48 protein-coding genes and 1 tRNA gene (2 of these 49 running past the window's edge) are annotated in these 57671 nt (G+C 39.3%); 36 read left to right on the forward strand and 13 right to left on the reverse strand.

From position 1 onward, the window contains the following. Positions 1-1854 carry the 5' portion of a hypothetical protein gene (locus BM266_RS07445; protein ID WP_093407821.1) on the reverse strand. The gene continues 591 nt to the left of window position 1, outside the view, so 1854 of the gene's 2445 nt are visible here — the first part of the coding sequence; the start codon lies at positions 1852-1854; the stop codon falls past the left edge of the window. A gap of 89 nt (positions 1855-1943) precedes the next feature. Between BM266_RS07445 and BM266_RS07450 the strand changes: the two genes are divergently transcribed. After that, on the forward strand, positions 1944-3425 hold the full coding sequence (locus tag BM266_RS07450) for an SLC13 family permease (RefSeq protein WP_093407824.1): 1482 nt from the start codon (positions 1944-1946) through the stop codon (positions 3423-3425). Here the strand turns inward: BM266_RS07450 and BM266_RS07455 are convergent. Then, positions 3422-4441 carry a helix-turn-helix domain-containing protein gene (locus BM266_RS07455; RefSeq protein ID WP_093407826.1) on the reverse strand — a complete coding sequence of 340 codons (1020 nt, stop codon included), beginning with the start codon at positions 4439-4441 and terminating at the stop codon, positions 3422-3424. The genes BM266_RS07450 and BM266_RS07455 overlap by 4 nt on opposite strands. 740 nt (positions 4442-5181) lie before the next feature. Between BM266_RS07455 and BM266_RS07460 the strand changes: the two genes are divergently transcribed. From BM266_RS07460 to BM266_RS07525, 14 genes are all read left to right on the forward strand, one after another. Continuing rightward, positions 5182-5517, forward strand: coding sequence for an arsenosugar biosynthesis-associated peroxidase-like protein (locus BM266_RS07460; protein ID WP_093407828.1), 336 nt, complete (start codon positions 5182-5184; stop codon positions 5515-5517). A 238-nt stretch (positions 5518-5755) separates the two neighbouring features. Continuing rightward, positions 5756-6811 (forward strand): arsenosugar biosynthesis radical SAM (seleno)protein ArsS, encoded by a 1056-nt coding sequence (gene arsS, locus BM266_RS07465; protein WP_093407830.1) that lies wholly within the window; start codon positions 5756-5758, stop codon positions 6809-6811. Further along, on the forward strand, positions 6762-7451 hold the full coding sequence (locus tag BM266_RS07470) for a TIGR04282 family arsenosugar biosynthesis glycosyltransferase (RefSeq protein ID WP_093407833.1): 690 nt from the start codon (positions 6762-6764) through the stop codon (positions 7449-7451). The genes arsS and BM266_RS07470 overlap by 50 nt, the downstream gene beginning before the upstream one ends. A 3-nt stretch (positions 7452-7454) precedes the next feature. Next, the gene (locus tag BM266_RS07475; protein WP_093407835.1) at positions 7455-8267 is read left to right on the forward strand and encodes a purine-nucleoside phosphorylase; all 813 of its coding nucleotides are present in this window, start codon (positions 7455-7457) and stop codon (positions 8265-8267) included. Positions 8268-8272: 5 nt separating this feature from the next. After that, positions 8273-9241 (forward strand): arsenosugar biosynthesis arsenite methyltransferase ArsM, encoded by a 969-nt coding sequence (gene arsM / locus BM266_RS07480; RefSeq protein WP_093407838.1) that lies wholly within the window; start codon positions 8273-8275, stop codon positions 9239-9241. 9 nt (positions 9242-9250) lie between these two features. Continuing rightward, positions 9251-10537, forward strand: coding sequence for an NAD(P)/FAD-dependent oxidoreductase (locus BM266_RS07485; RefSeq protein ID WP_093407841.1), 1287 nt, complete (start codon positions 9251-9253; stop codon positions 10535-10537). Further along, the gene (locus BM266_RS07490; protein WP_093407843.1) at positions 10534-12117 is read left to right on the forward strand and encodes a 4Fe-4S binding protein; all 1584 of its coding nucleotides are present in this window, start codon (positions 10534-10536) and stop codon (positions 12115-12117) included. Before BM266_RS07485 ends, BM266_RS07490 begins: the two co-directional genes overlap by 4 nt. Before the next feature lie 156 nt (positions 12118-12273). Further along, positions 12274-14811 (forward strand): type I DNA topoisomerase, encoded by a 2538-nt coding sequence (topA, locus tag BM266_RS07495; RefSeq protein WP_093407845.1) that lies wholly within the window; start codon positions 12274-12276, stop codon positions 14809-14811. A 3-nt stretch (positions 14812-14814) separates the two neighbouring features. Next, positions 14815-15969, forward strand: a complete 1155-nt coding sequence (locus tag BM266_RS07500) for a formimidoylglutamase (protein WP_093407848.1) — start codon at positions 14815-14817, stop codon at positions 15967-15969. A 117-nt stretch (positions 15970-16086) separates the two neighbouring features. Beyond that, positions 16087-17451 (forward strand): T9SS ring complex lipoprotein PorK/GldK, encoded by a 1365-nt coding sequence (gene porK / locus BM266_RS07505; RefSeq protein WP_093407850.1) that lies wholly within the window; start codon positions 16087-16089, stop codon positions 17449-17451. Positions 17452-17508: 57 nt separating this feature from the next. Continuing rightward, positions 17509-18171, forward strand: a complete 663-nt coding sequence (porL, locus tag BM266_RS07510; RefSeq protein ID WP_093407853.1) for a type IX secretion system motor protein PorL/GldL — start codon at positions 17509-17511, stop codon at positions 18169-18171. Between the two features lie 56 nt (positions 18172-18227). Further along, the gene (gene porM / locus BM266_RS07515) at positions 18228-19790 is read left to right on the forward strand and encodes a type IX secretion system motor protein PorM/GldM (protein WP_093407856.1); all 1563 of its coding nucleotides are present in this window, start codon (positions 18228-18230) and stop codon (positions 19788-19790) included. Positions 19791-19804: 14 nt separating this feature from the next. Next, entirely contained in the window at positions 19805-20695 is an 891-nt protein-coding gene (gene porN / locus BM266_RS07520; RefSeq protein WP_093407858.1) for a type IX secretion system ring subunit PorN/GldN, read from the forward strand. 104 nt (positions 20696-20799) lie between these two features. Beyond that, positions 20800-21855, forward strand: coding sequence for an NAD(P)/FAD-dependent oxidoreductase (locus tag BM266_RS07525; protein WP_093407861.1), 1056 nt, complete (start codon positions 20800-20802; stop codon positions 21853-21855). On the opposite strand, the gene BM266_RS07530 is transcribed toward BM266_RS07525, so the two are convergent. Beyond that, entirely contained in the window at positions 21843-22241 is a 399-nt protein-coding gene (locus BM266_RS07530) for a DUF983 domain-containing protein (RefSeq protein ID WP_093407863.1), read from the reverse strand. The genes BM266_RS07525 and BM266_RS07530 overlap by 13 nt on opposite strands. A gap of 54 nt (positions 22242-22295) precedes the next feature. Here BM266_RS07530 and BM266_RS07535 point away from each other — a divergent pair, with 54 nt between their 5' ends. From BM266_RS07535 to BM266_RS07620, 18 genes are all read left to right on the forward strand, one after another. Continuing rightward, entirely contained in the window at positions 22296-24215 is a 1920-nt protein-coding gene (locus BM266_RS07535; RefSeq protein ID WP_093407866.1) for an ABC-F family ATP-binding cassette domain-containing protein, read from the forward strand. A 51-nt stretch (positions 24216-24266) separates the two neighbouring features. Continuing rightward, a complete protein-coding gene (locus tag BM266_RS07540) occupies positions 24267-25400 on the forward strand; it encodes an efflux RND transporter periplasmic adaptor subunit (RefSeq protein ID WP_093407869.1) in 1134 nt (377 codons plus the stop codon). A 2-nt stretch (positions 25401-25402) separates the two neighbouring features. After that, positions 25403-28603, forward strand: coding sequence for an efflux RND transporter permease subunit (locus BM266_RS07545; protein WP_093407871.1), 3201 nt, complete (start codon positions 25403-25405; stop codon positions 28601-28603). Next, positions 28587-29921 (forward strand): TolC family protein, encoded by a 1335-nt coding sequence (locus BM266_RS07550; RefSeq protein WP_093407874.1) that lies wholly within the window; start codon positions 28587-28589, stop codon positions 29919-29921. Before BM266_RS07545 ends, BM266_RS07550 begins: the two co-directional genes overlap by 17 nt. Continuing rightward, a complete protein-coding gene (locus tag BM266_RS07555; protein WP_093407876.1) occupies positions 29921-30103 on the forward strand; it encodes a CPXCG motif-containing cysteine-rich protein in 183 nt (60 codons plus the stop codon). Before BM266_RS07550 ends, BM266_RS07555 begins: the two co-directional genes overlap by 1 nt. 120 nt (positions 30104-30223) lie before the next feature. After that, positions 30224-30296: transfer RNA gene (locus tag BM266_RS07560), tRNA-Met, on the forward strand. A gap of 491 nt (positions 30297-30787) precedes the next feature. Continuing rightward, positions 30788-32269 (forward strand): type I restriction-modification system subunit M, encoded by a 1482-nt coding sequence (locus tag BM266_RS07565; protein WP_093407879.1) that lies wholly within the window; start codon positions 30788-30790, stop codon positions 32267-32269. After that, entirely contained in the window at positions 32269-33015 is a 747-nt protein-coding gene (locus BM266_RS07570) for a DUF4145 domain-containing protein (protein WP_093407881.1), read from the forward strand. The genes BM266_RS07565 and BM266_RS07570 overlap by 1 nt, the downstream gene beginning before the upstream one ends. After that, positions 33015-34481, forward strand: a complete 1467-nt coding sequence (locus BM266_RS07575; RefSeq protein ID WP_093407884.1) for a type I restriction-modification system subunit M — start codon at positions 33015-33017, stop codon at positions 34479-34481. The genes BM266_RS07570 and BM266_RS07575 overlap by 1 nt, the downstream gene beginning before the upstream one ends. Next, the gene (locus BM266_RS17060; RefSeq protein WP_175494775.1) at positions 34481-35590 is read left to right on the forward strand and encodes a restriction endonuclease subunit S; all 1110 of its coding nucleotides are present in this window, start codon (positions 34481-34483) and stop codon (positions 35588-35590) included. The genes BM266_RS07575 and BM266_RS17060 overlap by 1 nt, the downstream gene beginning before the upstream one ends. 1 nt (position 35591) lies before the next feature. Continuing rightward, positions 35592-35957 (forward strand): hypothetical protein, encoded by a 366-nt coding sequence (locus BM266_RS07585; protein WP_093407886.1) that lies wholly within the window; start codon positions 35592-35594, stop codon positions 35955-35957. 6 nt (positions 35958-35963) lie between these two features. Beyond that, positions 35964-36476, forward strand: coding sequence for a hypothetical protein (locus tag BM266_RS07590; RefSeq protein WP_093407889.1), 513 nt, complete (start codon positions 35964-35966; stop codon positions 36474-36476). After that, positions 36473-37171, forward strand: a complete 699-nt coding sequence (locus tag BM266_RS07595; RefSeq protein WP_093407891.1) for a hypothetical protein — start codon at positions 36473-36475, stop codon at positions 37169-37171. The genes BM266_RS07590 and BM266_RS07595 overlap by 4 nt, the downstream gene beginning before the upstream one ends. Further along, complete coding sequence (locus BM266_RS07600) at positions 37159-37788, forward strand: hypothetical protein (RefSeq protein ID WP_093407893.1); 630 nt, start codon at positions 37159-37161, stop codon at positions 37786-37788. Before BM266_RS07595 ends, BM266_RS07600 begins: the two co-directional genes overlap by 13 nt. A gap of 11 nt (positions 37789-37799) precedes the next feature. After that, complete coding sequence (locus BM266_RS17065; protein WP_175494776.1) at positions 37800-38615, forward strand: GIY-YIG nuclease family protein; 816 nt, start codon at positions 37800-37802, stop codon at positions 38613-38615. Between the two features lie 96 nt (positions 38616-38711). After that, positions 38712-39233 (forward strand): hypothetical protein, encoded by a 522-nt coding sequence (locus BM266_RS07610; RefSeq protein WP_245760404.1) that lies wholly within the window; start codon positions 38712-38714, stop codon positions 39231-39233. Continuing rightward, positions 39223-39909, forward strand: coding sequence for a nucleotidyl transferase AbiEii/AbiGii toxin family protein (locus BM266_RS07615; protein WP_093407898.1), 687 nt, complete (start codon positions 39223-39225; stop codon positions 39907-39909). Before BM266_RS07610 ends, BM266_RS07615 begins: the two co-directional genes overlap by 11 nt. Before the next feature lie 3 nt (positions 39910-39912). Next, entirely contained in the window at positions 39913-42885 is a 2973-nt protein-coding gene (locus BM266_RS07620; protein WP_093407900.1) for a type I restriction endonuclease subunit R, read from the forward strand. Between the two features lie 78 nt (positions 42886-42963). Here the strand turns inward: BM266_RS07620 and BM266_RS07625 are convergent, their stop codons facing one another. The 10 genes from BM266_RS07625 to BM266_RS07670 form a co-directional block, all read right to left on the reverse strand. Further along, complete coding sequence (locus BM266_RS07625) at positions 42964-43329, reverse strand: hypothetical protein (protein WP_139220606.1); 366 nt, start codon at positions 43327-43329, stop codon at positions 42964-42966. 440 nt (positions 43330-43769) lie between these two features. Further along, positions 43770-44795 (reverse strand): MobB family relaxase, encoded by a 1026-nt coding sequence (gene mobB / locus BM266_RS07630; RefSeq protein ID WP_093407905.1) that lies wholly within the window; start codon positions 44793-44795, stop codon positions 43770-43772. Next, entirely contained in the window at positions 44796-45320 is a 525-nt protein-coding gene (locus tag BM266_RS07635) for a BfmA/BtgA family mobilization protein (protein WP_093407907.1), read from the reverse strand. A 1366-nt stretch (positions 45321-46686) separates the two neighbouring features. Beyond that, entirely contained in the window at positions 46687-47424 is a 738-nt protein-coding gene (gene qatD, locus BM266_RS07640) for a Qat anti-phage system TatD family nuclease QatD (protein WP_093407910.1), read from the reverse strand. A 2-nt stretch (positions 47425-47426) separates the two neighbouring features. Then, positions 47427-48758, reverse strand: coding sequence for a Qat anti-phage system QueC-like protein QatC (gene qatC / locus BM266_RS07645; protein WP_093407912.1), 1332 nt, complete (start codon positions 48756-48758; stop codon positions 47427-47429). Next, the gene (gene qatB, locus BM266_RS07650; RefSeq protein ID WP_093407915.1) at positions 48755-49585 is read right to left on the reverse strand and encodes a Qat anti-phage system associated protein QatB; all 831 of its coding nucleotides are present in this window, start codon (positions 49583-49585) and stop codon (positions 48755-48757) included. Before qatB ends, qatC begins: the two co-directional genes overlap by 4 nt. A gap of 3 nt (positions 49586-49588) precedes the next feature. After that, positions 49589-51427 carry a KAP family P-loop NTPase fold protein gene (locus tag BM266_RS07655; RefSeq protein ID WP_093407917.1) on the reverse strand — a complete coding sequence of 613 codons (1839 nt, stop codon included), beginning with the start codon at positions 51425-51427 and terminating at the stop codon, positions 49589-49591. A 670-nt stretch (positions 51428-52097) separates the two neighbouring features. Further along, positions 52098-53195: a hypothetical protein gene (locus tag BM266_RS07660; protein WP_093407920.1), complete on the reverse strand. Its 1098-nt coding sequence runs from the start codon at positions 53193-53195 to the stop codon at positions 52098-52100. Between the two features lie 2 nt (positions 53196-53197). After that, positions 53198-53980, reverse strand: coding sequence for an RNA polymerase sigma factor (locus BM266_RS07665; RefSeq protein WP_093407922.1), 783 nt, complete (start codon positions 53978-53980; stop codon positions 53198-53200). 102 nt (positions 53981-54082) lie between these two features. After that, on the reverse strand, positions 54083-54262 hold the full coding sequence (locus BM266_RS07670; protein ID WP_093407924.1) for a hypothetical protein: 180 nt from the start codon (positions 54260-54262) through the stop codon (positions 54083-54085). An 89-nt stretch (positions 54263-54351) separates the two neighbouring features. Here BM266_RS07670 and BM266_RS17070 point away from each other — a divergent pair, with 89 nt between their 5' ends. The 3 genes from BM266_RS17070 to BM266_RS07685 form a co-directional block, all read left to right on the forward strand. Next, a complete protein-coding gene (locus tag BM266_RS17070) occupies positions 54352-54774 on the forward strand; it encodes a hypothetical protein (RefSeq protein ID WP_175494777.1) in 423 nt (140 codons plus the stop codon). A 254-nt stretch (positions 54775-55028) separates the two neighbouring features. Further along, positions 55029-56849, forward strand: coding sequence for an ATP-dependent nuclease (locus BM266_RS07680; protein ID WP_093407927.1), 1821 nt, complete (start codon positions 55029-55031; stop codon positions 56847-56849). Next, a protein-coding gene (locus BM266_RS07685) for an ATP-binding domain-containing protein (protein WP_093407929.1) crosses the window boundary here: on the forward strand, positions 56849-57671 show its 5' portion. The gene runs 521 nt beyond the window's last position; 823 of the gene's 1344 nt are visible here — the first part of the coding sequence; its start codon is at positions 56849-56851; the stop codon falls past the right edge of the window. The genes BM266_RS07680 and BM266_RS07685 overlap by 1 nt, the downstream gene beginning before the upstream one ends.

Genomic DNA, 57671 nt, shown 5'->3' on the forward strand with positions numbered 1-57671 from the left:
GAAACCTTTTACGCTTCTTCCTTTCGAATTATACATAAAAAGCTCTTTATTCTGAGTGATTAGGAACCGGTAATTGCGGTTATTATCATAATCGAATAAGGCTAAGGGCTGGGTGATTTCATCCTTAAATTTCAGAGGAAAAGGTTTTACGGCATTTCCGTTTCGGGCAATTACTTCAAGTCGGTTTGGGGTTGCAAAAGTCAGTTGGAACTTTCCATTTTTCAAGATGTCAACTTGCTTAATTTCGCCTAAAATCGGGCCATACAGTTGTTTTTTCCAGTAGATATCCCCTTTATTGGAGATTAGGTAAAGCACATTATTAATGTCCTGCACCGCGATATCCTCCTGGTTGTTATTGTGATTGCTGAAAAACACCGGTTTCCCCAGAATTTCCTCATCCAGCTTAACCGAGAGAAGTTGCTCGGTATTTCTGGTAGCCAGGCTGCCTTCAGACTTATGAAAAATCCCGTGGATATGAGAAAAATTCCTGTCGGCAACAATCTGGATTGCCGAGAGCTTATTGCTGTCAAAACTCAGGTTGGAAAGTTCATTTCCAAACTCTTCTGAACTCATTTCTTTTATAAGTTCTTTAAATTTCTCGTTACTGGTAACCAGCAGAATATTTGAAGCTTCTGCCAAATGCTCAAAGGCTCCCTGGAAATGCTCCTGCTGTGCAAGGGTATTTTTATTCACAAAGGCGGAAATCACGTTCTGGAGTTGCTCTTCAGTTTTGCTGAAAATCACAAAATTCTCCAGAATAGTATAAAAATTCAGATCAACCGGGCTGATTAAAGGCTCAAGATGTTCAGCGAAAAGCTCAGGATTATCAAGTTGATGAATCTTAGCACTTCGGAATTCCTTGCTCTCGCCACTAAACCTAGCCAGATTCTGTTCGGCAAGGATTACATCAATATTATTGAAAACAAGTAATTTTCCAGATGGATAATTAATCAGGCCAATTTCCGAAACATTCTTAAGGATTTCTTTCTCAACCTCAGAGAATTTCGTTTGAAAATAAGTGTTGATATTTTGTTGAAATTGGTCGAAATCTTTATATCCAAACGAAGAAAATCCTGGCGCTGTTGCCGGGACAACTCTGGCAATCTGATTTGCAGAGGAGCCCACGTTCTTGAAAATATGCTGGAGGCTTGGTTTTTCGGGCCAAAGGCTTAAGCCATTAAAATTTAGAGAGCCATTTTTATGGCTGAGGTCTACTGCGCTCCAACTGGCGAAATCCGCTAGCGTTGAGTCTGTGGCGGGAAACCATTCTTTAAATTTCCCTCCTATCCGGTCGTGGCGAATAAATATGGAGGTTTCCTTAGGGTCTGTTGCTTTAAAAGCTTTTTGAAATTCGGCATCGCTCAAAAAGCTTTCTCCTTCCAGCAGGGTTTTTAATTTTTCCAGGGAATTTCCGGCCAAAAAGATCCCGCCCGTCCTGGAAGTGAAAATGATGTTGTCTTCAAGGTTTACCTTATCGATCTCGAAACCATCAAATTTCAATCGCTCTACCGATTTATTTTTGACGGAATCCAGCTTCAGTTGTGGTTGATTTTCACTTATTAAGGTAAATATGTAGTTTTTTTCAGTCAGATCAGAAAAAGCGATCAACGAATTGCCCAGGCTGTCTAAATATTTTAGAAATCCGAAATTTTCCTGAACCTCTTTTTTCAGTTTGAATTCATTGTTGCTCACAAAATCTATGGAAGAAATATTTTCAGAAAGAGATTTCAGGTCGTGGGATTGAACCACCACTGCCGATTCTTGCGGCAGCCAGGAAATAAGATCTTTTTTTTGAGTTTTCGGCTGACAGGCCAGAAGCAGAAAAACGATTACTCCGGTGAGCATTCTTTTCATGATAGCAGGAAATTTAGGTTAAAATTAGTAACTTCCCTTGAATTTGGAAGCAAACCAGCGGTTTTCCTGAAATAATTCCCTTTGTCTGTATGAATAAGAATGCAAAAACGGCAATTTTACTCGCCGGCCCTCTTGTTTTTATCTTGCTCCAGCTCATAGGAAAACCTGCATCAATGCCCGATGCGGCTTTTGATGTACTTTGCGTTACAATATGGATGGCGTTATGGTGGGTAACCGAAGTGATTCCTATAGCCGTTACCGCTTTATTGCCTATCGTATTATTTCCACTTACAGGATCACTTTCAATTGAGGTCACCACGGCTGCTTTTGGCCATAAATATGTGTTCTTGTACCTGGGTGGTTTTATCCTGGCCATAGCGATAGAAAGATGGAATCTTCATAAACGTATAGCCCTATCTATTATAAGTCTTATTGGGGCTAACATTAAAAAGATCATTCTTGGTTTTATGCTTGCCACCGCCTTTCTCTCTATGTGGATATCCAATACGGCTACTTCGGTGATGATGCTCCCCATTGGCGCTGCAATAATCTCACAATTGAAAGAAACTCCCGGCGCTTCCAGGGAAGGAAATCAACAATTTGGTAAAGTTTTAATGCTTTCTATTGCTTACAGTGCGTCTATTGGAGGCATTGCTACGCTAATTGGAACTCCGCCTAACCTGATATTCGCCGGAATTGTCGAGGAACTATATGGCATAGAAATAAGTTTCTTGAAATGGATTATGCTGGGCCTGCCTATCTCCATATTCCTGCTCTTCATCTGTTGGAAATATCTAACCGGTTATGCTTTTAAATTTCAGCAGGAGGAAATTCCGGGAGGAAAAGCCGAGATCAATCGGCAACTTGGTCTTTTGGGAAAAATGGGCACAGCCGAGAAAAGGGTGTTGGCGGTTTTTGCCATAACGGCCTTTCTTTGGATAAGCAGGTCTTTTTTACTCCACCCATTGCTGCCATTTGTAGATGATACTATTATAGCTATAACGGCCGCGGTGATTTTGTTTGCTTTTCCGGCAGGAAAAGGAGCTGGCCCTTTGTTACACTGGGAGGAGGCTGTAAAACTTCCCTGGGGAATAATCCTGCTTTTTGGTGGCGGCATGGCTCTTGCCAAAGGGTTTGGTGATTCAGGTCTGGCTGTGTGGATTGGCGATCAGCTTACCAACCTTGAACATTTACCTTTGTTCCTGCTTATTCTGATATTAGTGGCAGCAGTGAATTTTTTAACCGAAGTAACTTCGAATTTGGCTACCACGGCGATGTTATTACCTATCCTGGCTTCAATGGCACTCGCCCTGGACCTCCATCCTTTTTCGCTTATGATTAGTGCAACTCTCGCCGCATCCTGTGCTTTTATGTTGCCCGTGGCAACACCGCCAAACGCTGTGGTTTTTGGTTCAGGTTATTTGCGTATTCCCGATATGATAAAAACCGGGATATGGATGAATTTGTTTTCCATCTTTTTGATAAGTTTTGTAGTGTATTACGCTTTACCTTTTATATGGGATTTTGAACCTGAAGTTGTTCCTGAAATATTTCAGAACATTGACCTTTAATCCTGCTTGTGCCGCGTCTTTAGAAAATATTTAGGGTTTACCCCGTATTTTTCTTTGAAGATCTTAGAGAAATAACTCCGGTTATTAAGACCGATAGAAACAACGATTTCTGAGATGTTTTTTTCTGAATTCATCAACATCTCCTTAGCAGCCTCCAGCTTTTTATGCTGCATATATTTATTGACGGTAAGGTTATAAACATATTTAAAACCTTCCTGAAGTTTATTTACATTAGTGCCGGCTTCTTTGGCAAGAGCTTCTACAGTCAGATTGCTGCCAAGGTCTCCCTGGATTCTTTTCACTACATAATCAACCTTTTCTATATCAGATTTACGCAGAATTTGAGGAAGTTTGTCTCCTGCTTCATCATCCTGGTATTGGGCGATTTGGATTACCAGCATTTCAAAGGCTTTTCCCTCCAGGAATAACGACCGCAAAAAGCCGGTATAATTGCGAGTGTCTATTTCCTCCATTAAATCGGCAGCTTTGATACTGTAATTCCCCTGGTAGTAAAACTGTTTTTTAGAAACATCATCCTTAAAAAGGTCTTTAAGGGTTGGATCAAGGTCCTTGAAGTTATGGTTGGAACGGGAAGAAAAAGCAGATCGTATGATTTCCAAACTGGAAACATGGGTAAGTACATTAGCCTTGAAAAATAATACATGCCCGTCATACCCGCTGCTGGAGACAATTATATTTTGATAGGTTTCTATGGTATTAATCTTCTCCTGAGATTGAAAAGAGTGCCCTACGTTCCCTTCTGAGCAAAAAATGAATTTTAAAGGATGTACAGTATTAAGGGAGAAATGGATTTCTACATCCTCATAGAATTTACAGTTATAAGTGATTACGCCCAATCCATTGTCAAAACTTGCTCCCCGTATGGAGCCTACACCCAGGTTTTCCGGAATATCCATGACATGTTCGCCATTGTCATTTTCTATTGCTGCTCCAATAACAGAAGCTATATCTTCAATAATCTCAATAACCGGAAGCGTTTTAACATCTATTCTCATAAATAAATTTTGCAATAATAATTACACACCTAAAATAATGCGTCTAGTCTTAAATTCTTTTTAATTTAAGAAACCTTAACTATAAGTAGTTCCCGGTAAAACTAAAATTTTAACATTTGTTATACGTCATTAAATAGCTAATAAGGCAATAGTAGTTTCAAAAACGTTAGAATTTCGGGTGAGATGGAAATAATTAAGGTTACTTTTTCAGGCCTATTATAAGTGGTAAGATTAGTTTTTATAACGTTAATGAGAGCTGATTAATTATCAGAGTTTTACATTCTTAAATTTTTAGAGCCCTTATATCTGGTTCTTCTAATTGAATTGGTATGGTATTAATATATATATTTCTTGGGCTTGAAATACTTATCATTGTTGGGGTTGCCATATTTTTAATCAGAAAATTGATAAAATTCAGGCGCGACCGTCAAGACCGGATCTAATCCTGCATTATTTTATAAACCTCTCATTTTTCTTCTTCTTTGGTTCTGTAGTTAATCGACTTTCCTATTTAGTAGTTTTCAGTTACCTTATTTAACAAAAGATACTAAAAATAAAAAGATCAACTACTGTAAAAGGGGGTTTGATTTTAAAAAACATAGACTATATTTTCCGCGCGAAATCAAGCTGGTCAGGTTTGGTGGCTATGGTATGATATCCCTGGAATTTATAAGAAGACTGTAGGTTTGCAGGCTGGAATTCCATGAAGAAAAACCTATCTTTAGCGAAAAAATAAAGAAATGTCAAAAACTTATTATGACCCGGCCGATCTTCGGAAATTTGGTGATATTACCGAATGGAGTGAGGAGCTGGGAGAGAAATTTTTTGATTACTACGGAAAAGTCTTCGAAGAGGGTGCACTTTCTGCCCGGGAAAAATCGCTGATCGCCTTAGCAGTTTCCCATGTGGTGCAATGTCCTTATTGTATAGATGCCTACACTAAGGACGGATTGGAACGCGGTATTGAAAAAGAGGAAATGATGGAAGCCGTGCATGTGGGAGCCGCCATAAAAAGCGGCGCCACCCTTGTTCACGGTGTTCAAATGATGAACAAACACAAAAAACTAAGTATGTGAGCAGATTCAAGGAGCCGCGCAGCGGCGACTTAGAAGTCGCTCATCCCGATGTAAATCGGGATCTCAGATTCAAGTCACTACGAAGTGGCTACGTAGATTTGCTCCTCCTGCAGAAAACTGTGTTTTGGTCTCCTACAATTTATCCATACATTTCCCTGGCATTCTGGAAAGGGTATACTTTCCCAAGCGACTACTTGAAGGTGCCATTTGCGTAATTTAAACGTTATCAAAAAGGTTTATGACTAAGAAATCATTATCTGCCAGAAAAAACGATCTTTCAAATCCGCAAAAGCAGTTGGAGATATTAAGCAATGGGATCTTTAAAGATGGGGACCTTCCTTATTTCAAAGATAAAATTGCCGAAACCGGAATTTCCCCTTTAAAACCCGGGAAACTGGAAGTGCTTCAGCTAAACCTTGGCTATATGTGCAACCAGGTTTGTTCGCATTGCCACGTAGACGCCGGGCCAGACCGTAAGGAGATTATGACCAGAGAGACTATGGAGCAATGCCTTGAAGTGATCAGGAAAACAAGTGCCCATACTTTAGATCTCACCGGCGGCGCTCCCGAGATGAACCCAAATTTCAGATGGTTTGTAGAGGAAGCTTCCGAGGCTGGGATCAAAGACTTTATAGTTCGGTCTAACCTTACTATAATTCTAGCCAATAAGAAATATCACGATCTTCCTGAATTCTTTAAAAAATATAATGTTCACGTGGTTTCTTCGCTGCCCTTTTACAAAAAGGAAAAAACAGATAAGCAACGTGGTAGTGGAGTTTTTGATAAATCTATAAAAGTCCTCCAGATGCTTAACAAGGTGGGGTATGCCCAGGAGGGAACCGCCTTAAAACTAGATCTGGTATACAATCCCGCCGGAGCCTTTTTGCCTACAAATCAGGAATTGATGGAACAGGATTTTAAAAAGGCTTTAAAAAGAGATTTTAATATAGATTTCAATAGTCTTTTTGCGATCACTAACTTGCCCATTAGTCGTTTTCTGGAATACCTTATAGCATCAGAGAACTATGAAGACTATATGTATGAACTTGTGAATGCCTACAACCCCGAAGCGGTTAAAAGTGTTATGTGCACCAACACTATTTCGGTTAGCTGGGATGGTTGGTTGTACGACTGCGATTTTAACCAGATGCTGGAACTTAAAGTAGCTTCCAGCGTAAAGCATATTAGTGAATATAACGAAGATGCGCTGCAGGATCGTGAGATAATAATCTCTCAACATTGCTATGGTTGTACCGCCGGTGCCGGCAGCAGTTGCCAGGGAACAGTGGCTTGATTTTTCTGAAATTAAATTCTTTTCTGCTTTGAAGAAAGACTCTGAAGAACTCCTGATAATTTTCGCCAAAAACCCGGTAAAAGGCAAGGTGAAAACCCGTTTATCCAAAGAGATCGGGAATAATGCAGCTCTTGATATCTATAAATTTCTGTTGAATCACACCTTTAAGATTGCTAAAAACCTTCAGGTGGATAAGGTGATTTATTATGCTGAAAATTTTCCGCAGCAAGATATTTCTGATTCTGAAATTTTCAGCAAAGAATTGCAATGTGGACAAGATTTGGGGGAAAAAATGGAAAATGCTTTTCGAGATGCTTTTGCAAAAGCCTATAGACGTGTTATTATTATTGGAACCGATCTCCTGGATATCTCGCAGAGGGATATTGAATATGCCTTTCTTCAGCTAAAAAAGAAGGATGTCGTAATTGGTCCTGCAAAAGACGGCGGATACTACTTATTAGGAATGAAATCACTAAATTCGAAGGTGTTTAAAAACAAGGCTTGGAGTACAGCTTCGGTTTTGGAAAATACCCTGGAAGATTTTAAAAACAAGAATGTAAAACTTTTGAAATCCCGTAATGATATTGATGTATTAAGCGATATTCTTGGAGATTCAGAATTAAGAAAATATATAAAATAAGCAATGATTAAAGAATTAAATGAATCTACTGATTATTTGATTTCCAAGGGATTTGATAACCCGGAAATCGGAATTATCCTGGGAACGGGAATGGGGAAACTTATAGAGGAAATTGAGATAGAAGCTGAGGTTAGCTATAATCATATTCCATATTTTCCCACCGCCACGGTAGAGTTTCATAAAGGGAAACTGATCTTTGGAAAACTGGAAGGTAAAAAGGTGATGGTTATGCAAGGTCGCTTCCATTATTATGAAGGCTACAGCCTACGGGATGTGACTTACCCGGTTTGGGTGATGAAGAAGTTAGGGGTAAAAAAATTGCTTGTAAGTAATGCCTCGGGTTCCATTAACCTCGATTTCAAAAAGGGCGAACTTATGCTTATTGATGATCATATCAATTTGTTAGGAGATTCTCCGTTGGCATTCCACGGCGTAGAAAAATTAGGCGAACGCTTTGTAGATATGAGCCAGCCTTACGACCCCGAAATGAACAGAATTTTAGAAGAATCAGCAAAAAAGAATAACATTAAATTACATAAAGGCGTTTATGCTGCGGTGCTGGGGCCCCAACTGGAAACCCGCGCAGAATACAGAATGCTGAAGATCTTAGGCGCCGATGCTGTAGGAATGAGTACCGTTCCCGAAGTGATTGTAGCCAACCATCTTGAGATCCCTGTTTCGGCCATTTCGGTTATTACCGATGTAGGAGATCCCGACAATCTGGAGCCGGTAAATATCGAAGATATCATTGCCATGGCAGAAAAAGCTGAACCGAAAATGATTACTATTTTTAAGGAGATAATTAAAAATATTTAGAAAAGATGAGTTATCTGGAAACCACAAGAGATGTATACCGGGAAGCAGCATTAACTCCCGATGTTGGCCTTTGCTGTACCACCAACCCCGTTTGGGAACTCCCCGGACTTAAAATCCCGCAAAAAATGCAGGAAATGAATTACGGTTGCGGGAGTACCGTGCACCCGCGGGACCTTGGGAACAATCCAAAAATTCTTTACGTGGGAGTGGGAGGAGGAATGGAATTACTTCAATTCGCCTATTTTTCACGTCAAAAGAGTGGGGTGATCGGTGTAGATTCTGTTTCAGAAATGCTGGAAGCTTCAAGGAAAAATTTCATCGAAGCTGAAAAACAAAACCCCTGGTTTAAATCAGAATTTGTTGATCTACGAAAAGGAGATGCCTTGTCTTTGCCTTTAGAAAATAACAGTATAGATGTGGCAGCACAGAATTGCCTTTTTAATATTTTTAAAGCTGATGATCTAAAAAAGGCACTCGAGGAAATGTATCGGGTTTTAAAACCTCACGGACGACTTGTTATGAGTGATCCCGTTTGTGAACAAGGGATGAATGATGAACTTAGAGATGATGAGCGTTTGCGGGCCTTGTGTCTTAGCGGAAGTCTTCCGCTGAAGGAATATGTGAAAGCGCTCACCGATGTGGGCTTTGGAACCATAGAAATAAGGGCGAAAAAACCATACCGAATTTTAGATCCAAAGAACTATCCAACTTCAGAATTAATTTATATTGAAGCGGTGGAAGTTGCCGCTATAAAAGACCCTATGCCGGAAGATGGTCCCTGCGTTTTTACGGGAAAAGCCGCGATCTATTACGGGGAAAATGATTACTTTGACGATGAAAAAGGCCACATCCTGCTGAAAAATCAACCTTTGGCTATTTGTGATAAAACCGCCGGAGACCTGGCCAAGCTTGGCAGAGACGATATTTATATTAGCGAATCTACCTATCATTATGATGGTGGTGGCTGTTGTTAAAAATAAATTATGGAACATATTGTCATCATAGGAAATGGGATTGCGGGGATAACCTGCGCCCGGCATATAAGGAAAAACTCTGATAAACGCATTACGGTGATTTCTGCTGAAAGCGATTATTTCTTTTCCCGTACCGCCTTGATGTACGTATATATGGGCCATATGAAATGGGAACATCTTAAACCCTATGAAGACTGGTTCTGGGAGAAAAACCGAATAGAACTCAAAAAAGCCTGGGTTGAAAAAATAGATTTTCAGCAGAAAAGACTTTATTTTTCTTCTGAAGAAACAATGAGTTACGATAAACTGGTGCTGGCAATCGGATCGGTTTACAATAGATTTGGCTGGGAAGGACAGGATTTGAAGGGTGTACAAGGCCTGGTTTCGAAACAGGACCTGGAACTTCTAGAAGAGAATACTCAAAATTGCAAAAGAGCCGTAATAATTGGCGGGGGACTTATAGGTGTGGAGCTTGCTGAAATGCTAAAAACCCGAAATATTGAGGTTAGCTTTTTGATCAGAGAGAAAGCCTTTTGGCAAAATGTGCTACCGATGCAGGATGCCAAAGTGATCTCAGCCCATGTAAGATCGCATGGCGTTGATCTTCGCCAGGAAACCCAACTTGATAAAATTACAGGAGATGATAACGGCCGTGTAAAATCGGTAATCACAGGTGCCGGGGAAGAGATTGAATGTCAATTGGTAGGTCTTTGCGCCGGGGTTAGGCCTAATATTGAGTTGTTAAAAGATTCAGCACTTGAAACCGAAAAAGGAATTCTGGTAAATGAATATTTGCAAACCAATATCAATGATGTTTATGCTATTGGCGATTGCGTACAACTCAGGGAAGCCAAACCTAATCGAAATTCTATTGAAGCGGTTTGGTACACCGGCAGGATGATGGGCGAAACCCTTGCACAAAGTCTTACGGGAAATTTGAGAAAATATAATCCCGGGAACTGGTTTAATTCGGCTAAATTTTTCGATATTGAATACCAGACCTACGGGAAGGTTTCTGCAGATCCTCCTGAGGGGGAAGTCCATTTTAACTGGCAACATAAAGATAATACCAAAGCAATTACGATTGCTTTTAATGCTTCAGATAATAAGTTTTTGGGTATTAATACTTTTGGGATACGGATGAGACATGAGGTTTTTGATCGCTGGCTAGACGAAAAGAAAAGCATCAACTATGTATTGCAGAACTTAAAAGAAGCCAGTTTCGATCCTGAATTTTATGATAGTTATGAAAAGCAGATTTTCAGAAGTTTTAAAGAGAATATAGAGCAGGTATGAGTAAGATAGAGAGAAATATGTCATTAGCCGGGCAGGCTCCAGCCGCGCTTTCTGCTACCCAAAGAATTGCCAGTGCCATTGGCCTGATTGGCTTGTTCATTTTGGTGTTGGCTTTGGCTAATGTGAACTTTCCTAATAAAACCTTGTTTTTAAGTCTCTCGCTTATATTGATGACTGCTGGGACCGTAATCTTCGCTAACGATCTATATCGCGGGAAGCACGCGGGAATAAAGAACGACGGCATCTGGTTTAAATCTATGACTGGTCGTGGCCTTTGGGCGTGGATTACCGGGATTGCACTTACCTTATTCTATATCGTACTTTATTGGTTTCCTGAATTTTTAGGCTTAACAGAAAACGGTCCTAATACCGGAGTTATTTCTCTTTTCGATCCTTTGAGTTACCTCATAAATGGTGGTCCTGCGAGTCAGTGGTTTGTTTATGGTACACTTTACACCCTTGCTATTTTTATCTTCGGTTATAAGTTTATTCTTAAATACCGAAATAACCGCTACGAGGTTTTGCGAACATTTTCGGTGATGTTCTTTCAGCTGGGCTTTGCCTTTCTTATTCCTGAAATTCTTATTAGGCTTAACCAGCCTTATTTTAATCCTGCCAACATCTGGCCGCTCAATTACGATCTTTTTGCCGGTTACAAGGTTGACGAATTCCTTTCCGCAGGAAATATTGGAGTATTTATGTTGGCCTTCGGGCTGATTTCCATTTTCGTGATTACACCTATTTTAACCTATAAATACGGAAAACGCTGGTATTGCAGCTGGGTTTGTGGTTGCGGTGGCCTTGCCGAGACTGCCGGCGATCCTTACCGGCATCTTTCAGACAAATCCCTTTTCGCCTGGAAGGTGGAGCGCTGGGTAATACATAGCGTGCTTGTTTTTGTAACGGTAATGACTATTGCTGTGGTGTATTCGTTTTTGGGAGAAAATGCCGGGGATTTCTGGTTGACCCGTGATGTCTTTCTTTGGGGGGCTGCCGGGTTTCTTACTTTATTGTTTGCTGCTATCATGATCTTTAAACGTAACGAACTGGCTAAAGATGCTAAATATGGGGCTATTGGCTATCTTGTTATAATTCTTTCTATTATTGGGATAAATTATTTCAGCGGAAACGGAAATATCTTTTTCTTTCCAGGCTACCAACTTCGGGAATGGTATGGCTTTTTAATTGGCGCAGCTTTTTCAGGAGTAATTGGTGTTGGCTTTTACCCTATCTTCGGAAACAGGGTTTGGTGTAGATTTGGTTGCCCTATGGCGGCAATTCTCGGAATGCAGCAGCGTTTGTTCTCAAAATTCAGGATTACCACCAATGGCGGGCAGTGTATTTCCTGCGGAAATTGCTCTACTTATTGCGAGATGGGAATCGATGTGCGAGCCTATGCTCAAAAAGGGGAGAACATTGTGCGTTCCAGCTGTGTAGGCTGCGGAATTTGCTCGGCGGTATGCCCTCGCGGAGTGCTTAAACTGGAAAATGATTCCCCGAAAGGAAGAATAAATTCTGAAGAGGTTTTACTCGGAAATGATGTAGACCTCTTAGATTTGATCAATCAGAAAAGTCGTTAATTACCCTACCTTTTTCAGACTTTAAATTATAAAATTTGTAATCTCTGAGAACCTGTATTTACTGGTTCTATAGAGTAAGTTTGTTGTTGTTTTGTTAAGACAAGCTATGGGTTACAAAAAAATTGATATACTTTTGCAACTTCAAAATGCAGTATTATGGCAAAAAATTTAGTGATCGTTGAGTCCCCGGCCAAGGCCAAAACTATAGAAAAGTTTCTTGGCAAAGATTATAAAGTAGCCTCGAGCTTTGGGCATATTGCCGATTTGCCTACCAAAGAACTCGGGGTAGATACCGAAGGGGATTTTACGCCTAAATATATTGTCTCCAAAGATAAAAAAGACGTTGTTAAGAAATTGAAGAGCCTTGCCAAGAATGCCGAAATGGTTTGGCTGGCAAGTGATGAGGACCGCGAGGGAGAGGCTATCGCCTGGCACCTTGCCGAAGAACTCAATCTTAAGGACGAAAAGACAAAACGTATTGTTTTTCACGAGATCACGAAATCGGCTATTTTAAAAGCGATCGAGAATCCGCGTAATATCAATTACAACCTGGTAAATGCACAGCAGGCGCGAAGGGTGCTGGACAGACTGGTGGGTTACGAACTTTCGCCGGTGCTGTGGCGAAAGGTGAAAGGAGGACTTTCAGCAGGAAGAGTACAATCGGTAGCTGTAAGGCTTATTGTTGAGCGGGAAAGAGAGATCCAGGATTTTACTCCGGAAGGTTCTTTCAGAATTGATGCTGAATTCTCTACGGAAGATGGTAAATCTTTCAAAGCTAAACTTCCGAAGAACTTTGAAACCCGGGAAGAAGCTGAAGCTTTTTTAAAGGAAAATCTCGGTGCAAACTTTAAAGTAGCCGAACTCACCACCAAACCCGCGAAAAAATCCCCGGCACCGCCCTTTACGACTTCCACGCTACAACAGGAAGCCGCCCGAAAGCTCTATTTTTCGGTGAGCAAAACGATGACGATGGCACAAAGACTTTACGAAGCGGGGCATATTACCTATATGAGAACCGATAGTGTAAACCTTTCAGATGATGCGAAAAAAGGCGCAAATGCCGAAATTCTTAAGGCTTACGGAGAAAAATACGCGAAAACACGAAATTTTAAAGGAAAAACCAAAGGTGCACAGGAAGCACACGAGGCCATTCGGCCAACCAGTTTCGAGAATCATACGGTAAACGCCGACAGAGATCAACAGCGTTTATACGAGTTGATCTGGAAACGAGCCATCGCCTCTCAAATGAGCGAAGCCCAGTTAGAGCGCACTAATGTTAAAATTGAAGCTGATAAACACGATAAGCAGTTTACGGCCAACGGAGAGGTGATAAAATTTGATGGTTTTCTAAAGGTTTATCTGGAAGGCCACGATGAAGAAGAAACAGAGGAACAAAGCGGAATGCTGCCGGCTTTAAAGGAAAATCAGAAGCTTTTAAGTAAGTACATAAGCGCTACCGAGAGGTTCACGCGCCCACCATATCGATATACAGAAGCTTCCCTGGTAAAAAAGTTGGAAGAGCTTGGGATTGGCCGTCCGTCAACTTACGCTCCTACAATTTCTACTATTCAAAACAGGAATTATATCGAGAAAGGTTCGGTAGAAGGTACAGAGCGGGATTATATCCAATTTATTCTTTCTAAAGATAAAATTTCGGAAAAGAAATTAACCGAAACCGTGGGCAGCGATAAAGGGAAACTGGTTCCTACGGCAGTGGGAATGGTAGTTAACGATTTCCTTGTTAATCATTTTGCAAACATCCTGGATTATAATTTCACCGCAAAGGTGGAACAGAATTTTGATGATATTGCTAAAGGTAATGAGGAGTGGACCAAGATGATGAAGGACTTTTACAAAACCTTCCATCCGCAGGTTGAAGACGTTGCCAAAAATGCCGAAAGAGAAGTTGGGGAGCGCATCCTTGGAGAAGATCCCGAAACAGGAAAACCGGTAAGTGTGAGATTAGGGAAATTTGGGCCTATGGTTCAGATAGGGTCGGTAGAAGATGAAGAAAAACCAAAATTTGCCAGCCTGAGCCCAGATCAGACTTTAGACTCCATAACTTATGAAGAAGCGATGGACCTATTCCAGCTTCCGAAGCATTTGGGAGAATATAAAGGAGAAGATGTTGAGGTGAATAATGGCCGTTTTGGGCCTTATGTGAGATTCGGTAAAAAATATGTTTCCCTGGCCAAAGGTGAAGATCCTTTAAGTGTGGATTTTGATAGAGCTTTGGAACTTATCAAGGAAAAAGAAAAGGCCGATGCCCCAATTTATGAATATGACGGGATGCCCGTGCAAAAAGGGGTAGGTCGCTTTGGACCATACCTTAAATGGAACGGGATGTTCATAAACGTAAACAAGAAATACGATTTTGATAACCTATCAGATAACGACATTGAGACCTTAATTGAGGACAAGATCCAAAAAGAAAAGGATAAAGTGATCCATAATTGGGAAGATGAAGGAATTAGGGTAGAGAAGGCTAGGTGGGGCCGCTCTAACATCATCAAAGGGAAAACCAAAATTGAACTTCCTAAAACTGTTGATGCAACCAAACTGACTTTGGAAGAAGTTAAAGATATCCTTGAAAAAAAGGGAGGAAAAAAGAAAACTGCAAAGAAAAAGGCTCCGGCTAAAAAAACAGCAGCAAAAAAGACTTCCGCAAAAAAGAAAACTACCAAAAAGAAATAATTTATGGATTTAGAATTCCTGAGTCCCGTAAATCCTGAATTGCTTGAAGAGATCTCTGGTGGAAACAGCCAAACTCTTCGAAATAATCTGGAAATTCATACTGAAAGTGCAGGGTTACCCGAACTGGAAAATGTGCAGATCGCATTGGTAGGAGTTAAGGAAAACCGACTGAGCGAAGAAGGCGAGAGCCTGCTTCATTTTGATAAAATAAGGAGGGCTTTTTATAATCTTTATCCCGGGAACTGGCACTTGAATATAGTTGACTTGGGAGATATTGAAAAGGGAGAATCAGTAGAGGATACTTATTACGCTCTTCAAAACCTGGTTTCAGACCTGGTAAAAAAAGATATTCTTCCTGTAATTCTGGGTGGAGGACAGGATTTAATATATGCTCAATATCGCGCCTACGATAACCTGGATCAAATGGTGAACCTGGTAAATATCGACCACAGGTTTGACTTGGGAGATGCCGAACAAACTATAAGCAATCATTCTTACGTAGGAAAAATCGTGGTGAACCAGCCTTACAATCTTTTTAATTATTCCAATTTGGGATATCAGACCTATTTTAATTCGCAGGATGAAATAGAATTGATGGACCGGCTTTTCTTTGATGCATATCGTTTAGGGGAAGTAGTAAATGATATTAGTTTGGTGGAACCGGTGATGCGTGATGCCGATCTGGTAGGTATTGACCTGGGGGCATTGAATTCTGCGGTTTTAGGCAGCGGAATCTCGCCAAATGGTTTTGAAGGAAGAGAGATTTGTGCCCTCTCCAGGTATGCAGGAATCAGCGATAAGGTCTCATCCTTTGGGCTTTATGAGTACACGCCTGAAATGGGGAAAAGAGGTGATATGCTGGTCGCACAGATCCTATGGTATTTTATTGAAGGTGTAAATTACCGTACCAATGAAAATACTATTTCGGCCAGAAAAGAGTTTATTAAATATCAGGTGCCGATAGATGATGATGTTTTGGTGTTTTATAAAAGTCCGGTAAGTGGCAGATGGTGGATAGAAATACCTTTTCTTGCAAACGTCAATACTAAATTAAAACGCCATACGTTATTACCTTGCAGCGAAGAAGATTACAAGGAAGCTTGCAACCAGGTAATCCCTGAAAGATGGTATAAAGCCAAGAGAAAAAACGAAGTTTAAACAAATTTCAGACACTAATTGTATTTACTGTATTTTTACCAAAATTATTGTTTTTTAAAAAATAAATAGATAGGTTTACTGCCGTAAAAGCAATATGTCTTAACCTTAAGAGAAATTATGAAGAAGTTTATTTCGCTAATTGCTGTTCTAACCTTGCTTTTTAGTTGTGGTCGCGGAGACCGGGGGCAGCTGGTGGGTGCGAAAGGGAAAAAGTGGAATCCGGAGAAACCTTACGGTATGACATTAATCCCAGGTGGAGCTTTTATCATGGGGAAATCTGATGATGATATTGCCGACCAAAAGAATGCACCTCCAAAAACGGTGACTGTGCGGTCGTTTTATATGGACGAAACCGAGATCACTAATGCGGAATACCGCCAATTTGTAGACTACGTGAAAGACTCTATCATTAGAGTTCGACTGGCAATTATGGCTGAAGATATGGGGGAGACACCAGGTAGTGGAGGAATTGGTGAATTTGCTTTTGCAGATGCAGATACCGACAATCTTACGCCTTATGAAGAATATATGCTTAATTCTTATGGTACTGGTGGACCCACCGATAATTATGAAAATCGAAAATTGAATAAGGACGTTGATATAATATGGGATACTGAAGACTATCCCGACGTTTATTATGCCGAAGTTATGGATGCTATGTATATCCCAATGGAAGAGGTGTTTAACGGGCAGCGAACTATCGATGTTAAAAAACTGAAGTTCAAGTATTCCTACATGGATATCCAGCAGGCCGCAAGAACTGAGGGAAGCAGAGGTGATTTTATCCAGGATGAAGAAATTGCAATCTATCCTGATACTACCGTATGGATAAAAGACTTTAACTATTCCTATAATGAGCCTATGCACAACGATTATTTCTGGCATAGTGCTTTTGATGATTATCCTGTGGTAGGAGTTTCCTGGAAACAAGCGAAAGCCTTCACTCAATGGCGAACTTTTTACCATAATGCCTACAGGCGATCAAAAGGAGACCATAATGTGCCTTTATACCGATTACCAACCGAGGCGGAATGGGAATACGCTGCCCGTGGTGGTCTTGAAGGAGCAACCTATCCATGGGGTGGGCCTTACGCCAAAAATGACCGAGGTTGTTTTATGGCAAACTTTAAACCGCTACGTGGTGATTATGCAGCAGACCAGGCGCTTTACACGGTTGAAGCGAAGTCATACGATCCCAATGACTATGGTCTTTATAATATGGCTGGAAACGTTTCAGAATGGGTGAACTCCTCTTATGATCCGGCATCATATCAATACATGTCTTCTATGAACCCTACTGTTAACAATGAAGATGATATGCGTAAAGTTGTTCGTGGAGGATCCTGGAAAGATGTTGCGTACTTCCTTCAGGTTAGCTCCAGAGATTATGAATATGCAGATTCTGCAAGAAGTTATATCGGCTTCAGAACTGTGCAGGATTACCTTGGTACAGACGTTACCCTCAACCAGAACAACCGTTAATATACCCTGAACTATAACCTATTTTTAAAATAAAGAAAATCTAAATCTCTCTTAATTATGGCAAATTCAAGATCCTCAAAAAAAATAACCAATATGGTGTACGGTTTAGGTGCATCTATTGTAATATTGGGAGCGCTTTTTAAATTGATGCACTGGCCTGGTGGTAACCCAATGCTTATTGCAGGACTTATTGTTGAAGCCCTGGTTTTTGCATATTCAGCTTTTGAACCAGTAGACGATGATCTTGACTGGTCATTGGTTTATCCTGAATTGGCAGGAGGAACCGCAGCCGATAACAGAAAACAATCTATGGTTATCGAAGAAGAGAAAGAAGCAGAAGGTCTTTTATCTAAGAAACTTGATGAAATGCTGCGCGATGCTAAAATAGATGCAAATCTTATGAGTAGTCTTGGTGAAAGTATCCGTAATTTTGAAGGGGCTGCTAAAGGAATTGCTCCTACGGTAGACTCTATGGCCTCTCAAAAGAAATACAGCGAAGAACTTACTATGGCTGCCGCTCAAATGGAGACTCTTAATAATATTTATAAAGTGCAGGTTGAATCGGCTTCACGTCAGGCTGAGATCAACGAGGAAGTTGCAGAAAACGCTGGTAGACTAAAAGACCAAATGGATTCGCTCGCAAACAATCTTTCTTCTCTTAACGGAGTTTATGGTGGAATGCTTACTGCGATGAATGGTACCAGGGTGACCACTAATTAGTTTAATTAAAACCCGATCAGTTATCCGAAACTTTAAACAACAAAACTAATTAGCACATGGCGTCTGGAAAACAAACACCAAGACAGAAGATGATTAACCTGATGTATCTGGTTTTCATCGCGATGATGGCATTAAATATGTCTAAGGAGGTTCTTACGGCCTTCGGACTTATGAATGAAAAATTGAATGCATCGAATATATCTACTACTGAACGTAATAATGCTTTTATGGCCGGCCTTGAAGCCAAAGCCGATGAGCAACCTGAAAAATATGTAGCCATAATGGAAGATGCCGAAAGAGTTCACGAACTCTCGCAGAATCTTAACGATTATATTCAGGGCATAAAAAACGAACTGCTGGCAGAATATGATGAAGACGGGCAAAGAGATTACGAAGCAATGGACAGGTCAGACAAATTGGACAATATGTTCTTTGCAAGTGGAAGGGTTAGTCCCAAAGGAGAGGAGTTCCTTGAACAGATAAGAATCTACCGCGAAGGAGTAATCGATATCGTAGGAGATGATTATGCTCAAATTGCTGAAGAAGTTGCTGAAGAATTTTCTACTGAGGAGGTGACCAATAGAGAGAATGTAACCCAGCCTTGGCTGATGTATCATTACCAGGGTTACCCTCTAATTGCTTCTCTAACTAAGATGACGCAAACCCAGTCTGATATTAAAACAACCGAAAACGATATTCTTTCGGCTATGTTATCCGGCCAGTTGCAAAGTGAGGTTGCAATGACTAACTATACCACCTTGCTTGAGACTCCAAGGTCTGCATACTACCAGGGAGAAACTTTTAATGGTTCTATTGTACTGGGAAGAAAAGATGCGACCACCAAACCAAACAGGGTTGAATTAAGCCTTGATGGACAAAAGTTAAGCGAATCTGATTACTCTATCGAAGATGGTCGTGTGGTTTTGAATGTGAACGCTGGAAATGCCGGACAACATAAACTTGAAGGTAGTCTTATCTTCGTTGAAGATGGAGAAGAAACCGTTGTTCCTGTAGATCAGGAGTTTTCTGTAATTCCAAAACCCAATGCGGCTACAATCTCTGCAGATAAAATGAATGTTCTTTATCGTGGAGTACAGAATCCGCTTACCATTTCTATGGCCGGGGTACCAGATAATAATGTTAGTGCATCAGCGCCGGGGTTAAGAAAGACTTCAGGAAGCAGCTATATGATGAATGTTACCAATGTTCAGGCCAGAGAGGTTAAGATCAATGTAACCGGCACAATAGATGGCGAGAGCTATCCTTCAAGTTCCACTTTCAGAATTAAAGATATTCCTCGTCCTGTTGGTACAGTGCGTGGAGAAGATGGCGCAGTTAAAATGCAACGTAACAGTCTGGAAGTTTCCACAATTGGTGCCGCCTTGCCTGATTTCGATTTTGACATCGATCTGAATGTAACTGGCTTTAGCTTTAAAGTTCCGGGACAACCAACTATCCAGGTTAATGGAAGTCGACTCGATGACAGGGCCAAAGCTGCCTTGAGACGTGCAGGAAGAGGAGAGAATGTTACAATATTTGACATCAATGCACGTTTATCTAATAATTCTGGATATATGCTGAAAAAAGTAGCTCCTGTAGTAATTGAGCTGACTAATTAATAAAATTTATGACCATGAGCTGGAGAGGATTATTTGTTATAACACTGGTGTTAGTGACCACAGTTTCCTTCGGGCAGACAAATATTTTGAACGCCAAAGACCCTGGAGATATCGGTAAACAAACCGAAGCTCAGCGCCAAAGCGACCTTAATGATAAGCCCCTGGAATACGGCTACATTGAAGACAGAGATGTGCTTTGGTCTAAAAATGTATGGGAAATAATAGACCTGGATGAAAGGGTGAATTTTCCGTTGTTTTATCCAATAGACACTAATAATATTGGTGGAAATCGGCGTTCGCTTTACGATATCCTTATGAAAGGAATTAAGGATGGGACAATCGAGAATATATATGCCGATTCTTATTTTACCGAAAAGCGTTCCCTTAAAGATATCCAGGCAACTCTTTCTAAAGTAGATACTACCGATCTTGGAATTGAGCAATACAACGCAGGAGAACAGGTGGACGAGCAGTTTATTGATAGACGTGACCTTAGCTCTGCTGATATTGCTGAATATCATATCCGCGGGATGTGGTATTTCGACAAAAGACAGGCTGAATTGAAGTATCGTTTACTCGGTATTGCACCCGTTGCACCTGATGTGAACTTTATTGATTCCGGCCAAACCGATCTTGTAGAACTTTTCTGGGTATGGTTTCCCGATGCCAGGGAACTGTTACACAAAAACAAAGCTTTTAGTGGAGGCAATACTTCTCAAAGTATAAGCTTTGACCATTTGCTTAATGCCAGGCGCTTTAACGGGATAATCTATCAGGAAGAAAATGTGCATGGCGATCGCCAGATCAATGACTATATAGTTGATAATGCATTTAGGCAGCTCCTGGAGTCTGAACGTATAAAAGAACAAATTCGTAACTTTGAACAGGATATGTGGAACTATTAATTAGTCCCTTAAAGTGAAAACATTAAAGCGTCCCTATTGGACGCTTTTTTAATGAATTGAATCCAGGGTTTTCTTATTTCCCTTAGAAACTTTATTTTTAAGTTATGGTAGACTATATAGTTGTAGGTTTAGGATTAAGTGGAATTTCTGTTTGTGAGCGCCTCGAAGAAAATGGACTTGGTTACAGGGTGTTTGAAGGAGGTGTGCAAAAAGCTTCAGTTGTTGCAGCGGGACTCATAAATCCAGTGATCCTGAAACGCTTCACCCTCGCCTGGAAGGCCGATGAGCAACTGGAAATTGCCATCCCATTTTATAAGAATATCGAGGAGAAACTGCGGGTAAAATTGTTCTATCCGAATAATATCTATAGAAGGTTTAATTCTGCTGAGGAACAAAACAACTGGTTTTCTGCTGCCGATAAACCCGGACTTTCAGACTTTCTCAATACCGAACTTAAGCCGAAACTGAATTCTTGTATAAAATCGGATTATGGCTTCGGGGAAGTCTTGCATACCGGTACCGTAAATACAGAGCTTATGATTTCTGAATATGGGATTCATTTAAGAAAACAGGATAAAATTAGTTTTGAGAATTTTGATTATGATGCTCTGAAAATCGAAGAAAATCATTTGGAATACAAGGGGCTTGAGGCTAAAAAAATAATCTTCTGTGAAGGTTTCGGACTTATAAATAATCCCTTTTTCAATTATCTGCCTTTAACCGGGAATAAAGGAGAATATATTACAATTTATTCTGAAGAGCTTCAGATGAATGAAATTGTAAAATCTTCAGTATTTATAATTCCGATAGGCAACAACCTGTATCGGGTAGGCGCTACTTATAATAACCAGGATAAATCTCCTGAACCTACCACTAAAGCAAGAGAGGAATTAATCCGCAAGCTTTCGGCGGTAATAAGTTGCAAATTTGATGTGGTCGATCAGGTGGCCGGGATCAGGCCTGCCAGTAAAGACAGAAGACCCTTGGCAGGACAGCATCCGGAGTATAGGAATCTTTATTGTTGCAATGGTTTTGGAAGCAGGGGAATGTTAATCTCGCCAATGCTTTCAGAAGAAATCATTAAGCTAACGGAAACCGCAGAGCCTTTACCGCTAGAGGTGGACTTAGCCCGTTTTACCAAAAAGCATTATTCAGTCTGATGCGCTTTACCCGCTTCCTTTTTGTAATCCATAAAGAAATTAATCCAGATATTTCTTGAGAGTCGCATGATCACCGGCATAAAAACTACCAGGGTTCCAATAATTGACCAGAAAGAGATCATTAAACCTGCCCCAAAAAATAAGTGGCTAATAATAAATGCGGCCACGGCAAAGGCTACACCTAATGCATAACTTACATACATAGCGCCGTAGAAAAACGAAGGCTCTATCTTATATTTAGTCCCGCAATTAGAACAACGCTCGTGCATATCAAAGATGCGATTTAGTTTATAGGGGTTATTTTCCTTGTACATACTTTCCTCGTGACACACGGGGCAAACACCAAATAAAATACTATATAACTTTTTGCCTTTCAGGAACTTCATCTCATTTTTTTTGCAAGGTAAATTTAGGCATATTTGCAAAAATAAAAATTATAAATGCTTAATATTCATAATCTGTCCGTTTCCTTTGGCGGCGAGTACCTTTTTGAAAAAGTAACCTTTAGATTAAACGGTGGTGACCGGGTTGGTCTAATTGGAAAAAACGGTGCCGGGAAATCTACAATGCTTAAGATCCTGGCGGGAGAACAGGAATATGACGAAGGACAGATCGCTAAAGAGAAGGAGCTTAAGATTGGCTTTTTAAAACAGGATATAGATTTTGTTCAGGGACGAACCGTTGTGGAAGAAGCACAACAGGCCTTTGAAGAGATCAAAATGCTGGAAAAAAAGATAGACCACATCAATACCCAACTTGCTACAAGAACAGATTATGAGACTGATTCCTATTCAGACTTAATTCAGGAATTGAGCGAGGTTACTCATCAATATGAGATAATAGGAGGGTATAATTATCAGGGAGATACTGAGAAAGTGCTTTTAGGCCTTGGTTTTACCCGGGATCAATTTGATAAGGTTACCGACACCTTTTCGGGAGGTTGGAGAATGAGGATAGAACTTGCCAAGATCCTGCTTCAGAATAATGATATTTTATTGCTGGATGAGCCTACTAACCACCTCGATATTGAAAGTATCATCTGGTTGGAAAGCTTTCTTACCAATTATCCCGGATGCGTGGTGATCGTTTCCCACGATAAAATGTTTCTCGATAATGTAACAAATCGAACCATTGAAATTTCTCTCGGAAAGATCTATGATTTCAAAAAGCCTTATTCAGAATACCTGGAACTCCGCAATGAACTGAGGGAGCAACAACTGGCTGCGCAAAAGAATCAGCAAAAGGAGATCGAGCGAAATGAAAAGCTCATCGATAAATTCAAGGCTAAGGCTTCTAAGGCATCTATGGCTCAATCGCTCGTAAAAAAGCTTGATAAAATAGACCGAATTGAAGTAGATGAAGATGATAATAGCGTAATGAACATTCATTTTCCTATTTCTGTACAACCGGGGAAGGTGGTTATTGAGGCTGAAAATGTAGGAAAAGCTTACGGCGATAACCAGGTCTTGGAAGATATTAATCTACTAATTGAGCGCGGGAGTAAAATTGCTTTTGTAGGACAAAACGGACAAGGTAAAACCACTCTTGCCAAGATTATTGTCGATGAAATATCGTATACCGGAAAATTAAAATTGGGCCATAATGTCCAAATAGGGTATTTTGCGCAAAACCAGGCAGAATATCTTGATGGGGAAAAAACCGTGCACGACACGATGATCGATGCTGCCAATGAAAAGAACCGGAGTAAGGTGAGAGATATTCTGGGTTCATTTTTATTCAGGGGGGAAGAGGTAGATAAAAAGGTGAAAGTCCTCTCAGGAGGTGAGCGTAACCGCTTGGCACTGGCAAAACTGATGCTCCAGCCGTTTAACGTGCTGGTAATGGATGAGCCTACAAACCACCTTGATATCAAATCTAAAAACGTACTGAAACAAGCACTTAAGAATTTTGAAGGCACTTTAATTCTTGTTTCTCACGACAGGGATTTCCTTCAGGGGCTTACAAAAACAGTATATGAATTTAAGAATAGGAAAATAAAGGAATATCTTGGCGATATTGACTTTTACCTGGACCAGCGGCAAGCTGAAAATATGCGGGCAATCGAGAAAAAAGATGAAGTCGCCCGGGCAGCAAAGAGAAGTCAGCCAGATGAAGGAAAGCAGTCTTACAAAGATCAGAAAAAAATAAAATCCCTTCAGAATAAACTCAGCAATACCGAAGCTAAGATTGCTAAACTTGAAAAGGAGATCAAAGAAAAAGATGTTGAGCTTGCCACTAATTATGAAGAAATGATGGCCAAACCAGATTTTCTTGAAAAATATAATAAGAACAAACAGAAACTTGAAGAATTAATGCTTGAATGGGAAGAGCTTCAGGAGAAACTTGACCAATATGCATAATTTATAAATTGTTTATTAAACTATTTTAGACTTTGTAAGTCTAACCGCCGTATGGATTCAAGAAAAATTATTCTTTCGATTTTAGGAATATTGCTGGTTATATTAGCAATATTCGGAGCTAAAGCAATTATAGACAGTAATGTGCAGGAAGTTCCCGAGGCCAGAAAAACCGTTAAAAATGTATTTGTGGAAACTGTAAAGAACCGAACGGTTCCTATCGTTATTCCCGCCAACGGAGATGTAACTGCCCTTAAAAAACTTGAATTGTTTTCTGAAGTACAGGGAATCTTCCGGTCCAGCAGCAAAGATTTCAGACCCGGCCAGCAATATTCCCGTGGACAGGTACTTCTTACTATCGATTCTCAAGAATACTATGCAGGGGTACTTTCAGCGAAAAGCGAATTGTACAATACCATTACCTCAATAATGCCGGATTTGCGAATGGATTATCCTGAAGCTTTTCAGAAATGGCAGATGTATTTAACTAATTTCGATGTAAATAAAACCACCCCGCCCTTACCCGAAATGGATACAGAAAAGGAAAAGTACTTCATCACAGGTCGCGGAATTTTATCAGCCTATTACGAGATAAAAAACCTGGAAGAGCGGTTGAGCAAATTTACGATTCGTGCTCCTTTTAACGGAGTGCTAACGGAAGCTGCCGTAAATCCCGGAACTCTTGTTCGCCCAGGTCAGAAACTTGGGGAATTTATAGATCCTACGGTTTATGAACTGGAAGTAGCGGTACCTAAAAGGTTTACAGATCTACTGAAAGCAGGGGAGGATGTTTCTCTCCAAAACCTCGAAAAAACCAAAACCTATAATGGCACAGTAAGCCGGATTAATGCCAGAGTAGACAGGCAGTCCCAAACTATCCAGGTGTTTATAAAAGTTGCAGATCCTGATATTCGTGAAGGCATGTATCTGGAGGCAAGTCTCGATGCCCGCGATGAGGAAAACGCCATTGAGATTCCCAGAGAACTATTAATAGACCGTTCTAAGGTGTATGTGGTTCGGGATAGTATTCTCGCCCTCCAGGAAGTTGATCCCGTATATTTTGCTTCAAAAAGCGTGGTGATTAAAGGATTGGAAGACGGTACAAAACTGATCTCGGCCCCGGTTCCCGGAGCTTATCCAGGTCAGGTAGTGAAGATTCAGCAGGAAGACACAACTAAAAACCTATAGTTGTGAGAAAATTAATAAGTTACTTTATAAAATACGAAGTTGCCGTAAACGTGGTCATCCTCGCATTTGCCATTTTTGGCCTGGTTGGGGTTCTTAGCCTGAATTCCTCCTTTTTTCCGTTGCAAGATTCCAGGATTATAAACATTAGTGTGAATTATCCCGGTTCTGCTCCCGAAGAAATTGAAGAGGGAATTATTCTTAAGATTGAAGATAATCTTAAAGGGCTTGTTGGAATAGACAGGGTGACCTCTGTAGCTCGTGAAAGCGGTGGTTCTATTACAGTAGAGATAGAACAGGATGAAAACATTGATGTGATGCTTACTGAAGTGAAGAACGCGGTAGATCGTGTTCCCACTTTTCCCGGGGGAATGGAACCCCTGGTGGTTTCAAAACAGGAAAGGGTTCGTCCTTCCATAAGTTTTGCGATAAGCGGAGAAGGAGTCCCTCTGGTCACTTTAAAGCGTATTAGCGAACAGATAGAGAACGACCTGAGAAGAATAGATGGGATCTCCCAGATTGAGATTTCCGGTTTCCCTCAGGAAGAGATTGAAATTGCCGTTAGCCAAAACGATTTACTCGCCTATAACCTCACCTTCGAAGAGGTTGCTCGCACCGTAGGATCAGCAAATATACTGAGCACAGGTGGTACCATTAAAACCGATGCGGAAGATTATTTAATTAGAGCCAACAGTCGTTCCTACTACGCCGACGCTCTTAATGACCTGGTGGTGCGTTCTTCGGAGAGTGGGCAGATCACCCGGCTTAGTGATGTAGCTACGGTACGGGATCAATTTAGCGAAACCTCCAATGCCTCTTATTTCAATGGGAATATTGCAGTGAATGTTTCCATTAGCAACACCAACAATGAAGATTTATTATCTGCTGCTTCCGCAGTAAAAAAATACGTCGCCGATTATAATTCCAAAAGCAGTAATATTCGATTAGATGTTGTCTCAGATTCCTCCATTACTCTGGGCCAGCGTACCCGCCTGCTTATGGAAAACGGAGCGATTGGAATTCTTTTGGTGATATTCTTTCTTGCTCTTTTTCTGAATATTCGTCTGGCATTTTGGGTGGCCTTCGGCCTGCCAATCGCTTTTTTGGGGATGTTTATTTTCGCCGGCCAGTTTGGGGTAACCATTAACGTGCTTTCTCTCTTTGGAATGATCATCGTTATAGGGATCCTGGTTGATGATGGGATTGTAATTGGAGAAAATATCTATCAGCATTATGAAATGGGGAAATCGCCCGTTCAGGCTGCTCTCGATGGAACGATGGAGGTAGTGCCTCCAATTATTTCAGCGATAATCACTACTGTTCTTGCCTTTTCAGCCTTCCTTTTTCTTGATAGTCGTATAGGAGAGTTTTTCAGTGAGGTTTCTACTGTGGTAATCCTTACTTTAACCGTTTCCCTGGTGGAGGCGCTTATAATTCTTCCTGCCCATATCGCGCACTCGAAGGCACTGCAACGACGAAAATCAGAAAATCCGGAAAAGAAAAAAACAGGGTTTTTCAGCAAAATGCGTGAAATAAATAAACTTGGTGATCGTATTATGCGCTATAATCGGGATAAATTTTATAGCCCTGCATTAAAATTCGTGTTGCGACAACAGATTCTTTCCTTGGGAATCCTGGCTTCAATTTTAATATTAACTATAGGTGCTATTGGAGGAAACTGGATTAGGGTCACTCTTTTTCCCAGTATCGCCAGTGACCGGGTGAGTATTGATTTGCTAATGGCGGAAGGGGTGAATCCCGCTCGTACAGATTCTATAATCTCGATGGTTGAAGATGCCGCCTGGCGGGTGAACGAAGATTTTACTGCAAGACAAACCGATAATATATCGGTAATCGAAAATACCATTAAAAGGGTTGGCCCCGGAAATAATAAAGCATCGTTGCAGGTAAACTTACTGCCTGGAGAAGAAAGAGATTTTAGTTCTCCTGAGATCACTAACGCGATTAGGGAGGAAGTTGGACCTGTCTTTGGGGTGGAGAATTTAACCTTTGGATCTGGTGGAAATTTTGGGGGAGATCCTGTTTCGGTATCTCTTCTGGGTAATAATCTTCAGGAGCTGGAAGCTGCTAAAGAGGAATTAAAAGCAATTTTTGAAAATAACCCACTTCTAAAAGATGTTAAAGACAATGATCCTAAAGGGATAAAAGAAATCAATATTCAGCTAAAGGATAACGCCTATGCTCTTGGTCTAGATCTTAGTGAAGTGATGAGACAGGTACGAAATGGATTTTTTGGAACTCAGGCCCAGCGTTTTCAGCGTGGGCAGGATGAAATACGGGTTTGGGTGCGCTACAACCGGGAAAACAGGTCTTCTATTAATGATCTTGATGATATGCGTCTTACCACTTTATCGGGAAGCAGGGTGCCTTTTAATGAAATAGCTACTTACGAAATTATTAGGGGAACTGAATCTATAAGCCATCTGGATGGCATGAGAGAAATAAGGGTAAGCTCAGATATGGAAGATCCAAATGGCAGCTCGACAGAAATCCTCACCGATATTAAAAATAATATAATGCCCGAGCTGTTGGCGAAATATCCAAGTATAGGAGTTTCCTATGAAGGCCAGAACCGGGAAGCAAATAAATTGACTAATTCTGCCAAGGGTGTGCTGCCGGTAATTTTATTTCTAATTTATGCAACAATAGCCTTTACCTTCAGAAGTTACAGTCAGCCATTTTTATTAATGCTAATGATTCCTTTCAGTATCATTGGAGTTGCCTGGGGACACTGGATTCACGATTTTCCTGTAAATGTACTTTCAGCCTTGGGCATTATTGCACTTATTGGAATTATGGTTAATGATGGTTTAGTATTGATAAGTAAATTTAATGGGAATCTGCGGTCTGGAATGAATTTCGAAGATGCCTTGTATGAAGCCGGAAGGGCGAGGTTCAGAGCTATTTTTCTTACCTCGATTACTACCATTGCCGGGATGGCACCTTTACTGCTTGAAAAGAGTAGGCAGGCTCAATTTCTGAAACCTATGGCAATCTCAATTTCCTACGGAATCGCCATTGCCACTGTTTTAACTCTCTTATTACTGCCATTGTTGCTATCTATCAGTAATAATATTAAGGTTGGAGGGAAATGGCTCGCAACCGGAAACCGGGTGAGCAATGAAGCGGTAGAGCGAGCAATTAAGGAACAAAATGAAGAGAAAGAGCATGAAGAAAGAACTTAGGTTTGCGTTTGTAATAATTCTTTTAGTTGTATTCCAGGTTTCATCTCAGGAGAAAGAGATTATTACTAAAGAGGAAGCTATTGCACGAGCTTTGGAGAATAACTTTGGAATAAAGATCGCCAGAAACCAGGTGGAGATCGCAGAGAATAATCAGGGGATACTTAATTCAGGATATTTGCCGAGGCTTAGGGGGCAGGCCGGTGCAGGCTATGATCTTAATGACCGGCTTACAGAACCTGAAGATCGTGAAAACGTAGACCAGAAAGGTATTGAAAGCAACAGGTATAACGCTTCTATTAATGTTGATTATACTTTGTTTGACGGACTGGGAAGATTATATAATTATAAGAGCCTTAAAGAACAATACGACCTCTCACAACTGGAAGCCAGGGAAACCATAGAAAACACTATCCTGCAGCTTATGAGTGTCTATTACGAGATTGCACGGCTAACCCAAAATATAGAAGTTCTTCAGGATGTGTTGGAAACTTCACAGGAACGGGTTACCCGGGCACAATATCAATTTGATTATGGTCAAACCAATAACCTGGCGGTCTTAAATGCCAGGGTAGATGTAAATAACGACAGTATAAACCTGCTGGAAACACGGCAGCAACTTCATAATACCAAACGAGATCTCAATGTATTACTGGACAGGGAAATCATCGATAAAGAGTTTGTAGTAGATACCACGGTAGGTTTTATCCCTGAACTTCAATTAGAGGCTTTTGTAGAAGAAGCAGCTTTGAATAATGTCTCTCTCTTACAGATAGAGAAAAATCTCAATATAAGCGATTACGATATTAAAATCAGCAAATCAGCGTATTTACCTACAATAGACCTCACCGGGTCTTATGGTTGGAACAGAAACAGAAGTGCAGCTACGGCATTTTTTCCCGGAAGTACCACAACCACCGATGGGATTTCGGCAGGGGTTAGCCTTAACTGGAACCTTTTTGATGGAGGAGGGACCAGTGTCCGGGTCCAGAATGCTAAGATCAATTATGAGAACCAGGAACTGCTTAAAAAGCAAATAGAACTTGAAGTAAAACGAAACATTGCAAATGCTTGGGGCAATTACCAGAATAAGCTTTACATATTCCGGGTTCAGGAGGAAAATGTAACTACCAACCAGGATAATTTTGAACGCTCAGAAGAACAATTCAAACTGGGGCGTATCACTTCTATAGAATTTCGCCAGGCACAGGTCAATCTTCTGGACGCCCAAACCAGTTTGAATCTTGCCAAGTATGATGCCAAGCTTGCTGAAATGGAATTGCTTCAGCTTACCGGGCAGTTGCTAAATATAAAATTATAATGTTTGAACACTTTTTCCAATGTCCCTATTGCTGGCAGGAAATATCGGTGTTACTTGATCCTTCGGTTAGGCGCCAGACCTATATTGAAGATTGTGAAAACTGTTGCAATCCTATTGAAATTAAGGTGGAATTTTCTGAAAATGAACTTCAGTCTTTTGAAGCTTCCGGTATTGAACAATAGTTTTACGTCTTAAGAGCTTGTTTTTCAGAAGCTGAAATTTTACGGATGTTCTACTAGCTAATTTTTCTACAAAAAGCTTTGTGAGAACTTAAATTCTGTCTTATATTTGCAGTCCAATATCGCGGGATAGAGCAGTAGGTAGCTCGTCGGGCTCATAACCCGAAGGTCGCTGGTTCGAGTCCAGCTCCCGCTACTAGCAATGACAAGGCTTCACAGAAATGTGGAGCCTTTGTTTTTTACAAGGGGTACAGAATAGGTACAGAATAGCTCCTTATCCATAAGTAAACTTTTAATTGATATTAATTGTTTCTATTTACCTGTAATTCTTATGAATTTAGTTTGATCCGGGATCAAGCGTAGGAATTTGAGCTGCGCGATCGTCGGATTGAAAGATGATTTTTGTAGTATATTTAAGTCTTACGGAGGTTTAAAAAATTGGTCACCGGATTGGTCTCCCTATAACAAAGTTTAATGTTTTGATCATTTAGATTTAAACAGCATAGACCGCCACTTCTTTAATCATATCAACGCTGAATTACTCTGAGAATTATAGGTTTACCAATGCTACAATTTTCTATAGTGTCCTTTTTAACATTCCTCTAAGATTTTCCTATATTTACTGCTGGCTGAAAAACTTCCCTACACTTATTTCAGCTATTCGATTTCAACTAATTGACTTTTCTAATGCAGAAAGAAAAAATCAACCTATCTCAACTTGAACAATATTTATCCAAAGCAGCCTGGATCCTTAAAGGGCCGGTAGATGCTTCAGATTTCAAAGTATATATTTTTCCTTTATTATTCTTTAAAAGAATTTCTGATGTATATGATGAAGAGTATCAAAAAGCTTTAAAAGAATCTGACGGAGACGAGGAATACGCCTCCTTACCAGAATTTCACCGTTTCGAAATCCCTGAAGATTGTCATTGGCGCGATGTACGGGATACCACAAATAACGTTGGTCAGAAAATAGAAGAAGCTTTACGCTGTATTGAGCAGGCCAATCAAAATTACCTGTATGGGATTTTTGGGGATGCGCAGTGGAGCAATAAAAATAAGCTCTCTGATAGATTGCTCATTGACCTGGTGGAGCATTTTTCTCAGTACAAGCTTTCAAACGAGTTAGTGGATCCCGATATGCTGGGCCAGGCTTATGAATACCTAATAAAGCACTTCGCTGATCTTACCAATAAGAAAGCCGGGGAATTCTATACTCCGCGCTCTGTAGTTCATTTACTCGGATTGATACTCGACCCTCATGAAGGGGAAAGCATTTATGACCCGGCCTGCGGAACAGGAGGAATGCTTCTTGAGTGTGTGGATCATCTTAAAGATAACAATGAAGATTACCGGACTTTAAAGCTTTACGGGCAGGAAAAAAATCTTACTTCCAGTTCCATAGCCAGGATGAATATGTTCCTGCATGGAATTGAAGATTTTCAGATTGTAAGAGGGGATACATTAAGGCAACCGGCTTTTTTTGAAGCTGATGGTTTAAAAACTTTCGATTGCGTAATTGCCAACCCTCCTTTTTCCTTAAAAGAATGGGGAGCGGAAAATTGGGCCAATGATCCCTACGGAAGGAATATTGCCGGAGTCCCTCCCAAAGGGAACGGCGATATGGCCTGGGTGCAACATATGATTAAATCGATGAACAGTACCGGCCGGATGACCGTTGTTCTGCCGCATGGAGCTTTATTCAGAAAAAATGCTGAAGGCAAGATTCGCAAAAAACTTATAGAGGAAGATCTTCTGGAAGCAGTTATAGGTCTTGGTCCGAATATATTCTACGGAACTCAACTTTCTGCATGTGTTCTTGTTTTTAAACAGGTGAAAGAGGATGAGAAAAAGAAGAAAGTGCTGTTTATAGATGGTGCCGACCAGGTGCGGGTGGGGAGAGCACAAAACTTCCTGGAGCCGGAACACGTGCAACAAATTTATTCCTGGTTCGGGGATTATAAAGATGTAGAGAATCATGTGAAGGTGGCAGAGCTGGCGGAGATCAAAGAGAATGACTTTAATCTGAATATTCCACTTTATGTGGAGAAAATAATAAAAGACGATCTGCCTTCTGTGGAAGAGGCACTGGCTGATTTAAAACAGGCATGGAATGAAAGTTTAGAAGCAGAAGAAAAGTTTAAAAATATATTGCAAAAATTCATTTAATGCTTAATGAAATAAATAGAAATAGTTGGGTGAATTTTAAATTTACTCCATCAAAAAAACCAAATTGGGTATGTCCTAATTGTGGAGTATGTAGTCTGAGGTTTGAAGATGAATGGTTCAAAAGAAAACCTAATTCCGTGACTGCAAAAGAAAACCCAAAATACTTTAGAAACTTTCCTGAAAAGGCTAAGTATCAGTTTACTGGTTTTTTAAACTGTGAAAATCCTAGTTGTAGAGAAAATGTGGCAGTTGTAGGTATATCCGGGAATTTTCCAGAATTCAGTAAGAGACATACCACTTATTTTATACCTAAATTTTTTTACCCTCCGCTACAAATATTTCCGATATCTGAGAAGTGTCCGAAAGAGCTTGAAGAACATATTCGCCGTTCATTTAGTCACTATTTCAATGATCCTGCAGCAGCTGCAAATGCCTTGAGAACAGCAATTGAATTTATTATAAGTGAGCAAGGAATTGCAAAATTCTGTGAAAAGGGGAAATTGAAAAGTCTCCATTCAAGGCTTGAAGAGTTTGGAAGGGAAAGACCAGAATTAAGCGATTTTTTAATTGCAACGAAATGGGTTGGAAATGCGGGAAGTCATATTGAAGGGGTTGATATAAATAAATTGTTAGATGGCTATGAATTCCTTCAGCATTGTATAAATGAAATATATGATAAGGTTGAACGTGAATCTGAGCTTAGAGCAAAAGCAAAAGAAATTATCAACTCACAAAGAAGGACTTAATGACCCAACAACAACTTGAAAAATATCTCTGGGGGGCGGCTACTACTTTACGTGGTACGATAGATGCCGGAGATTACAAACAATATATTTTTCCACTTCTTTTTTATAAGCGTATCTGTGATGTTTATGATGAAGAATTTGAAAACGCGTTAAAAGAAAGTGCCGGCGACCTGGAATATGCCTCTTTTGAAGAGAATCATAGATTTCAGATACCTAAAGGAGCGCACTGGAATGAGGTGAGGGAAACCACTACGAATGTAGGAATGGCTATTCAGGAAGCTATGCGTGAGATTGAAAAAGCCAATCCCGATACGCTTTACGGAATCTTTGGTGATGCCAGCTGGACAAATAAAAACAGGCTTAGCGATGAAACCCTAACAGACCTCATAGAACACTTTTCCCAGCATAAATTAAACCTGAAGAATGTTCCCGATGATCAACTGGGAAATGCTTATGAATACCTGATCAAGGAGTTTGCTGATGATAGCGGACACACAGCCGCTGAATTCTATACTAATAGAACGGTAGTAAAGCTAATGACGATGATCATGGACCCGCAACCGGGGGAAAGTGTTTATGATCCCACCTGTGGCTCCGGAGGATTGCTTCTAAATTGCGCTTTACACCTCAGAGATGAAGGAAAAGAGTATCGCACCCTAAAATTATATGGCCAGGAAATTAATTTGATTACTTCTGCCATTGCCAGGATGAATATGTTTATGCACGGAATTGAAGAGTTTCAAATAGTGCGGGGAGATACCTTAGCCAGGCCGGCTTTTTTAGAATATGACGAACTAAAAAAGGTTAATGTAATTCTTGCCAATCCACCTTACTCTATAAAATCCTGGGACCGGAAAAGTTTTGATAATGATCCTTATGGCCGTAATCTCTGGGGCACGCCACCACAGGGTTGTGCCGATTATGCTTTCCAACAGCATATTCAAAAAAGTTTAGATTCTGAAAATGGCCGCTCCATTTCACTATGGCCGCACGGAATCTTATTTAGAGATTCTGAAGCGGCTATGCGAAAAAAAATGATTGAAGAAGACCTGGTTGAATGTGTGATAGGTCTCGGACCCAATCTTTTTTATAACTCTCCAATGGAAGCTTGTTTGTTAATTACAAGAACCAAAAAGCCGGAACATAAGAAAGGGCAAATTCTTTTTATTAACGCGGTGAATGAAGTCAAACAGGAGAAAACAATGGGATTTTTAGAACAGGCTCATATTGATAAAATTTTTAATGCCTATTCTAATTTCGGTAATGAAGAAGATTTTGCTGCTTTAGTAAGTAAAGATGAGGTTCTTCATAATGGCGGAAATATGTCTGTTAGCTTGTACGCAAGAGCTAATAAATATGACGCAAATAAAAATAAAAATTTTGAGGAGGTTTATGAGAATTGGGAAAAATCATCCAGTGAATTAAAAGTCTCTATGGATCAACTTTTTGAAACTCTGGAAAATTAATGGAAGCGATATTGGAAAACGAATTAAAGCTTGATAAATCTTCCTGGCAAAAGGTGAGATTTGGAGATGTAGTTAAAGAACCTAAAGAATCGGTAAAAGATCCTGTAGCCTCAGGAATTCAACATGTACTTGGTCTTGAGCATTTAGAACCGGAAGACATACATCTAAGAAATTACGCTACGCTGGAAGAAAGTACAACTTTTACAAAAGCATTTAAAAAAGGAGATGTGCTCTTTGGAAGAAGACGGGCCTATCTAAAGAAAGCTGCACGGGCATCATTTTCCGGAATTTGTTCAGGAGATATTACAGTTTTTAGAGCTAAAGAAAACCTGATGCCTGAATTATTGCCTTTTATAGTCAATAATGAGAAGTTTTTTGATTATGCCGTAAAACATTCTGCCGGCGGTCTTTCTCCTAGGGTAAAGTTTAAAGATCTAGCCAAATATGAATTTCTCCTCCCGCCAAAAGACCAACAGGCGCAACTAGCCGAATTACTGTGGGTGATGGATGAACTGAAAGAAAAAATTAAATTTCTGGAGAACAAACAGAAATTATTTAAGCTAAGTTTTATTAAACAAGAAATCACTTCAAAAGAGGATTCTTCTAATTTTCCATTAAAAACTTTAGGAGAGTTATTTGAGATTAAAACAGGGAAAATGAATGCTCAAGATGCAGAAGAAAATGGTTTATATCCTTTTTTCACTAGGGCTGCTGAAACGCAAAGGATTAATCAATATACCTACGACCAAGAGGCTTTGTTATTACCAGGAGAAGGTCATTACGTTATAAAACATTACAAAGGTAAATTTGATGTTCATCAGCGAACCTACATCTTTACTCAACGAAAAAATTTGAATTTAAATTTAGGTTTGTATAAAGATATAATTCAAGGCAAGGTTGGGGAACTATTACAAAAATCTGTTGGCTCAACAGTTAATTCTTTAAGAAAACCAATTATCGAAAAAATTCAAGTTCCATTCTTACAAGGAAATGTTCAGGATGAAATGTTTGAGAAAATTGATTTAATAAATAAAAATATAAGGAAATCAGAATTGCTCTTAAAAGATTCGGCCCTATTTTCCAAGAATCTGATTAACAAAATATTCTAAGATGAGCGAAAAAAGCCAGATTATTGAGTATCTAAAAAATACTTTTGCCGCAGGTTCAGTGAATAGCAGTAATACCAGTTATTCCAACATCAACAAATCAAAACAGGTTTGGTGGTTTAATGTTTCTGTGCACAAATTTGATGCTCCGGTTAATTTGTTGTTTAAGGAAGATGAGGAGATAATTTGGGTTCAGTTGCCAAAAGATTTTGTTCCTAACCTAGAGTCGAAATTTAAAGTTAGGCAGGATAAAGATGCCGTAGATCTGGAGATTTCAGCAGATAGATCTTATCTATATTTGAAAGATGTAAAGTCAGGCGGGACTTATTTTGATTTTAAGCCTTATGTAAAAGAGAGATTTAAATTTTAAAAAAATATGAATTACACCGGCCCTTATTGCTACACCTTATTTCTTTCTGGAGAAGAAGAGAAGAGAGTTTTATCTAAAAAAGAATCTGATGGAAAACCAACCAATTTTAAGCAACCTCTAACCTTAACCAAAACTCCAAAGATATATATTCTTAAGCATGAGGGTAAAATAGTTTATGTGGGTTATGCCAGTCAATCAATAGGAACAAGACTATCCCAGGGGATTAAAGCAAAAGGGCTCAATGGTTATCACGGCTATAAATGGAAACAGGTTGATGAACTTGAGTTATTGGTTTATGTTTTTGATAAAGAATTAAAGGGAGGTAAACATATAGATGATAAACCATACACTTTAATGGCTGAAGCTGTTGAAGCTGAGTTGGTCTATAAGGTAAGAGAAGAGACAGGGAAGTGGCCGGAGTTTCAGAATGAGATTCATTTTAACAACAATGAACGTGCTTCGGCTAAGAGAATAGCCGGGGAAATTTATGAAAAAACAATACTTGAACTTGCTCTATGATCTACGCTGTAAAACATAATAAGGTTGACCGGAACCAATTTAAATTAAATGAGGATTCCTTAACCTCTTCGGTTTTTGAAAGGTTGAGGTATTTACCTAAGGAAATGTTTCACCATATTCTGGAAAAGGCTTTATATGATACCATTCCGGGACTGGATTTAACCAGCATGGAAAGTGTTGAATACTGGCCAAATTGGAGTGCAGAGGAGACTTCTAATTCCAATCATGTTCAACCGGATGTTTTTATCCGTACCCGGAAGTCGGATATTATCATTGAAACCAAACGCTATGATATTAAACAGCAGGATCCTTTCCAATGGAAGAACCAGGTAATTGCTTATCACACAGAATATGGGGAAGAAAAGGAATTAATATATATAGCTCTGGGTGGACTCAATAGTAATAAGACAGAACCTGTTCTTCATGATTATTATACCACAAAAATTTACAAATGTAAATGGCGAAGAATATTGCATGTGGTAAAAGAAGTTTTATACAGGCTTGAATCTTCTTATGATTTGACATACAATCATACAGCCATTCATAATATTCTGAGTGATATTGTCTTGTCTTTTGGGATGTATGGCTTTTTTACAGGGGAATGGTTAGAAAGATTCATAAAACCAGAGTCTATATCTATTTCAAATTTAAATAGGATGCAGGACATAAATAATATTTCAGAATGGAAAAATTAAATAAACAGGATTTAACGAATTTATTTCAAGATGTACGGTCTTCCTATAGGCTATTAGCTTTATATCAAAAACGGCTACTGGATCTTGTAAATTACATTGGAAATCAGTACAGTCTTGATTTTGAAAGAGGTGGCCCACAATTCTGTAAAGCCGGGGGTAATGGCAAATATTTTAACCTTGATTACTCTGGGTGGAACTATTTGGTGTTATATTTCTATTCCTTCAAATTTTCCCCAATTAGGATAGGTGAAGATGTTTATCGTTTTCGGGTAATTCATCAGGCTGATACCGGATTCTATGATAACGGAGACATGAAACTCTCAAAGCTCGCAATAGATAATTTTAATGAGGTGGATGAATCTGAGACCCGTTTGTTTCTGATTCTATGTAAAAACGATGATTCTTTTCCCCTTAAAGATTTTTTACCTCCACATTTATCGAAAGATTCAAATGGAATTCTAAAGAGTGAAAATGGAGATTGGGTAGGAGTTTCTTATGATATGATGGAATTTATTAATAAAGAAGCCACCGACAAAGTTCTTCGCGATTTTAATGAGGTGATAAAATCAACTTTTAATATTGAAATTCTAAAAGCAAAAGAAGACGTTGTATCCTAAATAATTTAAATATGACCTTACACGCAGCCATAGAACAAGTACTTGCACAGGGAAAAAGAATGATGACCCCGGTAGAAATAGCTGATTCTCTAAATAAGAATAGTTGGTACTCTAAAAAGGATGGTTCTGCGATTAAAAGTAGTCAGATAGGTGCAAGAGTTAAGAATTATCCACATTTATTCAGAAAAGAAGGTTCTCTTATTTCTTTGAAAAGTAATACGGGAACTAAGAAACTTAATATTACGAAGCCTAAAGGAAAAGTCGGTTTAAGTGATGAAAATTTAAAACTTAAACTGACTTTAAAAGTTTTGATGAATGAAAAAAACTTTAAACCGGCCGGTGAGATAGATGGTAATTTACCAGACATACCAGGCTTATATTGTTTACGAATTGCACAGCCTGGAATTCTGCCTGTTTCTTTTTCTTCAGTTTTAAAATCACGCGAGCATAATATTATTTATATAGGAATCGCTTCTAAAAGTTTACGCAAACGGCTTAATCAGGAATTAAGAGCCAAAGGTCACGGTACATTTTTCAGAAGTATAGGGGCGGTATTAGGTTATGTCCCGGAGAAGGGTTCTTTAGTCGGGAAAAGAAATCAGAATAATTACAGGTTTGCAAAAGGGGATGAAAAGAAGATCATAGCCTGGATCAACGAAAATCTTCGGGTAAACTGGGTGCAGTTGGAAGAGGACTTAAGCAGCTTTGAGGCTGTGCTTTTAAATGAACAGCTTCCTTTATTAAATATCGCCGGGAATCCCGGGGCTCTGGAGGAAATAAGGTTACTAAGAAATAAGTGTAAACAGATTGCACGAACTAAAGATTAAATATCGCGTATCGCGATACGCGATAAAAATAAATAAAATGCTGATATTTTGAGTTTTAAATGTTAATATTGCATATCGCGATATGCAATAAACGTTATGAAACCATTAAATACTCAAATGAAACCCCAGGATATCCTATTGCTGTTAAAGCTTATTAGCATTAATGATAACTCCTGGAAACAACAAATAGTAGCTGAGGCTTTAGGGATGAGTCAATCTGAAGTAAGTGAATCGGTAGCCCGATCGAAGTATTCAGGACTTTTAGATCCTAAAGGAAAAAAAGTGATGAAAATGGCTTTTATGGACTTTTTACAATTTGGTTTAAAGTATGTATTTCCACAAAAACCGGGTCCGGTGGTACGTGGAATTCCTACTTCGCATTCAGCTTTGCCATTGAGCGAACAAATAACAAGTAACGAAAACTATGTCTGGCCTTATGCTAAAGGACCTGTAAGAGGTCATAGCATTATCCCTTTATATTCCTCTGTTCCCGAAGCGGCCTTATTTGATGATGCTCTACATGAATTACTCGCCCTGGTTGATGCCCTTCGTGTGGGTAGAGTGAGAGAACGAGAGCTAGCATTAAACGAGCTAAAAAAACGCATAATTGGAAAATAGAACTATAAATATTTCAACAGTAGAAGAAGTTGCTCATGGACTCCAACACTTCAAAGATAAAATGGTTTTTGTAGGTGGGTCGGTAGTTAGTTTATATGCAGATGATCCCGCGGCAGATGAAATCAGACCCACAAAGGATATTGATTTGACCCTAAATGTGATAAATCTTGGTCATTGGCAAAAAATACAGGAAGAATTAGCCGAATTAGGCTTTTATCCAGATCCACAGGGACAATCTATTTGTAGTTATAAGTTTAATAAAATTCCGGTGGATATTATGTCTACCGAAGATAGCCCGTTTGGTCCTTCCAATCCCTGGTATAAGATCGGATTTGAGAATTTATGGACAGCTAAAGCAAATACCGAGGAAATAAAAATCTTATCAGCCCCCTGTTTTCTCGCTACCAAATTTGAAGCATTTAATAATCGTGGCGGAGATTACCGCTGGAGTCACGACCTGGAAGATGTTATCTACGTCATAGATAACCGTACAAGTATTGTCCAGGAAATTAAGAATGATGTGCCGGAAATCCGGGAATTTCTGCGCTCAGAATTTAAGAAGTTTACAGATAATGATATCCTGGAGGAGATTCTTACGGCATATATTCACCCTCTCATGCTAGAAGAGCGGATGCAACTGGTAATTGAAAAAATCAATCAAATAATTGAAGATTAAGATATGGCCTTTAACGAACTCAACAGCGTAGAGCACTACATCCTTCACAAATTAAGTGGAGAAAATCTTAATAATGGTGATGCTGCAGAACCGGAGCAGACTTACGGAAAATGGTGGGAATATAAGTCGGCGAATGAGTTGAAGAGGAACGTCAATGAGATTTTAAATGAAGAGGAGCTGAAAAAGGCCTTAATCAGACTCAACCCTGAAATAAAAGCGCGGCCAGAATTAGCTGATGAAGTTATCTACAAACTTAGAGCTGTACTTATTGCCGTAAATCAAACCGGACTGGTAAAAGCAAACGAGGAATTTTTTAAGTGGTTAAGAGGTGACAAGACTATGCCCTTCGGTGAAAATAACAGGCATGTTCCTGTAAAGCTTATTGAATTTGATAAGGAGAAGCTTCGGGAAAATAAGTATCATATTACCAATCAGTACAGGGTTCACTTTCGGGAAACCAAAATTCCGGATATAGTGCTTTTTATTAATGGAATTCCTGTCGTAATTGGAGAAGCCAAAACTCCTATAAGACCTTCCATAAGCTGGCTGGATGGAGCTAATGAAATTCACAATATTTATGAAAATTCGGTTCCGCAGTTATTTGTGCCGAATATACTATCTTTCGCAACAGAAGGGAAAGAATTATACTATGGTGCTGTAAGAACTCCTCTTGAATTTTGGTCTCCCTGGCGTTTGGAAGATGATGAGGAAAATTTGGCAAAGCGTTTAGGCTTAGGAGAAATAGGGAAGGAGTTAACAGATTTAATGCATCCAGAAAAGTTATTGGATATTCTTCAAAATTTTTCTTTATTTTCTTCTGATAAAAAGAGTAGGAGAATAAAAATAATACCTCGATTTCAGCAGTATGAAGGAGCCAATAAAATTGTTGAAAGGGTAAAAGAGGGTAAGATAAAGAAAGGATTAATCTGGCATTTTCAAGGATCGGGTAAATCCTTGCTAATGATGTTTGCAGCTCAGAAATTAAGAAGAGCTCCGGAACTGAAAAGCCCTACGGTTTTAGTATTAGTAGACCGAACCGATCTGGACTCTCAGATTTCCGGTGATTTTAATGCAGCTGATATCCCAAATGTAGAGACCACTTCCAGTATTCAGGAATTACAGAAATTATTGGAAAGAGATACCCGGAAGATAATTGTATCTATGATCTTCAAATTTCGGGATGCGAAACCCAATATGAATACGAGGGAAAATATTATTGTCCTGGTAGATGAAGCCCACCGGACTCAGGAAGGCGATTTGGGAATGCAAATGCGAGCAGCCTTGCCTAACGCATTTCTTTTTGGTCTAACCGGAACTCCCGTTAATAAAGCAGAAAAAAATACTTTTTGGGCTTTCGGTGCCGAGGAAGATCAGGGAGGTTATTTATCCAGATATACATTTCAGGACTCTCTACGAGATGAAGCTACCAAACCCCTTCATTTTGAACCAAGGTTGGTAGATGTTCATGTGGACAAAGAAACTCTGGATAAAGCTTTTGAGGAATTTAGAGAGAGTGCCGCCTTAAGTGATGAAGAGGCAGATGCAATAAACAGACGCTCAGCTAAAATGGCTATTTTCCTTAAATCCCCGGAACGGATTTCAAAGATCGTTGGTGATATTACCCATCATTTCCGTGAAAAAGTAGAGCCGCATGGTTTTAAAGCCATGATAGTAACTCCAGACAGATATGCTTGTGTACAGTATAAAGAAGAATTAGATAAACACTTTCCGGAAGAAACAAGCGAGGTAGTAATCTCAACCTCGGCTAATGATCCGCAGGAATTCAAGCAGAAATGGGGAATAGATAAAAGCGAGCAGACACGGATAGTCGACAGATTTAAGGATTCTAAATCGGAGTTAAAATTCCTTATTGTAACAGCAAAACTTCTCACCGGTTTTGATGCGCCGGTGCTGCAGACTATGTACCTGGATAAATCTCTCAAGGATCATACCTTGTTACAGGCAATCTGTAGAACAAATAGGGTTTATCCCGGAAAGAATTATGGTAGAATTGTAGATTATTTTGGAGTTTTTGATGACACTGCAAAAGCTTTGGAATTTGATGAAAATACCATAAAGCAAATCATTTCTAATCTATCTGTACTGCGGGAAAAATTACCGGAGGCAATGGCTGCAACCTTAGCCCATTTTGAGGGAGTGGACCGAGATTTAGATGGTTTTGAAGGTCTGGAGGCAGCACAAAATGCCATCAATACCGATGAAAAAAAGGATGAGTTCGCCAAGGATTATAAATATCTATCCAAGATATGGGAATCTCTTTCTCCCGACAGAATTTTGGACCTTTTTGTGAAAGACTATAAATGGCTAACCCAGGTATATGAATCAGTCCGACCAGCTTCAGATAACACAGGTAAGTTATTATGGTTTGCTTTAGGAGCCCAGACTACTAAACTTATTCATGACAATGTTCATGTAGGCGATGTTCATAATTTGGAAGAGTATGTTCTGGATGCCGATGTGATAGAGGACATTTTCAATAACCCGGATCCCAGAAACGCTAAACGTCTTGAGAAAATGCTGATAAAGCGTTTCAAGAAGCATGGGAATGATCCGAAGTTTAAGAAGTTGAGTGATCGTCTGGAAGAATTGCGGGACAGGGCAGAGCAGGGGCTTATTACCTCCATAGAATTTGTGAAAGACCTTTGTAAAATAGCCAAAGAAACAGTCCAGGCAGAAAAAGAAATTGAGGAGATGATCCAGGAAAAAACACCTCAAGCTGCACTAACAGAATTGTTCCTTGAACTTAAAACCAACCAAACTCCGGCAGTGGTTTCAAGAATCGTTGAAGATATAGATTCCATTGTGAGAATTGTACGTTTTCCAGGGTGGCAGGGTTCAGCAGCCGGAGAAAGAGAAGTGCAACAGTCTCTTAGAAAATCACTGCTGAAATATAAACTACATAAAGACCAGGTGCTCTTTGATAGGGCGTATGGGTATATAAAGGAATATTATTAGAATGGGGAGATGATGAACCTTTTATTTTTCTTGCTCTTATACTTTCTTCAAATTTATTTTATAATTGCCCTATCATTTTCAAAACGGCTTCCCATAGTTTTTATTCCTACCAGTATTCAAGTTGTCCCCATTTTGGCCTGGTTGCTTAGACCTTTGATCATGTTTTATTTCATCAGCTTTTAGCATCCAATTTTGCGCACAGGCCTGCCAGTTTGTGATCGGATTTTTACCATTTAATTTCCAACCTATAGATTCGTAAAAATTATAAAACTTTTTAGCCTCCAGAGCACCTCTATTTTCTTTTTTGAAATATTCAATAACTACTTGTTCATTTTTTGGACCTGATTGTTTATAAGAGTTTATTATATGTTTACTATTATCTTTATTAAAAGAGACCATTTTTTGAACAGAAACCTGTTCAGAAACTGAATGAGTCTTGTTCATTTTTTGAACAGAGCACACATCAAATCTGAACATCTCGACGAGTGAACCGATTTGCGGATTATTGGAAGGATGGTATTGCAGGTACCCCCGGTTTTTTAGATCCTTTAGTAATTTATGATAAGTAGTCCTGGAACGTATTTTGGCCAGAGCCATCACCCGTTTACTATTAACCATGATCGTTTTCGGAAAGCGTTTTTGATTCCATACTTCAAAAAAGGCCAGATATAAACTGCGGTGTGAGGACGATATTTTGTCGTCATCAGAGAATTTTCGCAGTGCTGCGTTGAGATGGCGTATGTAGTTGACCTCCCTCACTTTTCTGGATTTTCAGATTGGTACATCCCTTTGGTTTTCCTGGATATTCTTTGATAATTCAATTCCGAATCTTGCTCCGAAAAAATATAAGATAAAATAGATGTTTAAAGGCATAACGGATGATTTTAATAACTGATAGAACTTGCTTTAATTCCGGTTTCGATGATTTTCTTTAGTTGTTTGTAAGCGAACCCCACTTTATTCTGGGGCAGGTGTAATACAGGCAGTTGCAGTCCGGTTTGTCGAATCATTTTAAAAGCAATCTTTTTCTCGCTTATCCCCAGGTTTCTTAAGGACAGAAAATATTGTTTTGGATCCTTACTCAACGTCTTTCTGGCGGTATAGCTTTCCACATAATTTCTGTTATACTGAAACATCTTGTCAAAAGCTTTTTCAGAATTCTGAAAAAACCGATCCCGCTCAAACCCCCGCTTTACGATTTTGCCATGCATCTTCACTTCAGAAGCTTTGTATTTGCTGCCTGGGGAAAGGCTGTAAGTATTTGAAGCATCTTTCCTGCTTACAATGATATGGATATGGCTTTGCAGGCCCTCTTTTTTCATTCCCGGTTCCACCACCTTTCCTCGAATTTTATAGGGAGCATCTCGGACCAGTTTTTGAATATCATTTTTAAGTTGCCGGGTATTTCCGGATATGTCACCACGTTCTACCTTACTAAGTTCATTTTTCAATTTGGCAATCTGCTTACTGTAGGGGTTATTTTCCCGAATAGCAACATCATAACTTTTATAGGCTCGCTCTTGTTCAATTTTGGCGTAATATTTAATGTCATCAACATTGATGGGCCTCCCTTGAATCTCTCGGTTAAAGGAATTGGCATACTCCTTCATAGCATTACGGACAAAAGCCCGGAGTTTTTCAGGATTATTATGAATATGTTTTAATTCGTACTGGCTGGGGTTTATGGTAATAGAATAATATTTGGGTTCTTTGAGTTTTAACTTTGCTGTATTCCCATCGATCTCTTTAATTACCTCATACGGGCGTATTTTATCCTCATATTGATTAAAAAAATATTCCTTTTCCGACGGGCTTTTTCCCTGATTTTCTTTTTCCAGATATGTCACAAAATCCCCTGCGCTTTGTGAAAAAGCGCCACCTAATTTTTGAGGAGAGATGGTGATATACATTTAGGTCTTATGTTTTATGGCTATTTTAATTCGTTCTAACTCTGACCGAGGGATATTTAACTTTAGATAATCCGCCCCAAAGGTGTTACCCTTTATTTCCACATGTTGTAGCAGGTACTCCAGATCTTTATTTGTTGCTTCTACTAAATCCTGAAGTCGAGTGATTTCTAATTTCAATTGTTCCAGGCTTTTTTCTTTGGAGGTGGAAATTTTTTCCTTTTTGCCAACTTCCACTTTTGGAACCGAACGCCCTTCCATAAGTAACTCCAGCATTAACAAACCTGGTTTGGTCTGGGTCTTTTCAATATTTTTAAGGATTGCTATAACCGCATCGATCCGTTTTTTAATAAGCTGTTCCAGGCTTACTTTTGAAGGCACTAAGGTTTCAAAAGGGGAGAGGTTATTTTTCTCAAAAAAGTCCAGAATCAGGTCTAAAGTTTCGGACTGGTTGCTATTGTTCTTTTTCGAAAACTCCCGGAACCTCTTTGCCGTATTTGCTTTTAATTGCAGCCTTGATTTTGACATAATGGATACTATTTTAATACTTGCTGGCTATAGCCATCATTGATTTTACAGAGCCTTCCAGTGGGGTATATCCACTAGGATGGATATATTTCTAGTTTTAATAATTAATAAGCCCAATAAAATCAACGTTTTACGAATGAAGAAATCGAATAACACCGTGAAACGTGTTACCCTCTTGCTATTCGATTTCGTCCCGCAGGCGGGACAAAATTTTCATACATTTTGGTTTGCACCAACTGCATTTCTTTAAGGGAATTAAAAAAATCCCTTTAAAATTTTAAATGGGTGTAATTATTCAGCGAAAGTCAAATCAGTGGGATCTCTATTTTAAGAATCGACAGAAGATCACCACTTAAAGTTACTAATTATAACAATTCAAATAAAATTTATTATTCAATTAATTTGATATCTATTAGCCTGATTTGGTATAAAAACCCTCACTTTTTTAAAAATGAAAAAAATTCGACGGCAGATTTTTAATTTTAGATGCCAAGAACCCGTTAAAAATTCCCATCGTTAACCTAAAAAATCCGACCCAAATTTGTACTACCTAACTCATTCATTGAACTTGTTTTAAAATGATTTACTTATTATATCCAGAGCATTTTCCTTTTTTTGTTTTTTAACCCCAGACTCGTTTTAACTTTTTAGGTTTTGGATTGATTCTACCTATTCCTTGCTGATTTACTTCCTATAGAGCCGTCACATTACCTTTTTTGATGCTTTTATTTTACAACATCCTGGCTTGGTAAAGCGTATAAAAAGAGAAGGCAGAGCCAGAACGGCTTTATGCCGCTGTCCAAGAAAGGATGTTGTTCTTTCGCGTCTTAAAAGGGGAGGGCTGTGAGGATGAAGCTTAAATAGGATTAGGAAAAACCACTATTTTCTTCGAAAAGATAAGCTTCGATTTGAAATTCAATCAGACGGACTTCATTGAAAAAATTTCGAGCGGGAGTGAAGCGATCCGATTTTTCATCGGGTTAGCGGAATGGAAGTCGAAATTTTTTCGATGGTGTCCAAGACCTTTTTAGAGAAGCGCTTTTCCCGAAATGAAGCTTTTGCGTAATGTAGTGGGAATGGGCTGAACGGGTTTTTATAAAATATTGCTCGTAAAAACCACCATCATAGTGTGTCGTTAGGATTTTTAATTTCAAGATATGTCGGTAAAACAACAAGGAATTAGATTAATCTAGAAGTGTCGATACCATATGTACATCACTCAGAAACAATTGGCTGATTTGGCAGTGGAAGTTATCGGAATTAATATGCTCTTCAGATTGATTTCCTAGCTAATTTCAGTAGGGATAGATAAAAGGAGTAGGCCTCATACCAACAGTGATGCTACTCAATATTTTCGGAATATGGATTATTTTATAGTTTCTATAAGCCTCTTAAAATTTTTATTTAGATAGATAAACATTTCATTCGGAGCAAAATCTTTTAAACTAGCAAGTTCGGATACCATTTCTTGAAATAAAATGGAATGATATTTCTGATTCGGGGATAATGTAAAGGGGGCATCAGATTCTAGCAATATACGATCCACAGGTAGCTTTTGAAGGATTTTTCTGCCATTCTGTGAGTTTAGCATTCGCTTATTAACAGAAAAGTAATAGCCATAGTTAAGGGCAGTGTCTAATAATTTTAATGGTCCCGAATACCAATGGAGAATTATCTTTCCTGGAAAATTAGGCCCGATAATTTGAAGTACTTCTTTTTCAGCCTTGCGGCTGTGAATCGTGATAATTTTATCCCCGGAAGTTCTACAAGATTCAATTATCTTCTTAAAAACAACTAGTTGCTTATGAAAATCGGCAGTGGTTTTTTGATAATTATCCAAACCAACCTCACCAATATAACGTGTTTGAGGAAGGAGGTCAAGATATTTCGGTAATTCCTGGTACCGTTCTGCAACCAGTTCAGGATGGAATCCCAATGCAGCCCGGAGATATTTAGTGTCCAGACTGAGACGTTTGGAATAGAAAAATACGCTCGGACTGTTGGTCACAGCAATAGTATAGCATTTATTACTCTCGATTTGCTGAACTACAGCCTCAGGATCTTTCATAAGGTCCAGGTGAAAATGCGTATCGTGGAAATGCATAATTATGGATATAGAAAATCTGCTACCTCTTCCATGCCTCTTTTATATATACCGACATAATCTGATAATTCGTACTTCCCCGGAAATGAAAGGGGGCCGGAGTTCATAATTTCAAAGGTAAGAGATTTCTCAGAGATACTTTTTATTCGTTCCAATGCTAGTTGAAAAGCCCGTAGATCTTCACCGGACTGGGATTTTAAAGAAGTGGGATTACTAATAATATTATGAACATATACAGTACCCTTTAAACTTGCTTTTTTTTCAGCAGCCTGTCTTATGATGCAAGGCACGCAATACCCACAGTGAACCCCTGATTTTCCTCCCTTTCTCCATCTGTTTTGATCTGGATGAGAACAGGAAAGCGTATCCTTGTTTAATTCTCGCAATAGTTCCAGATTTTTAGAGTTTAGCGCCATTTCCCCTTTAGTAGCAGTTTGATAGGGATTATATAAGTTATTCTTAATTCCCAAGTGACCGAAGATACTTTGAAGTTCATAGATATAGTAAGGATGAGTAGTGCGGGTGCTATGACTACTTAGCCGTGTACCTGTTAGAGGGACATTTAATGATATCAGTCCGTTTTCCGGGATAATAAAATCTATTTTTTCGTCCAGGCTGTTGGCAATGGTCAGACCTAGGGCAACGAAAAGAAATGAGCGCATTCTACTGCTAATATCTGCAGAAGGCGCATTTTTCTTAACCGGTTGAACCCAGAATCGAAATGTCTCAAACGCTTCATCCCCATATTTTTTTCTTAAAGCTCCAAACAATGTTTGCTGGGCTGTTCCTTCAGAACCTCGTTTATGATGACTTACAAAAGCCATACGATTTCCCTGCTCAAGATAATCGATAGCCCCTATAAAAGAATCCATTCCTCCGGAAAAAAGCGCTACTTTATCGATTTTTGAGGCCTGTTTTTCTTCTGGAATTTTTAATTGCTTTTCTTCTTTTATTAATTCTCTAAAATGCAAGATCCACCTATCCCCACTAAGAAAAGATAAGGTATTTTCAAGTTCTTCCTTGATTTCCTGCCAAAGTTCAGGTTTTGCAACTGGTACATAGATTTCAAAATAACGACTCCATCCCTGGAAACCAAAAGCCTTTCTGGAATATACCTGATCTATAACATATAGACCGATAGCAAAGTGAAGCAGATCATATGTTTCTTCCGACGGAGTGATAGCGCGCTTTTTTAAGATTTCAAATACATTGGTTGTCACCAAGGTATCTGATAATCCCCGATCACTGGTATAGATAGTTAAAACATCCTTGCCTTGATTCAAAATGAAATTATCCTGTCTATGTTGCTTAAAAATTACTTTTATTCTTTTCATTCTTCTAAGGTTGTGTAAGCCAGTTCAAAAATTTCTAAGACCAGATCTCGACCGGATTCTTGTGCTAGATCAAAATCTTTGAGATTAGCCTTCTCTATTCCCACTTTTACTTCCTGTCTTATTAGATCTTTCATTTGGTGCTCTAACTCAATAGCTTTATTTTCTGAAAGCTTATTTTTTTCCAGGGCCATACCAGCTTCATATACCCATTTTTTGAATATGTAGGCACTTACATATTCTATCACTACCTCTTTAATAAGAGCTTCATCCAGGGTGTCTAAAGTAGCCAGATCCTGGCCATCTTCCTCCAGTCGCCCATAGAGTTTTTCGGTGGCTATTAATACCGCCGCCCGAGCAATCGCTTCATCATTTGTAGAACCTACCGGTGCAATTTTATCTGCAATAATAGCTAGTACTTCTTCACTGGACTTGCCAATTTGACTTGTCAGTCCTAATTGAGAGAGTGTTTCTGATAATCCCTGGGACCCTAGATTATTTAAAAAACTAATGTATCCTCTTCCGGTTCTTATCCCTGCTGCCGAGGAAGTAGTTGCCTTTTTTACGCCTCCTGTTTTACGAATATAACTGCGTATAGCTGTTTTAAAAGTAGGCTTCGATGGCTTGCTTACATATTTTGTAAAGTTTGATTTTACGGCTTGAAAGTCAGCCGTGGATTCATAAGTTGGCCGATCTTGAGCCTCTTCTTCATTCTTATCATCCTGTGGGTCCTGCTGTTCGTCTTCTTCTGGAGGTGATGCCGGTGGAGTCCAATCAGGTAAAAGCGGGGAGGATCCGGGGATTCCGGAACCCGATTTAGATGTTCCCATAATTTATGATTTTGTCAATTTTTTCTTTGCTATGGATGCAAGTGGTTTATTTGAAACGGACTTACTCCATCCAGTGATCAATTCTTTTACCTTCTCCTTATGACTCCCAGTTTTACTGATTTCAATCACCTGAGTTACTGCTACTAACGGAATCCGTGAATCCGGCTGATCTTCTAACATCGAGAGTAGCTGAGAATTTAATTCAGTACGGATCTTACAGAAATCAAACAGTATTTTAAGAGGAGAACCTTCTCCACTTACCTCTTCAGTTTGAAGAAATTTTTCCTTTAGAGATTCAAATACCGTCGCCGCATCACCTTGACTAATATTTTTCGAGGCCTGAAGGGCCGTTCCGCGTATAGTTTCAGATCGGTGTATCAATTTTCTGAAAATTTCCTGAGCATCAGAACTCATCCTTCGAATATTAGTACCCATAATTGACAGTTTGTCCCTGGAGACATAAAAATAGGGTTGAAGATCCACGTCAGCTAAAGAAGGTTTAGAAGCTAACCAATTTTTAATCCAGGGGTCCTCCATTAAATCCAGGTACATTGAAGAAATGTTTTCTTTTTCATCTAAACCATTTGAATCATTTTCTGATAAATCTTCCAGCGCTTTCATCCCTGGGATCACGCCTTTATTACGTGCCTGTTCTTCATAAAAATCTTTAAAGGTTTCTCCCTTGAAATATTCCATTAACATCAATTTGGCCAGGATACGTTTCTCAAACTTTTCCCGGGTACCGGAGATCATTTTAGATCGCAACAATAAAGTATTTAAAAATCGTTTCGTTTGTCGGGGATTCCCATTGAGACCTGTTGTCAGTACCGGAATAAGTTGTTCCGAAAGTAGTAGCGCTTCTTTCAAAGCGTCGGGGACTTCTTTTATAAAATCATTTGCATTATTAAAGTTAAAAGAAAAGCCTAACTGATCTTCATTTTTCTTTCGTAAAATGGTTTTTCTTACAGGTTCAAACTCTTTTTTTTCCAGATATAACTGGCAGAACAACAGGTTCACATAGATACTCAATTCCAATTCACTTAAAGGTGGGATACGGATGGGATATTGGATCATTTTCTCCAGATAATCACGGCCCACTTCACTATTATCCCCTGGGATTTCAGGGAATCTTCTGCGGACCGCATATTTAATAAGACGTTCATCTGCACCGATTACAAAAGCTGTTTTCTTGGTGAATAAAAATAGCTTAATAGCCTCTAAAGTCCCAATTATGGTTTCGTGGGTACAACGATCCAAGTCATCGATAAATACGATTATCTTCTTTATTTTAGTCTCCGCCACAAGATCTTCAAAATTCTGATGAAAATTCTGAATATTGTTTCTCATAAGTTCATCCGGATTCTCGTTGTCTTCCTTCAGATAATTTTTATAATCAAAATCTTTTCCTTCATTCATCATATTTGAAAGGGTAATTCCTGCAATACCTGCTGGGCCTGTAGCCATACCGGCACCATATTTAATTACCGAACCAGTTAGTTTAAGAAGATCAACTTTTCGTAGTAAACCAGCCGCTAATGTTTTAGCTTTTTCACTAAGCTTTCTCCCTTTAATTACCTCATCCAGTATCCTGCCTAATAATACCGTTTTCGTATCCTCATACCCTTCAAAGAGCCATCCATTAAATTTTATTACTAGTATATCCTTCTCATTTTCATAGGTTGTCTCGATCATATTCATTAAACTAGATTTTCCTCCACCCCAATCTCCATATATTCCAATACTACAAGGTAATAGTTGATCGTTATCAATAATGGTTTTTGAAGCATCAATGAGATGCTTAAAATCTATAAAGTCTGAATGAGTTTCATTATCACTCCACATATGTATTTAATCATTTATGAGTTTCTAACGTTTAAATGTATAGAATTTAAAATGTTTGAATGAATGATGCATGTAAAATGACACCTCTTTCCTTGAAAAAGGGGATTTTCCCCCTTAATTTAATATATATTCTAAAAAGAGTGCTGCGAATTCTATTGTACAGTATTGTTGTAATTGAAAGTATTGTAAAGAATATAAATTAACCCAATTGGCTATAAGAGTCTAAAGTAGACCTTATGCTGTTTCTATTTTACGTTTAATTTACCTTATGCTATTAGAAAAATAGGAACGATGTGCAGGATAGGTTAGGTATGTGGGTTTAATTTGTAAATTTGAGTGAGTATGTTTAAGTAAATTAAAAAGATTAGATTGATTGACAATGTGCCTGTTATGTGGCTGAATAAATAGAGAACTCACGCCTCTGTATATACCTAAGCATTTAGTGAGTACCACAATCTGTCTCACCTTACGGGTGTACAGGCACCCTCATATTCTTTTCGGATAATTTATATCCGTGCTTCAAAATTCGTCTAACTAGTTTGCAGTGAATGTACTTGCGATTTTAAAATTCTACTAAGAGAAACCCACGCGTTGTATATGCTTACTGCATTTAGTGAGTGAAATGTTCACCTCACCTTGCGGGTGTACAAGCACCCTCATAATTTATCGTTCAATCTGTTATTAATTCAATACCGGCTTTTTCGGCCTTGTATTTAATTTTAGTCATCAGGTCATAATAACTCCAGTTTCTTAGTACAAAAGCCTCCTCCCTGGCTATTTCAATTTTCTTCTCCTGGTCCACTAAAACCAGCGTTCCTGCCTGGTGTTTTACACAGAAGTCGATAAGCTCCCTGCTATACAAGTGTAATCGGTGGTTTACATAATTATGTTCCTTTTCCCGAAATCTTTCCACGGCCTTTGCTTTTCGTTTACGTCCATTGCCCGACCTGGCATATTTGACTCCCTCCCGGGTCCTTCTACAGGCGGCCTGTATTGCTAACCTCCGGTATAGAAATTCCTCCCTGCTGCCGATGCTAAGCCTGGCTTTACCGATCTTCACCATAATAGGATACTCCAGTGACAAGCTAGCTTCCGCAACTACTTCCGGCCGTAACTTGTGCTTTTCTTTTTCAATTTCAAAGGTGGCCAACATAAAGATCTTTCCATCTTTTAACTTGAGGTGGGAAGTACGCATTTTAATCTCTCCCTTAGTCAGCTGATGCATCAATTTCCACTTGTCATTAAATGCCCTGCCTAAATAGGTTTTTACCGGGATGGAAAAGAACCGAAAGCAAAAGGCGCTTTTCTCTGGATTGAATTCCAGGCCACAAACCCCTTCCATGCTAAAGGGAAAAGCCATTTCCTTTTTGAAATTATGTAAGGAACGCTCGCCTCTCCAGTATTCCTCCCGGTTTTTCTTGAAAGTACTTTGAATTCTACTATTGAGTTGGGATAAAATGTTGGTGGGCATTTCTCCTTTAAATCGGTCGGATACCATCCGGTAGGTCGTGTTCATCCGGGAGCGGTTGAAGAGGCCCAGTTCATCCTTTTTTTTATCTACCAGTTTATACTTTACTCCTACTGATAGATAGAAGAACTCCTGGATCATTTCCTGAACATATAGATGGGAAACAATAAGGTTAGCAGCCTTGTGGCAGCGGTAACGCCATTGATAAAGCTTACCTTTCGCTTCCCTGCGTTCTTCCTCGGTAGGCAAATCGATCAACAATTGGATCCTTCGGGTGAGTGTTATCGTTTCCTTTCCCATAACTAAGCCGATTGTTGTTGTTCGTGTTTTAGCTGCATCAGCTTATAGGCGGTCAAAAATTCCTGGTGGACCTCCTTTTGGGAAAGGTTCAGCTCCCTGGCAATGGCAGCAAAGGAGTACTGCCTTTTATTACGAAGTTTCAAGACCTTTTTCTGTTCCTCGGTCATTTCTCCCTGTAGCTTAACTGCCAACAACGGTTTTGGTTTTGTATCCAAAGTGCTTCCCTGATGGATGATATTTTTAATATCTTCTATCGCTCTTTTCACCTCGTTACTGGTATGGGTAATACTGAACCCCATTACCTGACCAACCCTTTTATAGCGAAAATCATATTTTAAACATTGTTCAATAAGATGTCTTCTTTCGGAGCTAAGTAATGGGAAAACTTTTTCTATTCTGTCAAAGGCTTTTTGCTGTGCCTCGTGGTTTAGAAAGTGCTGATCATCTTTCTCTGGATCAAAACCGTGCAAATAGTCATGGTAGTTCTCGTAACTTTCCAGGGAATTGATGGTCCTGAAAAACTTATTTTTAGGTCGGACATAATAGGTATAGCATTCCCTTTTCATTACCATTCGCAGAAAATAGTAAATATGTTCCGGACGTTCTATACGGTCCCTTTTCTCCCATAATATGAGAAAAGTATCCTGGACCAGGGTTTCTACAGCAAAATCATCATCAAGAATTTGCCGACCCACCCAGAAGATATTGCGGTGGTACTTGGTATATATAAACTCTAAAGCATCAGGATGACCTTGTTGTAATAATTCAAAAATACGCTGTAACATAATATGCCCTATTAATTTTATCAGTGATTTGAATGAAAATTATTCCACTCAAGTACAGGTGTTCCACTTAAGACATCAATTTTAAATTGCTTGATCAATTATTCATTTATCTGAATTTAATGCCTTTTCTACTTGCTCCAACTTTTTATTATATTCTGCTAATAATTCATCTGCATATACTGGAGTTCTATCACCATTCAGACAATATCGTATGTACCGAGGAGTAACCTTATATTTACATGCAAGGGCTTTTACTACTCCCGTATTATAAGTTTTCTTCATAAATTACGTAAGTTTGCCTGTTCATTGATTTGTTCCTTTATTGGGAACAAAATCAAATATAGTTGATAATTTTCAACTAAACTAATATTTTGAAGATAATTATCTTCTATATGAGAAATATTTTGCAAGTTTTTACTGATATCGCCCAAAAGGAAGGGATTAGCATTACCAATTTGGAGAAAACGATTGGTGCAAGTAAAGGTGTGTTGTCGAGAGCAATAAATAAAGGCACCGATATTCAAGCAAAATGGTTATTGGCTTTGGTTGATAATTATCCCCAGTATAGTGCAGAATGGATTCTTACAGGAAATGGACCTATGCTTCAAAAAGATTCCGCTAATTCAATTAATAAAGAAACTGATCCAGAAGTTCTGCGGGAGAAATTAGTTAATCTTCAAAGTCAATTAGATGCTTTGGAAAAAGCAAATAATGCTTTAGAAGATGCCAATGACTCTTTAAAAGAGACAAAATTCATACTTCAGAAACGAATTGCAGAACTTGAAGGAAAATAAAGAGCTAGAGCTTGCTAACCGCTACCGAAAGTTATTGGGTTTTAGTTTTTTTTAGAAAAATAATTCGTCCCTTACCAAACTAACCGCAATTTTTCTCTTTTTACGTTTTTCCGTAATCTCCTTTTATTCTATTGGTTTATATTTAGCAAAATTGCGTTTATCCCAGGATATATATTTCAAAAAAGCTATATTAAGCCGGATATAACGAGTTGGGGCACATTCCAATAACAACCAATATTGAAAACAACTAATTAGTGAAACTATCTAAACTAGAGATTCTCAATTTCCGAGGAATTAGGACCTCAATCATCAACTTTGGCAGCCACAATGTATTGCTTGGACAAAACGATTCTGGGAAAAGTGCCGTCATGGATGCGATTGGAGTCTTACTTGGCCGAGACAGACTCGCTAGATCTATGGGGGATTATGACTTCTTCGGTGGAGATCCAAAGCCTGAGGATAGAATCTTTATCAAAGGTCTACTGACTGGCTTTGCTGACGAATCTCCTCAAGCTAGCCCTGATTGGTTCAATGATAACTCTGGCGGCATTCCTGTATGGTTCAATCCGCAAACCAAAGTTGTCACCAAGGGGGAACAACCTCCAGACAGCGTGTTAGGTGTAGAAATTGCTTTCTGTGCGAGATTAGATGTTGATGACTTAGAATATGAGAGCATCCGATACTTCTACTCGGGCGAAGGGGATCCGTTTGAAGATACTGCTATCAATATCTTGAAGGGTCATACCCACTTAAAGGAATTGGGGTTCTATCTACTACCTGCAAAAAGAACTTGGGATAGGACAATGACGTTCAACTCCGAGCTATTCAGACGAGTTTTGAAATTTCAAGAAGCTGTTCCAGGTCAAACAGTCGTGAATCTCAGAAATGATCTGAGAAACGATGGGAATAAGATTGAGGAGCAAGAGCCTCTTGATGCCATTATTGGCCGTCTAAATCTTGAATTATCTGGATTCGTCACTGATGATGGTAAGAACATAACCTTCTTGCCTACACAAGGAGATATTCAAGGAGTTCTGGACAACTTGACGCCCTTCATTGAAGCGACTGATAATGTAAAGATTCCAGTCAGCAAACATGGCTCTGGACTGATCTCGCTGCAGACTCTTCTCTTACTGCTGGAATTTGGACGATACCGGAATGAAAATGGGAAGAACTTCTTTCTCTGTGCAGAAGAACCTGAATTGCATCTACAGCCTGGGTTGCATAGGCGACTAGTTGGGAGGATAAGAGGTTTGGGAAATCAGACTTTGACCACAACACATTCACCTGAAATAGCAACATATTACAAACCAGATGAAATTTTAATCCTCAATAATAGGGATGGAGTACTTTCAGTGACACCTCTTCTAGCTGAATCTGAGACTCCTCCTGAATCTAATTCATTAATGCGTCTGTATACTCTTTATAGAAAGGAAGTATGCGAAGCCTTAATGAATAAAAAAGTAATTGTACCTGAGGGGGCAACTGATTTTCGATGGCTAAAACTTTTAATCAGTGCGAGCACAACTGCTGAGGGTTGGGAAGCATACAATACTGCCTCAGATAGAACGAAATCATTTGGCATTATTCCCACTCAGAACTCACATGTAGTCGGTACATATTCTCGATTTAAAGACCTTATCGAGGATGCTATTCCTTTGGTTGATGGGGATGCCGCTGGGCGCAAATATGTCAAACAGTTGCTTGCCGATGAGACTCCACCGAAAATCATCTTGAGTATGGGTGCAGACCAAGAATTGGAAGATTTGGTAAGTTGGATTGTCAAACCTGAAAAGGGTGAAAGATTGGCAGAGTTAGAAAAGGTCTTGGCTCCTTTCGAAGGGCAGACTTTGAGAAACTTCCTTCACGGAAACAAGTCTCATTGGGGTTACCAAGATTCCCTAGCAGACTACATATTGAGAAATGAAGATTGCGTCAAGAGAGCACGTCTTTTTGTAAACTCGGTTTATAGCATCGAAAATCTAGAAGGAGATTACGGATTGCTGTGGTTGCAAGATGATGATATGAGTACGGGAAACTCCATATTATACAACTTCCAATATCCCGAATTATAGTGGCTGGGATTGGTTATATAGGTCAAGCAGGAACTGGTAAGACAACAAAACTTATTGCTAGACTCAATGAGTCCTTAGATCTTGACTCTTGGCCAAATTCAGCTTCTTTGCTGGCGATAACGTTCATGCATGGTTCTCGCAGGAGGTTGGAAGAAAAGCTCAAGCCAATCCAACGAAAAGGAGTTCAAGTCAATTGCATGACAATTGATTCCTATAGTCTAAATCTACTTCAGAGATACAGAAGCTATCTTGGAATTGACAGAGCAATAGTCGTTGATGAAGATCCGAATCAAAAGAGGGATTTTGAAGGGAAATTGCACTTAGGCCGAAACATCATCAGACAATTTGCCAACGAACTGCTTGAATTTAAAATAGTCAAACAAGTTCAAAGCTTTTCATATCCAATCGTTGTAGTAGATGAGTTTCAAGACTGCGATGGTCTACTACTTGAGATTGTAAAGAAGCTCAACGCTTGCTGTGAGCTTGTCGTTGCCGCTGATGATTTTCAAAATCTAAATCCAAATGAAGAGTGCATTGCAACAAAATGGTTGTCTGAATCTATAGAACTAAAAAGATTAGAGCATGTTTGGAGAACTAACGACAGTAAGATTCTAGATAGTTCTGTTGCGATTAGGTCAAATGCCCAAACTACAAATGGTGTAGAGACGAAGTATGTTGCGTCACACCATTTGGCGGCATTTTTTATCCTATCGAACATGCAATGGAACGACAGAATGGGCGGTGGCAAGAGGACAGTGGCTATTATTTCTCCTGTCGGCCCTAGTAGGGATGCATTTGTTAGACAGACTTTGGAGCGCATTC

It is taken from the genome of Salegentibacter flavus (assembly GCF_900115145.1).
Classification (GTDB): domain Bacteria; phylum Bacteroidota; class Bacteroidia; order Flavobacteriales; family Flavobacteriaceae; genus Salegentibacter; species Salegentibacter flavus.

Coding starts and splice junctions, on each gene's coding strand:
- BM266_RS07450 (WP_093407824.1), top strand. CDS start 1,944: ATGAATAAGAATGCAAAAACGGCAATTTTACTCGCCGGCCCTCTTGTT.
- BM266_RS07455 (WP_093407826.1), bottom strand. CDS start 4,441: ATGAGAATAGATGTTAAAACGCTTCCGGTTATTGAGATTATTGAAGAT.
- BM266_RS07460 (WP_093407828.1), top strand. CDS start 5,182: ATGTCAAAAACTTATTATGACCCGGCCGATCTTCGGAAATTTGGTGAT.
- arsS (WP_093407830.1), top strand. CDS start 5,756: ATGACTAAGAAATCATTATCTGCCAGAAAAAACGATCTTTCAAATCCG.
- BM266_RS07470 (WP_093407833.1), top strand. CDS start 6,762: ATGGTTGTACCGCCGGTGCCGGCAGCAGTTGCCAGGGAACAGTGGCTT.
- BM266_RS07475 (WP_093407835.1), top strand. CDS start 7,455: ATGATTAAAGAATTAAATGAATCTACTGATTATTTGATTTCCAAGGGA.
- arsM (WP_093407838.1), top strand. CDS start 8,273: ATGAGTTATCTGGAAACCACAAGAGATGTATACCGGGAAGCAGCATTA.
- BM266_RS07485 (WP_093407841.1), top strand. CDS start 9,251: ATGGAACATATTGTCATCATAGGAAATGGGATTGCGGGGATAACCTGC.
- BM266_RS07490 (WP_093407843.1), top strand. CDS start 10,534: ATGAGTAAGATAGAGAGAAATATGTCATTAGCCGGGCAGGCTCCAGCC.
- topA (WP_093407845.1), top strand. CDS start 12,274: ATGGCAAAAAATTTAGTGATCGTTGAGTCCCCGGCCAAGGCCAAAACT.
- BM266_RS07500 (WP_093407848.1), top strand. CDS start 14,815: ATGGATTTAGAATTCCTGAGTCCCGTAAATCCTGAATTGCTTGAAGAG.
- porK (WP_093407850.1), top strand. CDS start 16,087: ATGAAGAAGTTTATTTCGCTAATTGCTGTTCTAACCTTGCTTTTTAGT.
- porL (WP_093407853.1), top strand. CDS start 17,509: ATGGCAAATTCAAGATCCTCAAAAAAAATAACCAATATGGTGTACGGT.
- porM (WP_093407856.1), top strand. CDS start 18,228: ATGGCGTCTGGAAAACAAACACCAAGACAGAAGATGATTAACCTGATG.
- porN (WP_093407858.1), top strand. CDS start 19,805: ATGAGCTGGAGAGGATTATTTGTTATAACACTGGTGTTAGTGACCACA.
- BM266_RS07525 (WP_093407861.1), top strand. CDS start 20,800: ATGGTAGACTATATAGTTGTAGGTTTAGGATTAAGTGGAATTTCTGTT.
- BM266_RS07530 (WP_093407863.1), bottom strand. CDS start 22,241: ATGAAGTTCCTGAAAGGCAAAAAGTTATATAGTATTTTATTTGGTGTT.
- BM266_RS07535 (WP_093407866.1), top strand. CDS start 22,296: ATGCTTAATATTCATAATCTGTCCGTTTCCTTTGGCGGCGAGTACCTT.
- BM266_RS07540 (WP_093407869.1), top strand. CDS start 24,267: ATGGATTCAAGAAAAATTATTCTTTCGATTTTAGGAATATTGCTGGTT.
- BM266_RS07550 (WP_093407874.1), top strand. CDS start 28,587: ATGAAGAAAGAACTTAGGTTTGCGTTTGTAATAATTCTTTTAGTTGTA.
- BM266_RS07555 (WP_093407876.1), top strand. CDS start 29,921: ATGTTTGAACACTTTTTCCAATGTCCCTATTGCTGGCAGGAAATATCG.
- BM266_RS07565 (WP_093407879.1), top strand. CDS start 30,788: ATGCAGAAAGAAAAAATCAACCTATCTCAACTTGAACAATATTTATCC.
- BM266_RS07570 (WP_093407881.1), top strand. CDS start 32,269: ATGCTTAATGAAATAAATAGAAATAGTTGGGTGAATTTTAAATTTACT.
- BM266_RS07575 (WP_093407884.1), top strand. CDS start 33,015: ATGACCCAACAACAACTTGAAAAATATCTCTGGGGGGCGGCTACTACT.
- BM266_RS17060 (WP_175494775.1), top strand. CDS start 34,481: ATGGAAGCGATATTGGAAAACGAATTAAAGCTTGATAAATCTTCCTGG.
- BM266_RS07585 (WP_093407886.1), top strand. CDS start 35,592: ATGAGCGAAAAAAGCCAGATTATTGAGTATCTAAAAAATACTTTTGCC.
- BM266_RS07590 (WP_093407889.1), top strand. CDS start 35,964: ATGAATTACACCGGCCCTTATTGCTACACCTTATTTCTTTCTGGAGAA.
- BM266_RS07595 (WP_093407891.1), top strand. CDS start 36,473: ATGATCTACGCTGTAAAACATAATAAGGTTGACCGGAACCAATTTAAA.
- BM266_RS07600 (WP_093407893.1), top strand. CDS start 37,159: ATGGAAAAATTAAATAAACAGGATTTAACGAATTTATTTCAAGATGTA.
- BM266_RS17065 (WP_175494776.1), top strand. CDS start 37,800: ATGACCTTACACGCAGCCATAGAACAAGTACTTGCACAGGGAAAAAGA.
- BM266_RS07610 (WP_245760404.1), top strand. CDS start 38,712: ATGAAACCATTAAATACTCAAATGAAACCCCAGGATATCCTATTGCTG.
- BM266_RS07620 (WP_093407900.1), top strand. CDS start 39,913: ATGGCCTTTAACGAACTCAACAGCGTAGAGCACTACATCCTTCACAAA.
- BM266_RS07625 (WP_139220606.1), bottom strand. CDS start 43,329: ATGAACAAGACTCATTCAGTTTCTGAACAGGTTTCTGTTCAAAAAATG.
- mobB (WP_093407905.1), bottom strand. CDS start 44,795: ATGTATATCACCATCTCTCCTCAAAAATTAGGTGGCGCTTTTTCACAA.
- BM266_RS07635 (WP_093407907.1), bottom strand. CDS start 45,320: ATGTCAAAATCAAGGCTGCAATTAAAAGCAAATACGGCAAAGAGGTTC.
- qatD (WP_093407910.1), bottom strand. CDS start 47,424: ATGCATTTCCACGATACGCATTTTCACCTGGACCTTATGAAAGATCCT.
- qatC (WP_093407912.1), bottom strand. CDS start 48,758: ATGAAAAGAATAAAAGTAATTTTTAAGCAACATAGACAGGATAATTTC.
- qatB (WP_093407915.1), bottom strand. CDS start 49,585: ATGGGAACATCTAAATCGGGTTCCGGAATCCCCGGATCCTCCCCGCTT.
- BM266_RS07655 (WP_093407917.1), bottom strand. CDS start 51,427: ATGTGGAGTGATAATGAAACTCATTCAGACTTTATAGATTTTAAGCAT.
- BM266_RS07660 (WP_093407920.1), bottom strand. CDS start 53,195: ATGGGAAAGGAAACGATAACACTCACCCGAAGGATCCAATTGTTGATC.
- BM266_RS07665 (WP_093407922.1), bottom strand. CDS start 53,980: ATGTTACAGCGTATTTTTGAATTATTACAACAAGGTCATCCTGATGCT.
- BM266_RS07670 (WP_093407924.1), bottom strand. CDS start 54,262: ATGAAGAAAACTTATAATACGGGAGTAGTAAAAGCCCTTGCATGTAAA.